Raw genomic sequence first — 57671 nt, 5'->3', positions numbered from 1 at the left:
GCGCGTTTTTACGTGGTTAACGCGGCGAAAATCGCCCGCGAATGTGGACTTGGCGCCCGCATCAATACCGTCATGCAAATGGCTTTCTTCCACCTGACGCATATTCTTCCGGGCGATAGCGCCCTGGTTGAGCTGCAGGGCGCGATTGCCAAAAGCTATAGCAGCAAGGGTCAGGATCTGGTTGAGCGTAACTGGCAGGCATTGGCGCTGGCGCAGGCATCGCTGGCGGAAGTGCCGTTGCAGGCGGTTAATCCGCACAGCGCGCATCGCCCGCCGGTCGTCTCCGACGCCGCGCCGGATTTCGTGAAAACCGTTACCGCCGCCATGTTGGCGGGCCTCGGCGACGCACTGCCTGTTTCCGCCCTGCCGCCGGACGGAACATGGCCAATGGGCACCACCCGCTGGGAAAAGCGCAATATCGCCGAAGAGATTCCTGTCTGGAAAGAGGAACTGTGTACACAATGTAATCACTGCGTCGCCGCCTGCCCTCACTCGGCGATTCGTGCGAAAGTCGTTTCCCCGCAGGCGATGGAGAACGCGCCAGCCAGTCTGCATTCGCTGGACGTGAAGTCCCGCGATATGCGCGGCCAGAAATATGTGCTGCAGGTCGCGCCGGAAGACTGTACTGGCTGTAATTTATGCGTAGAGGTCTGCCCGGCTAAAGATCGGCAAAATCCACAGATCAAGGCGATTAACATGATGTCGCGCCTTGAGCATGTGGAAGAAGAGAAAGTGAATTATGACTTTTTCCTCGACTTACCGGAAATCGATCGCAGCAAACTGGAACGGATTGATATCCGCACGTCGCAGCTCATTACACCGCTGTTTGAATATTCCGGTGCCTGTTCCGGCTGCGGTGAAACGCCGTATATTAAACTGCTGACTCAGTTATATGGCGACAGAATGTTAATCGCTAACGCCACGGGGTGTTCCTCTATTTACGGCGGTAATTTGCCCTCAACGCCTTATACCACCGATGCCAACGGACGCGGCCCGGCATGGGCGAATTCGTTATTTGAAGATAACGCGGAATTTGGTCTCGGTTTCCGTCTGAGCGTGGATCAGCACCGGGCGCGCGTCATGCGTTTACTGGCGCAATTCGCCGATCGCATTCCGGCGGAATTAAACGATGCTCTGCATACCGAAGCAACGCCTGACGTTCGGCGTGAACAGGTCGCCGCATTACGCCAACATCTGAAATCGGTTGCGGGCGCAGAGGAACTGTTAAAGGATGCTGATGCGCTGGTAGAAAAATCAATCTGGCTGATTGGCGGCGATGGTTGGGCATACGACATCGGCTTTGGCGGTTTAGACCATGTGTTAAGCCTGACGGAGAATGTCAATATTCTGGTTCTGGATACGCAGTGTTATTCCAATACTGGCGGCCAGGCGTCGAAGGCGACGCCGCTTGGCGCCGTCACTAAATTTGGCGAACATGGCAAGCGTAAAGCCCGTAAAGATCTTGGCGTCAGCATGATGATGTATGGTCATGTTTATGTCGCGCAAATTTCGCTGGGCGCGCAGTTAAACCAGACGGTGAAAGCCATCCAGGAAGCCGAAGCCTGGCCAGGACCGTCGCTGATCATTGCCTATAGCCCCTGTGAGGAACATGGTTACGATCTGGCGCTAAGCCATGACCAGATGCGTCAGTTAACGGCGACCGGTTTCTGGCCGTTATACCGCTTTGATCCCCGCCGTGCGGATGAAGGCAAGCCGCCGCTGGCTCTGGACTCTCGGCCACCGTCAGATGCACTGGCGGAAACGTTGCTTAATGAACAGCGTTTCCGTCGCCTGAATGCGCAACAGCCCGAAGTAGCTGAACAATTATGGCAAGATGCCGCATTGGATTTGCAAAAACGCTATGACTTTCTTGCCTTGCTGGCAGGAAAAGCGGAAAAACCCGGCGCAGATTAAAAAATATTCTAAGGATTAACCTGGTGACTAGTCCTGATATAGGTTGACAGTTTTTTGTCTGTAAAACGCCTGATGAACATCATCGGGCGTTTTGTATTTCAGGGCCAGGTGTGGCCGTTCATGGTTATAAATTGCCACGGACTCTTTTACTATTTCCCGCGCTTGCGCCAGGTCTGCTGGACGCGAGAGTAAAAACTCATTTTTCAGTATCCCGTTTATTCTCTCAGCCAGCGCATTCTGGTAGCAGTCGTAACCATCGGTCATTGAACAGGTTATTCCGTTTCGCTCATGAACTGACTGATAAAGTACCGAACAGTATTGCAGTCCTCTGTCAGAGTGATGTACCAGCGGACCTGTCGTTTTTCTCCGCCTCAGAGCCTGCCTGAACGCCTTTACCACATTTTCTGTCTGCAGGTTTCCTCCGACATGGTAACCCACGATTTTTCTGGAGCAGGCATCGGTGACCAGACTCAGATAGGCCGTGCCGCTGCGTAGTGGAAGGTAAGTAATATCGGCGACCCAGACCTGTTCTGGCTCAAGGGCGGTAACCTGTTCAGGGCCGGGTTTCAGCAGATTAGGATGCCGGTAAAAGCGATGATGGCTGTTGGTGGTTTTGTGATATGCCCGTTTCACGGGTACCAGGAGCCGGTATTCACCCAGCAGATTAAACAGACGGTCCCGTCCGATATTCAGCGTGTTATCAGTCTGCATGTTCAGCAGATAGTGCAGTTTACGCGTACCGATTCGCGGCTGACGGCACCGGGTACGGGCAACAAAATCAAGAACCTGAGCATGATGCTCCTGCCGTTTATTACATCTTGTATTGTACTGGTACCACGCCTGTCTGCTGTGCCCCAGGAACTGGCATGCACGCGTAACTGTTATTTTGGGGGCCTGACTTTGCGTGAGGACTTGCCGGGCCGCTTTTTTACAACACTTACCCCGTAATCATTTTTCAGGACGTTGATAACGCACTCAAAAAACTCAGCTTTCTGGTTTGCCAGCTCAAGCTGTTCTTCAAGTTCCCTGATTCTTTGCTCGGGTGTCAGCGGGATAGTTGTCTGAGCCACAGGCAGTTTCCTCTTCACCAGGTCAGGAAGTCCGGGTCTCCAGTCAAGCCGGCCATATTTACGCAGCCAGACAAGTACGGTGGAGCGCCCCTGAATGCCATATCGCTGCTGGGCCTGTTTATAGGTCATCTCGCCTTTTTCGACCTGCTCAACGACGGCTATTTTAAAGGATAGAGGATAATCGCGTTGGGTGCGTTTGAACTCAGTCATCATCACGTTCTCCGGATTTAAGTCTGGAACGTGTCAACGCTATTCAGGACGGGTCATGGAAACAAAAAAAGCCCGAACATTCGTTCGGGCTTGTCAATTTATACGCTGGAAAGCAAAGGTTAACGCAATGGCCCAGCGACAAAATGAATATGTGACAATAAAGGCATATAACAGGCGTAGAATATCGTAACCGAATGATATTGTATAATTTTTATTTCGTATAATACCCCCAAAAGCATTCGTATAAATTATATCTATTTCACTGCGAATTATTTCATTAATTATTGAATTAAACGGTAACATCTCTTTTTAGGTCTTTCCTGACAAGGCATAAATAACGTTTTAACGTCAACTCGCTGATTATTTACGGGGAATGCGCTTAATATTACGCCGTCCTCCCCTGTTGGTAGTCCCCGCAGAGTATCGTGGAGCAGCACCTAAAATGTGACGTATGTCATTGTACATAAAGTGCCTTTAGGGAGTAGAATTTCAGTGGATACTTAAACAGGAGGTTTTATGAACAGAACGATTCTTGTACCCATCGATATTTCAGATTCAGAATTAACTCAACGCGTGATTTCACATGTTGAAGCCGAAGCAAAGATTGACGACGCTAAAGTGCACTTTTTGACTGTAATCCCGTCTTTGCCCTATTACGCTTCACTGGGACTGGCTTATTCAGCAGAGCTCCCCGCAATGGACGATTTGAAAGCCGAAGCCAAATCTCAACTGGAAGCGATTATCAAGAAATTCAACCTTCCCGCGGACCGCGTGCAGGCGCACGTTGCAGAAGGCTCTCCTAAAGATAAGATTCTGGAAATGGCAAAAAAATTACCGGCCGATATGGTGATTATCGCCTCGCATCGTCCGGATATTACTACCTATCTGTTGGGTTCCAACGCCGCAGCCGTTGTGCGTCATGCGGAATGCTCCGTACTGGTGGTGCGCTAAATACCCGAGCCCGCATAAGAGAGTGCGGGCTCAAATCAACCATCATCATCGCCTAGTGACTGACGCTTTTTGAAAACAGATTGATTACGATTACGCCGCAGATGATAAGCAACATGCCAATAATAGCCGGCACATCCAGTTTTTGGCCAAGAAACAACCATCCTATCAATCCAATAAGAACAATCCCTACCCCAGACCAAATGGCATAAATGATACCAGCAGGGATGGTTCGCATTGGGATGGTAAGGCACCAGAACGCGATACAATATCCGATGATGGTAACGAGGCTCGGTACCAGACGCGTAAAACTATCCGATAATTTTAATGAGATCGTGGCGATAACTTCTACCACGATGGCGATAAATAGAAAGATTACAGCTTCTTTAGTCATACATCTCTTCGTTCCGATATTTTTCTGAGCGTGATGACATCTTAATTAATACGGATGACAGAATAAAGACGCTTTTGAACCATTGCGTATCTTGCCATAACATACTTCAAGTTGCATGTGCTGCGGCTGCGTTCCCTTACCCCAGTCACTTACTTGAGTAAGCTCCTGGGGATCCGCTCGCTTGCCGCCTTCCTGCAACTCAAATTATTTAAAGTATAAAAGCAATCTTTTATACACGAGAGATAAAAACAATAAACTTGTTCAGGATTTATGATTACTTAGAAGCGTTTGCCTGCCCCGTATTTTCTGCTTTACCATATGTCCTGTCAATTATACCAACAGGGTCCACTGGTGTTTTTTTTGGCATAACCCAGCCGCTTTCACTGACGCTACCTCGTGTAAGATATTTGACTTTTACCCTAACGATAATAAGATAATGCTCCCTGCTGAACCTGTCGGCAACACTAAGATCGGTGGTATATTCAGGTACGATTCTTCCACTTCGAACCTGCTCTTTGGCTATTTCAGCAGAGACAGGCAATACCTCTACATCGCCCCCCTCAATACCGCCTGCTGTTTTAAAACTAACAATATTTTCAGCCTGCGGACCTATTGTACCTCGGCATAATACAACTTCAGTCTCCCCTGCTGCAGCATCCCCACTCTGGTATTTCTTATAAATACTTTGTACATTTTCTTCTGATGTAGGGTATAAATCTTCTGACAGAGAGGCCAGTATATCTTCCAGTAAGGGGGAATCATCCGTAATATCCAGAAGCTCTTCATCATAACCCGTGTCTCCTTCTCTTAACTCTGAATAAGGCTTATCAATATGGCGAATAAGCCCCCCACCTTTCAGCCCTGACGCCTGATAAAATCTTCCATCAGAAGATCGGTAAAATGTCATGGCTGAATTTTTTCCGCTATCCGAATAGGTTGCCTGATACGTTTCTGAACCGGGTTCTTTAGTTAAAACGAGCTCTCTGTCGCCATATTTTATCGTATTAGGCGCTTCCGATGACAGCGGTGGATATGAGGCTTGTTTTCTGTAGCGTCCCCCTGCCATAGATGTAACGTGTTCAAATAGGCCATCTAACACCTTACCTGCCAGGTTAGGCTCCGTAGTTGGGGCAGGATGATCCTCCGGGAGAGCCCTTTCATATCTCTGTAATTCTTTAACGGGTAAAAAATCATTCTCACCCTCTGAATTACCATTTTTTATCCTATAATCACCAGATGTTACTGCTAATCTTGATGATAATAACAAACCAGTTACTGCAATGTTTTTAATACTCCTGTCCATTTTATGAATGGTTACTGGCTGAAGATGATTGCGGCTATGAGAAGATAAGAAAATTTGCTTTTGAATTTCCTTTCCCTCAAATATAATTTGCTCAGTGCTTTTAGGTGGAACAGTTACGCTATCTACATTAAATAGCTCATGTTCACCACTCATCGTTACCTGAGAAAAACACGACGATGTATGTGCAATTGCAGCGGGATCAATCTCTTTATAAATAACATTGGCGTAAACGTTTGCAACTTCACCGCTTGCATTTAAATGATCGTGCAAAATATGTTTTAGAAATAGATCTAACAACAATTTTTTTGATGTGATTCCATTTACACAGTTGTGAAAGTCAGGGGGAATTGGATAGCCGTTTTGATCAAATGGAAGCGATAAACATCCTCGCCCCCCATCAATATTTTCGTAACTGTAATTTAGAGATATCTTTACCTCGCATTTATTGGTATCTACATCGTCATTGATACTGCGCTCTACTTTATAATTAACCAGCCTACGGAAGGTTGCGCTATTTGAATAATAAAAATCCAATGTTGATTGGATTTCTTCACATATAATTTCATGTGTCGGCTCAAAGAAGAATTCATAAATATTTAAGCTGTTCTTTTCTTCATCTTTGGCCATCTCATCCAGCTTAATATATTCTTCTGGTAAATTAGATATTTGCTCATGAAAGATATCGTCCTGATAAAGTCCATCCAACATTGAAAGGTACGGTATGGTATCCCAACTTCTGATAGCTTGTATCTGTACCGTCTGCTGTGATTCTCTGGTTGATATATCACTTACTGTTATACGCATTACGTTCTCCAGCCAGAATTATGGTATACATCATAAGATGTAGATATCAGGTAGCAATTCTCATCGCAAATAATTTGTCTGAACTGTACATATGAAACAGGCTATTTTTAATTCAATACGACCACCAGAATAGGCAAGAAAATTTTAAATAGTATACGGTAAACTGATCTTACCCAACGATAATTAAACACTCTGCACTATCTTAGTAGATAATAAAATACTGATACCGTATTTTATATCACCAATAAAAGAGCAAAAAGGGTGTGCCGAATATCATTTTACACCTGTCCCGGTTCACCCCACGGAACCACTTGAAACGTACCATCATCAGGACGCAGCAGCGCCTGAATTTCAGTTGAGCCCGTCACTTCTTAACGGACCTGGCTGCATGATGTATACAGTTGACAATATCCGAAGGTACTATCTCTATTAAAACGTGCTGGCATTCGTCGCCGTAATCCGTACCATACGCGACATACTTTTGCCTGCTGGCTGTTGACGGCAGGAGCGAACCCGGCATTTATCGCCAGCCAAATGGGGCATGAAACTGCGCAATGGTGTATGAAATTTACGGTATGTAGATTGATGACATGAACGACGAACAGGTAGCGATGTTGAATGCGCGGTTATCGTAGTTGCAAAGTTCGCCCCATTTAGTACCAGAGAACTGAAATAATGCAAGAAATTCAAAAGAATACAAAAAAAGAGCAATACAACCTCAACAAGTTGCAAAAGCGCCTGCGCCGTAACGTTGGCGAAGCGATTGCCGATTTTAATATGATTGAAGAAGGCGATCGCATTATGGTTTGCCTTTCTGGCGGCAAAGATAGCTATACGATGCTGGAAATTTTACGTAATTTGCAGCAAAGCGCCCCGATCAATTTTTCACTGGTCGCCGTCAACCTCGATCAAAAGCAGCCAGGTTTCCCGGAACATATCCTGCCAGCCTACCTTGAGCAGCTGGGCGTAGAATATAAAATCGTCGAAGAGAACACCTACGGCATTGTGAAAGAGAAGATTCCGGAAGGAAAAACCACCTGCTCGCTGTGCTCGCGTTTGCGTCGGGGTATCCTGTATCGTACGGCGACTGAATTGGGCGCGACCAAAATCGCCCTGGGCCACCATCGCGACGATATTCTGCAAACCCTGTTTCTGAATATGTTCTATGGCGGAAAAATGAAAGGGATGCCGCCGAAGCTGATGAGCGATGACGGCAAACATATCGTGATCCGCCCGCTGGCTTACTGCCGCGAGAAAGATATTATCCGTTTTGCTGAGGCCAAAGCCTTTCCTATCATTCCTTGTAATCTGTGCGGTTCGCAACCCAACCTGCAACGCCAGGTGATTGCCGACATGCTACGCGACTGGGATAAACGCTATCCTGGACGGATCGAGACGATGTTTAGCGCCATGCAGAATGTCGTGCCGTCTCACCTTTGTGACACTAACTTTTTCGATTTCAAAGGGATCACTCACGGTTCCGAGGTCGTCGACGGCGGCGATTTAGCGTTCGATCGTGAAGAGATTCCATTGCAGCCCGCTGGCTGGCAGCCGGAAGAAGATGACACCGCCTTAGAGGCGTTGCGGCTTGATGTTATCGAAGTGAAATAATCTGCAGGCGTCTCAGCACTCCGCTGAGACGCCATGCTATCGATCATTTTAATAGCCGTACCCGGCATGACTTGCCTTTGATCTTCCCGTTTTGCAACTGCTTCCAGGCTTTTTGCGCTACTGCTTGACGTACGGCGACGTAAACGTGCATTGGATGCACGTTAATTTTGCCAATATCCGCCCCGTCTAATCCAATATCGCCGGTCAGCGCGCCCAAAATATCTCCCGGACGCATTTTCGCTTTTTTGCCGCCGTCAATGCATAGGGTAGCCATCTCTGCGGCCAGAGGGAGTAACGGCTGCCGGGCGGGCGCATTCAGCCAGTTCAGCTTGAGTTGCAGCATTTCTGAAAGAATATTCGCCCGCTGCGCCTCTTCCGGCGCGCAGAAACTGATCGCCAGGCCGCTGCTTCCCGCGCGCGCCGTACGGCCAATACGATGGACATGCACCTCCGGGTCCCAGGCCAGTTCATAGTTAACCACCAGTTCGAGCGATTTAATGTCTAATCCTCGCGCGGCAACGTCGGTGGCAACCAGAATGCGCGCGCTACCGTTTGCAAAACGCACCAACGTCTGGTCGCGGTCGCGTTGTTCCAGATCGCCGTGGAGCGCCAACGCGCTTTGTCCTACCGCATTAAGCGCATCACAAACGGCCTGACAATCTTTTTTGGTATTGCAAAATACCACGCAGGACGCTGGCTGATGCTGGCTAAGCAACGTTTGTAGCAGCGAAATTTTTTCATGCGCAGACGTTTCGAAGAACTGTTGTTCGATAGCCGGTAGCGCATCTACCGTATCGATTTCAATACGTATTGGCTGCTGCTGTACACGACCGCTAATCGCCGCGATGGCCTCAGGCCAGGTTGCTGAAAACAATAACGTCTGGCGCGTCGCAGGCGCAAAGCGGATCACCTCATCAATGGCGTCACTGAATCCCATGTCCAGCATTCGGTCTGCTTCATCCATTACCAGAATGTGCAGCGCATCCAGCGATACGGTTTCTTTTTGTAAATGATCCAGCAGGCGCCCCGGCGTCGCGACAATGATATGCGGAGCGTGCTGAAGCGAGTCGCGCTGTGCGCCAAAGGGTTGCCCGCCACACAAGGTCAGAATTTTGGTATTTGGCAGAAAACGGGCCAGGCGACGTAACTCTCCGGCAACCTGATCCGCCAGCTCCCGCGTCGGACACAGCACTAATGCCTGTGTCTGGAACAGAGTGATATCAATTCGATGCAAGAGCCCAAGACCAAACGCCGCCGTTTTGCCGCTACCGGTCCTGGCCTGCACACGCACATCATTTCCCGCCAGAATGACGGGTAATGCTGCGGCCTGAACAGGCGTCATCTCAAGATAGCCCAGCTCAGTAAGGTTATTGAGCTGGGCGGCGGGCAAAACATTCAGGGTTGAAAAAGCGGTCACAATTTACTCTCGCGGTAACGACTCATAGTCAGCAGGCGCGTATCCTCGCAGATCCGCGCGTTTGATGCGACATTTTAATCGGTTCTTCGTCCGGCGGCGGGTCGGGCATCGGCTGAGGACGGGGAAGCGGCTCAGGAATGGGAACAGGGTCAGTGGGAATCGGGTCCGACAAGGACGAGTGTAGATATAATAAGGTCAAAAGACAGCTCATATTACCCTCCAGAATGTCATTCAGACTCTTAAAGGGTAGACGCAGATATTCTACAGGCAAAAAAAAGCCGACTAATCTAAGTCGGCGTCGTACGAATCAATTGTGCTATGCAGTAATTCAAAAAAGGAAGTAAGACAATATGGAGCGCAACGCCCATCGCTTGACGTTGCATTCACCTGCGAGAGAGATATTGCCCCGAATAGGTAGATGGTTTATTGACTTCGCTCAAATTTCTCGGCGTTTTTTCATACGAAATGGTCTGAAAAGCGCTTTTGTTACAACCATTTACTGCGATGCAACCATAAAGTAACACCACCGATCAGGACAACTAACAGAATACAAAACAGAGAAAAGCCGAACCGCCATCCGCCGCCAGGAATACCGCCCAGGTTAACGCCAAATAACCCTGTTAAAAAGGTGCTGGGCAGAAAAACCATCGCCATAAGCGACATGGTATAAGTTCTGCGCGCCAGAGACTCCTGCATCACCTGGGCAATTTCATCCGCCATGATGCCAGTACGCGCGATACAAGCGTCAATTTCATCCAACCCCCTTCCCAGCCTGTCGGCGATATCCTGCATTCTGCGCCGGTGATCGTCGCTCATCCACGGCAGCCGTTCACTCGCAAGCCGGGCATAGACGTCGCGCTGCGGCGCCATATAGCGGCGCATAACAATTAGCTGTTTACGTAGCAATGCGAGGAAACCGCGCGGTGGGATTTGCTGGTCGAGAAGATTATCTTCCAGATCGATAATTTTATCGTGTAGCTCTTCAATAAATTCACTGGCGTGATCGGTTAACGCATCGCACACATCTACTAACCAGCTGCCGCAATCTACGGGCCCGGTGCCCTCCTGCAAATCACTGACCACATCGTCCAGCGCCAGAACCTTTCGCTGACGGGTAGACACAATGAATCGCTCGTCCATATATAAACGCATTGCCACTAATTGATCCGGGCGTTCGTCGGTACTGCCATTAATACAGCGCAGCGTAATGAGCGTCCCTTCCCCCATACGACTTACGCGCGGGCGCGAGCTTTCACCAGCCAGCGCATCACGCACGTTATTGGGGAGTAAAGGCGTTGAAGCCAACCAGCGGGCGCTGTCCGGGTGGGTATAATTAAGATGTAGCCAACAGGGATGCTGACTATCGATCACATCATTATCTTCGAGCGGTTTTACTCCACCACGACCATCCAGTAGCCATGCGAAAACGGCATCCGGCACGTTCACATCCGATCCCTTAATGGCTTCCACAGCGCCTCCACGTTACAACTCTGATGCCGTTAGTCTAGCTTTCGGGAAAGGTTAAGCAATCTCTCATTTTCTCATTGCGCAAAAAGAATTACGGGAACCTGCGAAAAAAGCGCCTTAGCAACAGGCGCTTACCAAACATGTATTATCAGGCCTGGCCGCGCCTGGTGATGGTCGAAAGAGGTGATACATGAGAGCGCGACAGCGCATGTTCACTGTAACCCGGCTGGCTTAAACGAAATTTGTCGGTTTTAGTCTGTAACTCGATCACCTGCGCCTTTAAAACATCCGAAGAAGCAGATAGCGCTTCAACCATTAAGACATTGCTATGAGTTGCGCTTTCCAGATCGCTCAACGCCAGGGTTATCTGGTTAATGCCCTTTTCCTGCTCCCGCGTGGTGGTGGAAATTTCATTCATCAGCACGTTTAATTGCCCGGAGCCGCCAACAATCTCCTGCATATTTTTTTCAGCCTCCTGCACTATGGCGGCCCCCTGCCGCACATTGTCATGCGTAACGTCGATCAGCGCCTTGATACTTTTTGCCGCCTCGGCGCTACGATGCGCCAGATTACGCACTTCCCCGGCCACCACGGAGAAACCTTTTCCATGATCGCCCGCCCGCGCAGCCTCTACCGCCGCGTTAAGCGCCAGAATATTAGTCTGGAATGCGATACCGTCAATCAATGAAATAATCTCCGTCATCTGCGAGGCACAGTCGGTAATAGAACGCATATTTTCTGTAACCCGCACCATTAATTCACCGCCTTTACGGGCGCATTGGGTTGCACAATCCGCCTGTATGCTCGCCATTCGGGTATTATCCGCATTGTTTTTGGTACTCGCCGCCATTTCATCCATACTGGCGGCAGTTTGAATTAACGAGGCCGACTGCTGTTCCGTCTTTACGGATAGCGACATACTGCGCGCCGCCAGTTGTTCGGAAAGGGTCATTGCCGTTTGCGAAGAGGATCTGATTTCACGTACCAGCGCGGAAATATTATCCGACAGGCTATTAATCCCGGGGATGAGTCGCCCGGCGCAATTATTGCCAAATTCGGAGATATGAATAGACAAGTTTCCTGCTGCGACCTCTTCAATACTTTTCTTCACGGTATTAATTGGCACTACCAGATAGCAGGTCATATACCACCAAAGCAGTAATGTCGAGATCAGATAAATGATATTACACGTAATTAAAATAGGGAGATCGTGCAGAAAAGCTATTTGTAAAGTATCCACCAAAAGAAACGTACATACCATGAATAGAATAATGCATGTCCTGACGCTGATATTTCTCAACATTTTTGACGGCCTACAACCAGGATAGGAGACAGGTTTTATTTTTATAGCATTTCAGATATCTATTGCCATTCGTTTCTTTGACATTCTCCATATTCAATACCAGACCATCGCCATTTCCCTTAGTGCAACAGATAAAATCACCTATATTCGCTATGCCAGGATATTCATCCATCCATATTGACAAGTGATGTACTTATCACCATTTTCTGCTTAATAGTTAAGTCGAAAGCCAGTATATTTTAATAGACGCTTAAATAAGCGAATGACTGTTTCTCCGTGTTATTACCGCGGACAGCGTTATCGCCCGTTCTCTTGCAGAATCCTGAGCGTTTGGATGAGGCGTTATATCAGACATAAAATCGGGTTCGCGCGAGCTTGCGCTGGCGGTCCTGTCCGCCAGCGGCAACGATTTACCGACTACGCTTCGCATGGCGCTCCCAGTTATCCTGTTTAGCCTGCACCGTTTTACGTAACGCGACATAACATGCCCCGCCGCCGCCATGGTGCGGCAGCGCCGAACAATAAGCCTGTACATCCTCAAACTCTGTCAACCAGCGGGCCACATAGCTTCGGACGATATTGGCATGCGACTTCGCCTCTCGCCCTTTACCATGAATGATCAGGACATTACGCAACCCCTCCTTTTGCGCCTCCAGGATAAAACGAAACAGCATCTTTCGGCACGTTTCGACCGGCTGGCGTAACAAATTGAGGCTGGCCTGCTGAGGATATTTCCCACTGCGTAACTTGTCGATGACACCCTGCTGCAATCCTTCCCGACGAAACTCCAGCGGTTCATTCAGCGGCAGAATATCCAGAAAGCCCGTCGTCAGGAAATTATCAAGCTGAAGCGTGTCGATACGCTGGGGCGTTTTAAGATTACGCGTTGGCTGCCAGTGTACATCAGTATGGCGTTTCAGCGGCTGGACATCCTCCATGGCGTCAAGAAACAGCGCTTTATCGTCAAGGTTCATGGTTCATCCTCCAGCGTTTTTGCGACTGCCGTTATCATAACCGTGCCCTGTTATAGCAACAACGGTTTACAGTTATTTCCAATAACAGCGACAATGTAAGGCAATTAACCGCCTCGCCCGGCTCTCTTTTTCTCCGCCAACGATATTACTGGCGCTAAATGTGTTATCCCTGACTATCTTTTAAGGAGTATGGTTGCGGGTATTCCTGGCATGATATCTTGTCTCTTACGTTAGATTAAGACGATGTGAGAGAACGGATGCTGAGATTACTTGAAGAGAAGATAGCCACGCCATTAGGACCGTTATGGGTGGTTTGCGATGAGCAGTTTCGACTGCGGGCCATTGAGTGGGAACAGTACCGCGATCGTATGGAGCAACTGCTAAATATCCACTACCGTCACGAAGGCTATGAACGCCTTTCTGCGACTAACCCCGGTGGACTCAGCGATAAGCTTGCAGATTATTTTGCAGGCAATCTCGCCGTAATTGATACCCTGGAAACCGCAACGGGGGGCACACCTTTTCAACGGGAAGTATGGCAGGCGTTGCGCGCTATCCCCTGCGGGCAGGTGATGCACTATGGTCAACTGGCGGCGCAACTGGGACGACCGGGCGCCGCACGCGCAGTCGGTGCTGCGAATGGCGCTAACCCCATCAGTATTGTTGTTCCCTGCCATCGCGTCATCGGGCGTAACGGCACTCTGACCGGATACGCCGGTGGCGTGCAGCGAAAAGAGTGGCTATTACGCCATGAAGGCTATCTTTTATTATGAATATACAGGCAAAAAGTGCCTTATCGGTCACACTTTTATGTAAAGCAACAACAAATAAATTACGTATTTTCAAATAGATAAAAGTATTCATCAAACTTATACTTGAATTATTCCTTCTCCGGGATAGCTCAGACTTACGCGCTCACCAAAAAGATGTTAAAATTGACAAATATCAATTACGGCTTGAGCAGACCTATGATCCCGGAAAAGCGAATTATACGGCGCATTCAGTCTGGCGGTTGTGCTATCCATTGCCAGGATTGCAGTATCAGCCAGCTTTGCATCCCGTTCACACTTAACGAGCATGAGCTTGATCAGCTTGATAATATCATCGAGCGCAAAAAGCCCATTCAGAAAGGGCAAACTCTGTTTAAAGCAGGTGATGAATTGAAATCGCTCTATGCTATCCGCTCCGGAACGATTAAGAGCTACACCATTACCGAGCAAGGCGATGAGCAGATTACTGGATTCCATTTAGCAGGCGACCTGGTGGGTTTTGACGCCATTGGCAGCGGTCATCATCCGAGCTTTGCACAAGCGCTGGAAACCTCAATGGTATGTGAAATACCCTTTGAGACACTGGATGACCTGTCCGGCAAAATGCCTAACCTGCGTCAGCAAATGATGCGTCTGATGAGCGGTGAAATTAAAGGCGATCAGGATATGATCCTGTTATTGTCGAAGAAGAACGCCGAAGAACGTCTGGCTGCGTTTATTTACAACCTGTCCCGCCGCTTTGCGCAGCGTGGTTTTTCACCGCGTGAATTCCGCCTGACGATGACCCGCGGCGATATCGGCAACTATCTTGGCTTAACGGTCGAAACCATTAGCCGTCTGCTGGGGCGTTTCCAGAAAAGCGGCATGCTGGCGGTGAAAGGTAAGTATATTACTATTGAAAACAGCGATGCGCTGGCGGCCCTCGCCGGTCATACCCGCAACGTCGCTTAAACGTCAGCTAAACCATTGATGTTATCTTCTGCCATATCGTTAAATTTTTCTCATTTATTGATCTGGCAGAAGCGCTTCCTCTGTTTCATTCACCATATTTGAGTTACTCTTTAGTTACAAACTGCGATGACAGTTGTAAGGAGACCCTGTATGGCTATGTATCAAAATATGCTGGTGGTCATCGATCCCAATCAGGACGACCAACCCGCATTACGGCGAGCAGTTTATTTGCATCAACGGATTGGCGGCAAAATTAAAGCTTTCCTGCCTATTTACGATTTCTCGTATGAGATGACCACCCTGCTTTCTCCTGACGAACGCACCGCAATGCGTCAGGGCGTAATAAGTCAACGCACAGCCTGGATACGTGAGCAGGCGAAATATTATCTTGAAGCCGGTGTCCCCATTGAAATTAAAGTGGTCTGGCACAATCGTCCCTTTGAGGCCATCATCCAGGAGGTTATCGCCGGCAGTCACGATCTGGTGTTGAAAATGGCGCATCAGCACGATCGACTGGAAGCGGTCATTTTTACCCCTACCGACTGGCATTTGCTGCGTAAATGCCCAAGCCCCGTGTGGATGGTCAAAGATCAGCCGTGGCCAGAAGGCGGCAAAGCCCTGGTCGCCGTGAACCTGGCAAGCGAAGAGCCCTATCACAATGCTCTCAACGAAAAGCTGGTAAAAGAGACCTTACAATTGGCGGAGCAGGTTAATCATACCGAAGTACACCTGGTCGGCGCCTACCCCGTTACGCCAATCAATATCGCCATTGAGCTGCCGGAATTTGATCCCAGCGTGTATAACGACGCCATCAGAGGCCAGCATTTACTGGCGATGAAAGCGCTGCGCCAGAAATTCAGCATTGATGAAAAAGTTACGCATGTAGAAAAAGGCTTGCCGGAAGAAGTTATCCCGGATCTTGCCGAACATCTCCAGGCGGGGATCGTTGTGCTTGGCACCGTTGGACGTACCGGACTCTCGGCCGCGTTTCTGGGGAACACGGCCGAACAGGTCATTGACCATCTGCGCTGCGACCTGTTAGTCATTAAACCTGATGAGTATCAAACACCGGTTGAACTGGACGACGAGGACGATTAATCCCTCTTCTGTCCTGCCGGATGGCGCTGCCATCCGGCCAATACCTCATTCCTGTTACTCATCTCCGCCGAGGAAATAGATCCCCAAAGGAATCGCCAGCAGAATAGTGAACACCAGACTATAAACGAAAATCATTGCCGACTGAATGGCATACATAGAGCTTGTCCACTCGGACAGTGGAATATGATATTGCTCAATCACACCGCCGATAGTCGCGCGCGTTACCACCGATGCCGCAACGATAAACACTGCCAGCAGGCATAACAGAAATTTTTTCCCCTTCGCCGATTTCAGCTTCATCATGATCATAGTATTGTCCTTTACAGATGACTTTGTTACCTGATAGCAACAATACCATGACAATCACGCGATGTCTGCTCCATAAAACGTGACATTGTATTTACATAAAAAGTAAACCGCTGAGATTAAAGCTAATAGCACTATTTCTTCTTTTTACTTATCGATGATCTACGCGTTTATCCTGGGTAAAATACCTGTTAATCAGGTCATTCTGAGCTGTTATCGTAGGAAGGAGCGGAAAACAATAATGTTCACTGAATTTTTTCTCAAAAACGCATTTAATCTGGCGATACTTTTCAGTTGCGGCATGGCGTTGCTGGTCGTGAGATTTTGGCTCAGCCGTAACGTACAGTGGAAGAAAGGATTCACGTTCCATGCGGCACAGTTTTTTATCTACGCGATTATTATTGGGACCATCGGGAGCATCCTGAATAATGCTATTGAAGATTATAATTTGCGTTTTATCTCTTCCGGGGTCATTGATTTTATCTGCACCTCGCTCATTGCGCTTATTCTGACGATAAAACTTTTCCTGATTATTAACCAATTTGAAAAAGCACAGGTCAATAAAGGTAGAGATGTCACCAGTACCCGTATTCTGGCACGGGTCATAAAAATAACCATTATTGTCGCGATTGTCTTACTGTATGGCGAACATTTTGGCATGAGTCTGTCCGGTCTGCTGACCTTTGGCGGTATCGGCGGTATCGCTGTTGGTATGGCGGGCAAAGATGTCCTGAGCAATTTTTTCTCCGGTATTATGCTCTATTTCGATCGCCCCTTCAGTATCGGAGACTGGATTCGTTCTCCTGACAGAAATATCGAAGGTACGGTCGCCGAAATCGGCTGGCGAATTACACGAATTAACACATTCGACCACCGCCCGTTGTACGTGCCTAACTCGGTCTTTTCATCCATTAGCGTTGAGAATCCGGGACGGATGACCAACCGTCGAATAAAAACAGTTATTGGATTACGTTACGAAGATGCCGACAAAATTGGCCTCATTGTTGACGCTATCAGAAACATGCTGCAGGCGCACAGCGATATCGATCAGAAACAGACGCTGTTGGTCTATTTTAATGAATTCGCCGACTCTTCGCTGAATATTATGGTGTATTGCTTTACCAAAACAACAGTATGGCAGGAATGGCTTGCCGTACAGCAGGATGTTTACCTGAAAATTATTGCGATTGTCCAGGAAAACGGCGCTGACTTCGCCTTCCCAAGCCAGACGCTCTATATCGATGACCCGGAGGCCGCGCCTGCGACAAAATAAAAGATAGCCGGTGCCCGAAAATGCTTATCGGGCACCGAGGCTTCCCTGTCCGGATGACGGGTTGTTAGCGCCTTACGGTGATCAACGGCTCTTTTCATTCACCGTCATGGTAAATTCAAGCACCTCATTAGTGTCGTTAACGTAGGCATGAGGCATGTCGGTTCTGGCTACAGCGGAGCAGCCCTCCCGAATAATAAAGCGTCTACCGTTGACTGTTAATGTCAGTGTTCCCTGATTAACAAACAGTAATTCACAGGTGTCTGCCGGATGCCCTGCCGATTCAAACTGTTCACCAGGATGCATTATCCATTGCCAGAGTTCCAGCATATCCGGCCCGCTGGTTCCCGCCATCAGTTTTGCGCTGCCGCCTTTCTCGCCGCGCCACAACACCGGAATAGCATCCCGGTCGATAAGATGGACCATCGGCTCGCTGGCGACGTTGACAAAATCCGCCACGGACACTCCCATTGCCGCCGCGATCTTACATAACAGCGCAATGCTTGGATTGGCTTTACAGCCTTCAATTTCCACCAGCATTCCTTTACTGACGCCGGAACGCCGCGCAAGCTCATCCAGCGACATCTTTTTTTGGCTACGAAATTGTTTGATACGTTGGGAAACAGCTTCATTTATCGTGCTGACGTCGGCGCCCGCCGTGGTCGATAAGTTGACTTTTTTGGTCATTGGTCGATATCATAGAAGAAAATAGTCATTACAGGATTATGCGATGTCTTCTATGTTACCGTCAATCAGCCCGGAACTGGCCCGTATCGCTCCCGGCTTTCGTGCATTAAGTATTAATGTCATTGCCGCTCCGATTCGCGATGCGCAGGTCGGAGAAATCGCGCTAAAAGAGGCCTGTCAGGCCGTAATTAACGGCCAACCGGCGTGGGCACAGGCGCATATAGACGCCTGGAATGCAGTGTTTAAAGCATTCGGCGCAAAACCAAAGCGCACCCCCTGCTCGGCTGAAGCGCTACGAAAACGCGTGTTGAAGGATGGAACAATGGCGGCGCTGGATCCGGTCGTTGATCTTTATAACGCCGTGAGCCTGCGCTATGCCGTACCGGTAGGCGGCGAAAATAGCGCGGCTTATTGTGGATCGCCGCGGCTGGTTTTCGCAGACGGTAGTGAAACATTTGATACTCTGAAAGAAGGACAACCCGCCACCGAGTCGCCAGAACCGGGCGAAGTTATCTGGCGCGATGACAGAGGCGTCACCTGTCGGCGCTGGAACTGGCGTCAGGGAGTACGTACCCGACTAAGCGCTTCAGATAAAGCGATGTGGTTTATCCTTGAAAGCTTGCCGGAAATGCCGGTTGATGAATTGTACGCGGCAGGAAACATGCTGACTGACGGCCTTGAAAAAATGATGCCAGGTTTACGTTTTGAATCCACGTTGATAGGTGTTTGATTGATATTGCGTAACAGGAGAAATACCATGTCGCTGTTTCTGACAAGTTTTATTTTCGAAAAAAAAGAGTACGACGAAGAGTTTTATCAACTGGATGGCTGGATTGAGCGCTATACGCAGTCTATTGATGGCTATATTGGGATGGAAAGCTATACCGATGCCGCCAGCGGAAGAATGGTTAATAATTATTACTGGCAGACCCGCGAATCAATGGAGCTATTGATAAATAATTTACAGCACCAGCAGGCCAAATCACAAAGTCATAAGTGGCTTTCCGGTTACCAGACGATTATTGCAGAAATTCAGGGGTGCCATAACGTTAACCTGCCCCATCCGCTGGCATCATTTTCAGTTCCTTATGCGTGATGCAATAGTATATGTATTAAATGTGGGGGCACACAAGAGAATGCCTGCGCCCCTGCATTGCCGGTTATTCGGTTCTCTGTGCAGGGGCGTGCTGATATAAGTGATTAGTAAACAGGAAGATGAGTGATATCTCGTGGTACACTAACACGCGTAACCACATTGTTTTCATCGCACTCTATCAACGCTCTGGCAAAAATACTGAGCTCATTAATTTTCAGCCCGGAATTATCCAAAAACTGGCGGCAAGCGTAGTCAGAAAAAAAGGTTATGCCGGGATGAATATCATGTTCCCGAATAAAACGGGCCTGAGCAAATGGCGTATCCATACTCAGCACATATACCGCCCGGTTTGAGTGGCTACCCGCTGATTTAAGGCGGTCACTATAGTCTTTTACCTGCCATTCACAAACCGGCGTATCCAGTGACGGGACGACAATAATCCGCTTTTTTATCCCCGGGATACAGTAACCCGGTAATAAATTATGGCTCACCAGCCCCTTTGTGCAGGGTAATGGTTTGCCTTCAGCCAGTATACCGGGTTTGAGGGTCAGCTGCGTTTTGCCAAAGGTGACAGCGTGTTCCTGACCCAATGAAATATAATCTTGTGTTGTTGCTGGTGTCATAAAAAGTTCTCCTTTTAACGTTTGTATTATTTTAGCCATAATAATTATTTAGCAATCTACTAAAGAACCAAGTCAACATCCATAATAAGAGCAGTGAAATAAAAGCCAACCCATTATTCATTGCTGTTTTTACTCTACTTTTTTATTGTCCCGGAGATAGTAAATTTATCTTTAATCAATTCCCCAAAATATTTATATGTCAATTTCAACTCTCCATTTGAACCTCCATTATAAGTTACCGTCTGAAGATACTCTCCGGGATTACCCCCGGCTTTGATATCGCATCGACTATTCCAACTTCCTGTTGGAAAATGCCCACACTGGAGATTGAGATTAGATATGGGGTTATTATTTATATCTTTAACAATAATTTTCACAACAGCACTCTCTCCTGGCATCAGTAAAGATTTATCTGCACTAATGACAGATAAATCTTTACTCAATTTAACTATACGTTTTGTTTCAATAGAATGGAGTTCAGAAACCATCGGCACAGGCGTATATCCTGGTGCTGAGACCATATCTGTTTCGTTATAATGCTCAATTCTTATCTTCGAACCTACATTATCCTCGCTGATAACAATTTCATATTTACACGGCTTTTCACGTAGAAGCTCATGCTGTGAGTCATCTTTCTCAACGCGATAATACGTACATACTGTGGTAGCCGTTTCATTAGCTTGATATTTTTCAGAATCAAGATCACTGACTCTCCCAACCATTCTTGCTTTTAAAAGCATGCCTGGTATAGGTATATATGATTCAAAATATCCATAATACCCATTCAATTCCAACCCATAATCACTCAACGGCGAACTAGGCCTGTGCCCAACGCTCGGCGCCGTAGGAGGAGAAAACATCCCGACGGTTGCCGCGGACGTTGTCGACGAATCCGCCAAGACGCTTATCGACGCAGCCGCCAGAAGCAGGCTATAGATAATAAGATTATGTTTCGACATACGCACTGTTGATCCTTTTTAAAACATTAATTCGCATCAGATGCTGCGGTAGAACTCTTAGCATTTTCTTTATCAGAAATAATTCTGACGCGAATATATTTATTCTGTAGCGATTCCCCGTTAAGGCTATAAGGGATAAGCCAGGTGGCTTTTGTCGCCCCCGGTACGGATTGCCAGGATTTCATTTCATCCGAGATTTCCCACTGATAATTAAACGCATCAGTACAGTCCGTGTTATTTATACAAAGCGTTCTGGCTCGCATTTCCGTTCCGACGACTGGCGCGGTAACGCTTCCGTTGGCTTCTTCAGTACCCGGCGTAAAAAGCACCTCCACAGAAGTGACCTTCTGCGCAATACTGTCTGACTGCGCTTGTAGTAGTACGGTACCCTTCACCGGATGTTTATCGTCTGGTCCGCTTGCTTCAATATGTAATTTGAGCGAGCGGGCATCATCGCCGATATGGGTCACCAGAACCCGTTCAACCCAATGGCCGTCACGCTCTCTACCACCGAGTGCTTTAAATGCCAGACCCGGCGTATCTGATTGATACTTAATATTACGTGGTTTGAGCGACGCCCACTCCTCTTCAGAGCGCTCGCGCACGTAGTGCCACTCAATAACCTTCCCCTCTTCTCCGGCGGGAAGCGGCGTACTGACAACAAAGTTGCCATCCTCAACCTGAACATCGTCATTGATAACATTTATCCAGGAACGGAAACTGGTCTCATCCTGTGTCACCCTTACCGGGATACGCTCGGAGGTCACGCGAGTACCCCGGCTGTCAGTCACCGTTAAATAAAGGCTATACTCCTGACCGTCGGTCGCCGTCAGCGGAAGTTGTGGAAGGATAAGGCCGCTGCCCAGACTCCCCTGAAGCTGGAGCCCGGCGAGAAGCTCCGCATCACCCGACCACTCAACTTTCTCAATCGGGTAACGGCTATCTACCGTCGCCATTAATGTCACCAGCGTCCCGGACAGGCCTGACACAGGCATTGCCGTAATGCGGATTTTACTGGCCTGCTCCCGATACGCCATGACGATATCGTAATTACGATCGACAAAGGCACGCCGATTAGTCGTATTCGACGGCGCCCCAACGTTGCGGTAATCAAGCTGTTCATGTAACGGCGTACCGAAGGAATAGTTGACTCTCAGACCGCCCTCAGCCTGCGATCCGCCGTTACCGGCGTCCCGATATCCTGCTCTGACCTCAAGCAAGGGGACAGGATTCCAGACCAGAGCCGCACCTGCGGCGCGGGGATTCCGGCTTAATGTACCGTTACCCAATAGATCAACTTTATCCCCGTAATACTGTTCATATGTCAGCTCGCCACTGAACCAGGGAAAATCGGGAAGCGTGCCTTTTGTTCGCAGATCAAAGCCATATGCCGGACGCTCATCATGTAATTCATGAACTGCTGACGTTTTCCAGCCGGTGAGAGGGAAATAATAGTTGCCGGAAAAGGCCAGACTGTCTTTATAAACTTCCCCGCCAATGCCGCCACGTAAGTGGGAATAACGGATGTCGGCATCCAGAAATGTATTGACGCCGAGCAGCCATCCATTGACCTCCTGGCGATAACCCACACCAACGTTAACATAGGTGCGGCCATCGAAACTGCTGCTGTCGTGGTCGCGAAAGCCAAGCTGGCCAAAGAGTAAAGACGATGTTGTTTCCTCGACGGGAATAAACATATCGAACTCTGATGAGCGATATTTCGCGCCATCTTCAAGATTGACGCCACCACGGAAAATAATCTCCGGAAAAGCGCTCTTCATCCCCTCGTTCACCAAATGATTAGCGGCTTGCCCTGGTAATGCCTTTATTTTTCCTTTGGCATAATCCTCCAGCGTCCCCTCCTGCAGATGCGGAGAAATAGACGATGCCGTCCCCGCAATCCACGACTGAATTTCATTATCGCTATCAGCGATGACCGGGAGTGAAATCTGACTGGTAACAATGGCCCAGGTTATATATTTAGTAATGGGTTTTTTAGAAAAAACCACTTTATTGTCTCCTGCTATATCCCCCTGCCTGGCAGAGGGAGTATTAAAATAAGATGTTTATTTGGCGATAACCATCAGCGACGGATAGCGCGTTTATTCTCCGGCGTGGCTTTCGTCGTTTTAGGCGTAACGTGGACACGGAACAGTTTATTCTGCTCAGTTCCCTTAATAATATATTTATGTTTTTCAGCGTTGGTATTATTCAGATCGGTGAACTTATCTGGTGTCCCGGCATCCGCCATCTGCCAGGTAAAGTTATAATTACTGACCTCACACTCAGCCGCCGCTGTGGCGGCACATTCCAGTACCGCTTCAAGGGTGCCGCCCACCACTGGGGTGTTGGCGTCATTGGTACCGTTGAGTTCATCAGTTGGTTTACCACTTTCATTCACCACATTGATAGTGACAGAACGTAGCTTATTAGAAATCGTACCGTCTGCGGCGGAGTCGCCGCCCACGCCAGAAGATGAAGAAGTTAATAAGACAGTGGCAGGCAAGAATGCACTATCCGGCGTCCCCGTTGCCGTCTTAATCCGGTAAACGATTTTAATTTTTTTACCGCCTGCATCAGCAGGAATGGTAAAAGCCGTCCCGGTTGCCGCCGGGGTTCCAGAAGGATCGGCAGCCTCATTATCCACCAGGTACCATTTAATATCGTCGGCATTATTCATTTTATCCAGCGATAAGGGATCCCCATCCTCATCCCTAATAAAAACATCCGCTATCTGGAGGGTTGAACCGGTCGTCAGTTCCCCAGACACTTCTATCTTTTTTGCATTAGTAGTTGCCACAGGACGGTGACCAACAGAAGCAGGTGTAGCAGAAGAAGCCATATCATTGGCTCTGGTATTCGCCACCGCCTCTACTGAGACCACGGATGCACAAATCGCTAACGCTAATAAAGATTTTTTGAAGTACAAAACAATTCCCTTTTATTAAATCATTAGAAATAATTACGAGATTTATAATCTCACGAGCTAAAAATTCAGGGTTATTCAATCATTTTAACCCCCTGTGAAATTATGCCCTTCGCCATGCTAATTACTTAGCTTTACTGGCAAAAACCGATCTCCAAGTGTAAAGTTTATTCAAAAACGTCAAGCAATTTAAATATTTCTTGTTTTGCCAGAAAAGCTAACAACCCCACTAGTTTAATAACACAGTATGTCAAATACCTTAAATGTTTATATTTTCGGCTTCAATAAAGAGGAATGATGATGAAAAAAGCCATAATAATCTCAGTATTAGAGCAAATAGAAAAAAATATTGAAGAGAGGATTGATATTGAAAAGCTGGTTGTTATAACAGGTTATTCGCGAAGGAGTTTGCAGGATTTTTTTAAAGAAAAGTGTGGAGTCTCTATCGGAAAATATATCAGACAACGCAAGTTGAGCAGAAGCGCCACTCTGCTAAAGCTAACCTCTCAGTCGGTCACAGATATCGCGTTCAGAATGGGGTTTGATTCAGTGCAGTCCTATAGTCGAGAGTTCAAAAAGACATTTGGTGTCAATCCCAATAACTATCGCAAGGCTGATTTCTGGGATCTCAGAAACCTACGGCCTCCCTACTGGCTTGACTGTGATGAGCATTATCAGTTCGAAATTTGTCAGCTTACGTCAAAAGAAATTTTCGGATTTCAAACATCTCATCAGATCGCAACAAATGACCTTCCTAAAAAAGCGTCGCCTATAAAATGGAAAATCATTCATGAGACGCTCAGAACGTGGGGCGAAAATGTGTATTGTCTCTCGTCTTTTAAGCCGGATAATACCAATGACCAGGTCATCGCCGTAAGCAGTTTTTTTGGTATGGAACATAATTCCGTCGATGGAGGCAAAATACCCATGTCGAGGGTAATAAAATGTGGTAAATATGCAAAATTCCATTTCGTTGGTCATAAGGAAAAATATCAACAATTTTCCAATACAATATATATGTGTATATTGCCAAAACTGAATCTTATCAGGAGAGAAGGAGAAGATATTGAATACTTCCATTTGGCATCCGTCCAAAAGCAACAGAATAATGAATCCATTGTCGATCTTTATTATTATATCCCTGTACTGTAATGACTTCGTACCATCCACGTATTTCATCTGAAAAGCCTTCTCTTTTCAGAGCGGTAATAAAACTCTCAGTATTGATTCTGATAAAATAAGTGACTATTAAATAAGTTAACATTTTGAAAGGATTGAGAAAATAACTTGTTGTCACGCAACACCGGAGCCAGGTTTCTGACAGTACTGTACGGTGTAGTGATCAGGTAATATTGGCTACAGTTTACGGTAAAAGCAAAGTCCATACTTTAACTATTAATGGGAGTATGCTGGCCGGGCGGCCTGCGGGGCCTTCATACTCCCACATCTATAATGTTGGTATGATTACATTCTCTCTATACTTTCCTGTGCTAACCTTTTATCTCGTTGAGATAACGTTTAATTAAAATGTTCTCTTTTTGATGTACATTATAAGAGGAGACATTATTCATATTTTCGAAATCAGGGCAGACGATATGTATACAACCATCAGAAACTCAGCGCTAGCAATGGTAGCTTGTTTTTCGTATATCGCACATGCCAGTACCCACCCTCCTCTTATTATCACCAGGGGAGCCGGAGGAGACGCCTCCGGAGCCACAGTCATTCATGATAATTGGCGGCATGGCACTCCTGACCTGGTCAATCTTACCGATATCCCCATAGATAAAATCAGACCAGAAAAATACAGTTGCGTACTGATTATTGGGCAAGGAGCTATAAAAGAAATGCTTCTTGCGAACAATGCCTCAGCAATACTTTCCGGAAAAACTGTTGGTCTGTATACTCATCTGATCGATCAGAACACGCTCAGATTACTTCGGCAATTGCAGAACAAAGTGAGATTCAATCTCTTTTTTACCCGTTCACAGATAACTCTACTAAAACTAAGGAACATTTCAGAATATAATTTTTTGAGTTCTAAAATAAATAATGTCTGGGGACAAGACTCACTAGCAATTGAAACGGTGGCACCTGACAGGGGTAATATACCGGAAAAAGCCCTTCCCCTCAAAACAACAGATTATGTGATCTGGCTGGGTGGAAACTATACTACCTCCTTTGGTACGCAGCGTATCTTCACAAACGATCAGATTGTTGTAGCTCTGAAACCACTACATAATGTTATTTCATCAAACGCATCGATTGCTATTATGCTTTCACCACGTTTTTTTGATAATAGCATGAGTAAAGAAGCAAAAGTTAAACGACTGAAGGCAGTGCTTAACACCTTTTCGCGAAACAGGGTCACATTTTATATGAGTAAGGAGATGCTTGCTAATCTGAAAGAATTTGATTTGCCTGTTCAACTATCCCCTTCTTACGCGGAGCTGATGCGAATGCCCTGGGCCAGCGCTACCCAGCATTTTGCTTCTGTGGATCAATATAACCTGTTTGCTGATCTCATACCTAAAGTCACGCCGTTTCTTCTTGAACCGAATGATGCCGATCAAGCTCTCTATGCGACGGATTATCTTAATACCCGGCGTGTAAGTCTGACCCAAAATATTCTTAACCATGGTTGTGACTAAATAAAACGCGCAGAATCCGGGATAGTTAGCAATCCAAAACAGACCGTTAGCCATGAGTACTGTTTACCTTCAATATACAGGGAACAACCAAATAACTGACGACACAAATCAAGCTGAGACCCGGAATTCGGCTATACAGGCACTCTATTCAATTCAGGCCCAGAAACTGTCCGGTACCCATACAGGACACGGCCTCCCAACTGCTTTAGCGCATTACCAGTCCAGTTTCGATGCGCCTTCTGTCGTCTGCACTATTTCACTGGTTTTAATGACGCGATGATAACCATAAGCATCAGCGTATTTCGTCATTCCGGTTGCGGTGTCAACCTCCGGCTTACCCTGCGTTTCAATAATCTCTCCCGTCCGGGTCGTCATGGTATAGGTCGTTGTACATCCGGCTAGCATCAACACTGATAAGCTAAGTACCGTAATAAGACTACATTTTTGTATTTCTTGTTTCCCTGACACCTCTATTTTTGATGTACTTTACCGAATACCGCAACAGCAAGATGGATGATTAGGGCTATTGCTCCATGTTTGCCCATATCTGATTGACTCAGGTTTTTTGATGCGCTGCGTTAATCCGGCAGTAATCGCTCCAGCACATCTCCAGCCAGAAGTACGCTCTCCTGAAGACGCTCCAGGCTATACCCCGCTCGCGCCTTGGCGGAAAGTCCCGCCATTAACGTCCCCATAAAGTCCGTCGTCCGGTCAGCCTCTTGCGGATACCGCATGGCGACATAAGTGCGAATCAGGTTTTCAGCAGCGATGTAAAACTCGCAGGCGGCCTCTCGTGCCGGTTTATCGTTACAATGAGCGCCCTCCAGAACCAGACATCCGGTGGCATCAGGATCGGCAACGTAACGTCTTGCCGCTTCCATCAGCACATCAATAAGGCACTTCGCGGTCGGGCGATCGTGACGCAGAAGCGCCCCGAGCGGAATCGCGTCGGTCATCCTGTAACGCTTTAATACGCGGGTATACAGCCCCAGCTTGCTGCCAAACGCCGCATAGAAACTGGGAGGATTGATCCCGAACGCTTTTGTCAGATCCGCTACGCTCACCGCGTCGTAGCCGCGCGAATGAAATAAGTGTTGAGCGGTTTCAACGGCTTGCTCCGGATCGAACTGGCGAGGACGACCCGGCGTTCGACTATGTTTTGTAGTCATTACTACATAACTCCTTGACGGCATGATTTCATTACGCATATTGTAGTGGCTACTACAATATCATAAAGGACATCCTGATGATGCTATTTCGCAACAAATCTGTACTGGTTTTAGGGGGAAGTCGTGGTATCGGCGCGGCTATTGTACGACGCTTTAGCGCTGACGGCGCATCGGTCGTTTTCAGCTACGCCGGATCGCGCGAAGCCGCCGAAAAACTGGCAGCGGAAACCGGAAGCACCGCCATCCAGACGGATAGCGCCGATCGGGATGCCGTCATCAGCCTCGTGCGTGAGTACGGACCACTGGATATTCTGGTCGTCAATGCGGGCGTGGCTCTCTTCGGCGATGCGCTGGAACAAGATAGCGATGCGATAGATCGTTTGTTCCGTATTAATATCCATGCGCCTTACCATGCGTCAGTCGAAGCAGCCCGCAACATGCCGGAAGGTGGACGCATTATTATTATCGGTTCCGTGAATGGCGATCGGATGCCCGTACCGGGAATGGCCGCGTACGCCGCCAGTAAATCAGCCCTGCAAGGGCTGGCGCGCGGCCTGGCTCGTGATTTTGGCCCCCGCGGGATTACGATAAATGTGGTGCAGCCAGGCCCCATTGATACCGACATCAATCCGGAAGATGGCCCCATGAAAGAGCTGATGCACAGTTTCATGGCGATCAAACGACACGGAAGACCTGAAGAAGTGGCTGGAATGGTGGCATGGCTTGCCGGTCCGGAAGCCTCTTTCGTCACCGGCGCGATGCACACCATCGATGGTGCCTTCGGCGCCTGACGGCCAGGCGAATATCATACGGTTGCCGTCTACGCTCCGGCAACCGTGTTAGAAGCTGTTCATGCGAGAAAACATCCGCAAGCGCCGGGATCAATCGTGGATTTTAACGCCAAGACAACCGCGAACAAATTCGGGATTAAAATGCTTCACCGCTTCGCCAACATAGCCTAAATCAAGTGTGTTGATTTGAGCCATTTCGTTATCCGTTAGTGAGAAATCCCAGATGGTAAAGTTCTCTTCAATACGTTCCTGTCGAGTGGATTTAGGAATAACCGTGACGCCACGCTGCACGTTCCAACGCAGGACAACCTGAGCGATGGTTTTTTGATGGGCATCGGCAATCCTTTCAAGCATTTCATTTTCATACGGTTTATGTCTCCCGCCGCCTAACGGCGCCCACGCTTCAGGCTGAACGTTATAATGCTTCATGGTTTCCAGCGCGGCGGGTTGTGCAAAGTATGGATGCAATTCGACCTGGTTTACCATTGGCGTAATTCTGACGGTTTCACAGAAGTTGGCTAATACATGCGCATAGAAGTTGGATACGCCAATGGCTTTTAGTTTACCGGCTTCATAAGCGTCTTCCAGCGCGCGCCACGCACTAAAATAATCGCCCATGGCCTGATGCAATAAATACAGATCAAAATAATCTAACCCGGATTTTTTCAGCGACGCGTCAATACCTGCTTTGGCCAGATCGTAGTTAGCCATATCTTGCACCCACAGTTTAGAAGTAATAAATAACTCCTCACGGGTACACAGACCTGTCGCGATGGCTTCACGAACAGCGTCACCAACGGCATCTTCATTGCCGTATACCGCAGCGGTATCGATAAGACGATAACCGCTGCGAATAGCGCTTAACACTGACTGCTGGCATTCTTCTTTGTCGGTTACCTTAAAAACACCAAAACCCACCATAGGCATTTTAAGGTTGTTACTTAATATTGAATATTCCACGCTAAAGCACCCTTTCGTCGTAAAGACGCCATGATAAGAGCAAAAGACAGGTACAATGAGTATTGTTAAATCCGATTATATTTATACAAAAAGTTCATTAATAACAGTTGTACAGATTTTTTATTGCATCCAAACGTTCAGTGCTTGCTATATCCTCGCCGTGTAGCACCTGTTTGATAATGCCTTTTACTTATGCGTCAAAACCAGTACCGTCATTTTGACCGTCTGTGAAAAAGTTTTCTAAACAGGCAATGCGATATCCGGAATAATATTTTTTAGCGAAGAGACTCCGGCTGGCTCAGCGCCGTTTTGCACCAGTCATAAAAAGCGCGTACCGTAGGCGGCAGAAACCTGTTTTGCGGATAGACCAGCGCAAGCGGCAAATCATAAGAATGGTTGTCCATGCAGGTCACCAGCGCCCCACTGTGCAGATACGGCGCAACCAGATAGCTGGCGACGCGAATTAACCCCAGCCCCTGTATTCCGGCCTGAATATAAGCGTCCGTATCATCGACAACCAGCGTCTCCTGCACCCGCATCGCGTAATCCTTCCCCTCACGCGTAAAAAACCAGTCGGTGGTACGCCCAGTGCGGTGGTTCAGGTAGCCGACCGCATGGTGTTTTTGCAGATCATCTAAATTTTCAGGGCTACCGTAACGCTCAATGTAAGTGGGCGATGCTGCTATCACCCAGTTAAAGCTGGCAAGTGGACGGGCAACCAGCGTGGTGGAATCATCGATCCTGCCGGCCCGAATCACGCAGTCATACCCTTGCAGGATAATATCCTCCACGCTATCGCTGGAACAAAGTATCAGCTCCGGATACTGGCGCAAAAAGGCCGGGAGCGTGGGAATAATGCAATGCCGGGCGAGAGATTGCGGCATCCCTACTTTAAAACGCCCTTTGGGTTGTGCCGCCCGGCCGGGAAATGACGACTCCATGGCCGCGATATCTGCCAGTACTCTTTTGCACTCTTCGTAGTAACGCCGCCCCTCTGCGGTCACGCTAAGTTTGCGGGTTGTACGTTGCAAAAGCTGAATCTTAAGCCAGGATTCCAGTTCTTTAACCACCCGCGATACCGTTGAGCGCGGCACGCCCAGCACTTCGGCGGCTCTGATAAAACTATGGGTATCCACTACGCAAACATAGACCTGCATCGCTTCCAGCTTGTCCATTTTCCCCCCGCCAATTATCCCATTTATCAGAACAGTCTAACCCGTCTTCGGCGTCTTATCGAACGCAGAACCCTGACGTAATCTTTAATCTACAGGTGAACCAACACAGAGAGGGGCAAATGAAACAATCCAATAATCAGGTAGGTGAAAAAGTATTGGTGCTGGGCGCGGGACAACTGGGGGCGTCAGTGCTGGCGTCGTTGGTTCCGGCGGTCACACAGCGTAATGGTTCCGTTAGCGTTATTGTGTCAGGGCAATCCAGGGATAAACAGAGCAAACGACGTTCCAGCATTCATCAACAACTGGCAGATGCCGGTGCGCGGTTTATCCCGGTCGACATCGCGGGCAGTTCGGTTGCAGCGTTAAAAGATCAATTCCGCGGTTTTGATACGATCATCAATTGTATGGGGTTTGTCGCCGGTGCGGGTACCCAGATAAAAATCACCCGCGCGGTACTGGAGGCGGGCGTTAAGCGCTATTTCCCCTGGCAGTTTGGCGTGAATTACGATGTGGTCGGCAAAGGCAGCGGCCAGCCGGTGTGGGACGAACAGTATGACGTCAGGACGCTTTTGCGCGAGCAAAACGTCACAGAGTGGGTGATTGTTTCAACCGGTATATTTACCTCTTTTCTCTTCGAACCGGCCTTTGATGTGGTCAACTTAGCCAAAAAAACCATCAATGCCCTCGGCGGATGGGAAATGCAGGTCACCGTCACGTCGCCTGCGGATATTGGTCGCCTGACCACTGAAATTTATCTGCATCAGCCGCGTATCACTAACGAAGTCGTCTTTGTCGCGGGGGAAACGACCTCTTATGCAAAACTGGCGGAAACGGTCGAACGCGTGACGCAGCAAACTTTTACCCGAGGCGTATTGACGCTACCTGACTTACAGGAGCAGCTCCGTTTACATCCGCATGACCCAATGCTGCGCTATCGCGTCGCCTTTGCGCGTGGTGACGGTATGTGGTGGCCGATGAGTGACACCTGGAATGCACAACATCATCTGCCGACACAGGATATTGCCGCCTGGCTGAAAACACACCAATGAGAACGGCGGCATCAGGCGATCGCTTAATTCCCATGCCTTCTGCCAGCATCAGGCGGCGGGCGTGGCTACCTTGCGTTAACAAGAAACCAGTACGCATCAGTGCTTCACGATATACATCGTACGGCTATAGGCCACATCTTCCGGGTTAGTAATGGGGTATCCCTTTACCCACGGTTTAATTAACCGGCCATTGGTATACTGATAAATAGGCGCTATAGGCGCTTGTTCCGTTAAAATTTTCTCCGCTGCATTGTAATCCGCGTTACGCGCTTCGGCGGTATTTTCCATCGTCGCTTGCGTCAGGATTTTGTCATAAGTCGGATTAGTAAAGCGTGAAATATTCCCCGTATGCGTGGACGTTAATAAGGATAAGAAAGCCGACGGTTCGTTGTAATCCCCCACCCAGGAGGCGCGAATAACATCAAAATTACCGGTATTCCGGCTGTCGATATACGTTTTCCACTCCTGGTTTTGCAATTTCACATCCACCCCCAGATTTTTCTTCCACATTGACGCCACCGCAATCGCGATTTTCTGATGGTTTTCTGAGGTATTGTAAAGCAGGGTTAATTTAAGCGGCTTCTGCGATCCGTAGCCTGCTGCACGCAGCAATGTTTTCGCCTGGGCATTAAGTTCTTCCTGGCTCATTTGTTCAAACGGTGAAGGATCGGGCTTAAATCCTGCCGTGACATCCGGTGTAAAATGCCAGGCCGGTTTTTCACCGGTACCTAAGACTTTTTCCGCCATCAAACGGCGATCAATGGTCATACTTAGCGCCAGACGAACGCGGGAATCCGCCGTCGGCCCTTTCTGCGTATTAAACGCATAATAATAAGTCCCTAATTGCGGCGGCGTATAAACTTGCCCTGGAATATCCTTCAATAATTTCTGGTACATATTTTTAGGGAAAGATTCGGTGATATCAATATCACCGGCAAGATAACGTTTCGTCGCAGCCGACTCCTGGTTAATGGGTAAAAATGTCACTTTTTGCAGTACCGTTTTCGCGTTATCCCAGTAATGCGTATTAGGCACGACCACCAGTTTTTCATTTACCACGCGCTCTTTAAGCACATACGCGCCATTGCCGATCAGTTTTCCCGGCTTCATCCAGTCTTTACCGCTTTCAACATTCGCTTTTTGGACCGGATAAAAGGCAAAACTGGCGGTCAGACTGGCAAACCAGGGCAACGGCTTGTCAAGCTGAATACGCAAAGTGTGCGCGTCCACGGCACTGACGCCAAGCTGATCCGGCGTGGCTTTACCGTCGATAATGGCTTGCGCATTAGTGATGCCAGCCAGAGCGGCAAACCAGGCGAAGGGGGAAAGCGTTTTGGGATCAACGAGACGTTGCCAGCTATAGACAAAATCCTGGGCGGTCACCGGCGTTCCATCGGCCCATTGCGCATTATCCCGCAACGTAAACGTCCAGATACGATTATCATTGCTCTTCCACTGGCTGGCGACGCCAGGGATAATTTCACCCTTTTCGTTCTGGTTAACCAGCCCTTCAAATAGATCGCGGATCACCTGAATTTCAGGCAGCCCAACGGCTTTCGCTGGATCTAACGAAGCGGGCTCATCTTTGATATGACGCACCAGTTCTTGTTTCTCTGCCAGTACCGTTCCACCGGGAACATCCGCAGCATATGCCAGGGAAAAGCTGCTAACCAACAGCGCACAACAGGTTACTGAAACAGAATGCCTCATAGAAGTTCCTCAAAGATGAGTTAAATAACAACGTAATTATTTGTTTCAGCAGAAAGAAATGCAATTATCTTCCGCCAGAAAGTTGATATCGCGCCATACAAGAGGGTAAATAGAAACCATTTGATAATCGGCGGGTTTTACACAACACTACGATGATTACCCTACTGGTCTCAGCTTCGGGAAACATGTATGACTGTCACCCGCCCCCGTGCCGAGCGCGGCGCATTTCCGCCAGGCACTGAACATTATGGACGTTCGCTACTAGGCGCACCGCTAATCTGGTTTCCGGCGCCTGCCGCCGATCGCGAAAGCGGCCTGATACTGGCTGGCACCCACGGGGATGAAACCTCATCCGTGGTGACGCTCTCCTGTGCGTTACGCACCTTAAATCCTTCCCTTCGCCGTCATCATGTCGTACTTGCCGTTAATCCTGATGGCTGTCAACTGGGATTAAGGGCAAATGCAAATGGCATTGATTTAAACCGTAACTTTCCCGCCGCCAACTGGAAAGCGGGTGAAACAGTTTATCGCTGGAATAGCCGCGCGCAAGAGCGTGATGTCGTGCTGCTAACCGGCGACCATCCCGGCTCAGAACCGGAAACCCAGGCGCTTTGCCAGTTAATACATCGACTCCAACCCGCCTGGGTCGTCTCTTTTCACGATCCCCTGGCCTGCATTGAAGATCCACGTCGCAGCGAGCTAGGCGAGTGGCTGGCCGATGCGTTTGCGTTGCCGCTGGTGACCAGCGTTGGTTACGAAACGCCCGGTTCGTTTGGCAGCTGGTGCGCCGACCTCAACCTGCACTGCATTACCGCCGAGTTTCCCCCTGTTTCTGCCGATGAAGCCAGCGAAAAATACCTGCTGGCTATGTCGAATCTGCTCCGCTGGCATCCTAAAGATGGAGTTGACCCGTCGTAAAGCGTAGCGCGGGCTCAACATCAACCGCCAGCCATGTTGGGCCATCAAGATCGGCGAAGCTCACCTGCGGCATAAGCGGCAGCGCGGCGCTAATCGCTCTTGATGTACAGAGCATACAGCCCAGCATCAGGCCGAATCCTTGCTCCCGCGCCTCCGTTGCCAGCGCCAGCGCCTCGGTCAGACCGCCGGTTTTATCCAGCTTAATGTTAATCATATCGTAGCGCCCCGTCAGGGCTTTCAGACTACTGCGAGTATGGCAGCTCTCATCTGCACAGATGGGCAACGGATGAATAAAATTTTCCAGGGCGGCGTCATCCTGCGCGGGCAGCGGCTGCTCCAGCATCGCGACATTCAGATCCGCCAGTAACTGGCAACGCGCCGCCAGCCCCTCCGGACGCCACGATTCATTGGCGTCCACAATGAGCGTCGCCTCCGGCACCGCCGCGCGGATCGCCACCATACGTTCGCTAATCAGACGAGCATCGAGTTTGATTTTCAGCAACGTCGCCCCTTTTTCCCATAGTGCCGCCGCACTGGCTGCCATCTGTTCCGGCGTGCCTATCACTACCGTTTGCGCGGTAGTAAAAACCGGGGCCAGCGTCACGCCGAGCAACCCGGCAAGGCTTTGCTGCCGCTGGCGGGCCTGCAAATCCCATAAGGCGCTATCCACCGCGTTGCGCGCCGCGCCTGCCGGCAACAGTTTCTGCAATGCTTCGCGAGTCAGTCCGTTTTCCAACTGAGGCACAATACTCATGATTTGCGCCATGACCGAGGCATCACTTTCACCATAACGTGGATATGGCGTACATTCCCCGATGCCTTTTACGCCCTCTTCTTCCAGTTCGACAACGACAACATGCGCTTCGCTTCGGCTACCACGCGCAATAACGAAAGGCGTATGCAACGGCCAGGTTTCCTCATATACCTTAACAGATCTCATCTCTTCCCCTCTGATAGCGCCGGACGCGGCTTGCTACAAATAGTATTTGCCGTGTTAATGAATAATGACTTAAACTGGATTTCGACGTTAACTATAAGTAAATAGGAACATAATTATGTCACAGACTGTACATTTCCAGGGTAACCCGGTCACCGTTGCCAACGTTATTCCGCAGGCTGGTAGCAAAGCACAGGCTTTTACTCTTGTCGCAAAAGATTTGTCTGACGTTTCCCTCAGCCAATATGCAGGCAAACGCAAAGTGCTGAATATTTTCCCAAGCATTGATACTGGCGTATGCGCCGCATCAGTTCGTAAGTTTAATCAACTGGCCACAGAAGTGGAGAATACCGTCGTATTGTGCGTTTCTGCTGACCTGCCTTTTGCACAGTCGCGTTTTTGCGGCGCGGAAGGCCTGAGCAACGTTATTACGCTTTCCACTCTGCGTAATAACGAGTTTCTGAAAAACTACGGCGTCGAAATCGTTGACGGCCCGCTGAAAGGTTTGGCGGCGCGCGCAGTCATCGTGCTTGACGAAAACGACAACGTTATTTTCAGCCAGTTGGTGGATGAAATCACCCACGAGCCGGATTACGACGCCGCGCTTAATGTCCTGAAGGCATAAGCCAGCGACTGCTGGCGCTACGTTTGTCAGTGCTACAGGCGGTGCTCTTTTGTCACAAGAAGGCCTCTATCCAGAGGCCTTCTTTTTTTTCTACTCTTCACCCTTCTTCTGGCTCAGACCATATTCACGCAGCTTATTAGCTATCGCGGTGTGCGATACCCCCAACCGTTTCGCCAGTTTACGCGTACTCGGATAGCTACGATAAAGCTGGGTCAGGACAGAACGTTCAAAACGACTGGTAATGTCATCCAGCGAACCTTCCATCGCATCTTCGCCGACTGCCACCGTCGCGGCATCGTAGTCAGGCAGCAGGATATCCTGCGGACGCAGCTCATACCCTTCCAGTTGCGTCAGCGCCCGGTAAATCGCATTTTTAAGCTGGCGAACGTTACCCGGCCAGCCGTAACGAGTGAGGACCGTACTCAGATCGGCAGACAGTTTCGGTCGCGGAACGCCCTGTTCGTCGGCAAAACGCGCCACGAACAGTTCGGTCAACGGCATAATATCCTGCGGACAATCGCGCAACGGCGGCAAATTAAGCGTCAGAACGTTAAGTCGATAATAGAGATCTTCGCGGAACAGTCCTTTTTGCACCAGCTCCACCAGATTTTTCTGCGTGGCGCAGATAACGCGGACATCAACATGAATTTCGTGATCTTCGCCGACGCGACGGAACGTACCATCATTGAGAAAACGTAGCAGCTTCGCCTGCATACGCGGCGACATTTCGCCAATTTCATCCAGCAGCACCGAGCCGCCATTCGCCTGTTCAAAAAAGCCTTTTTTACCTTCCGGCGCATGGCCAAATAGTTCGCTTTCTACCGCATCTTCCGGGATTGAAGCGCAGTTGAGCGCCAGATACGGCTTCGCTGAACGAGGGCTTGCCTGATGACAGGCATAGGCGAAAAGATCTTTGCCGGTTCCCGTATCGCCGGTAATCAGCAGCGGCGCGCTGAGCATCGCCAGTTTGCGCGCCTGCTCAACGACGTGCTTCATCTTTGCGCTCACGGCAATAATCTGACTAAACGCGCTCAGATCCTGCGTGGACAAATTCTGTAGCTGCTGTCCCATACGAATCGTGGAACGCAACATCACGACCGCCCCGGTCAACACGTATTCGTCATTTTCGTTTTGTAAATGTACCGGCGTAATCTCCATCAGGAAGTTTTGCCCGTTGATCACAACATGTTCGTTATGGGAGCTTTGCGGGTTACCGTCCAGCCAGCGCTGAAAATTGAAGCCGTTGATTAATTGTGCGGCGGTATGGTGCCGCATTCGCTCCTGACTCTGGGCAAAAAGCTGACAACTCGCCGGGTTCGCCATCTCCACTTTACTCTTCATATCCAATGAGAGCACCGGCTCCGGCAACGCCTCAAGCAGCGCGCTCAGGGCCAGATGTTCACGTTCGGACGGCATCCAGGGAACGGTACGGACATCCGTTACGCCGGAAATACGGCGGATTTCGGCCATCAGGCTGCTAAAGTCGGTGAATTCCAGCTCAGCAAAATTAAGATAAATTCGCCCAATGGGATCAATCTCGATTCCGCGTAAATCAATGCTACGTAACACCAGTAAATCAAGTAATTCGCGGGTCAGACCAAGTCGGTCTTCACAAAAGACTTCCAGACGCATGGGAACCTTCACCTGAATAATGAACCATTAAATAGATGATAAGCCACTATTCGGCTGGCAGGAAGGATTCTGTCAACAAATATTGACAGCATGACGGAAAAACGGGCGCTGTGGCGTAAAGCCAGGCAGTCAGCGCCCTGTGGAAGGTCATTTCTCAGGCGACGACTTACTCTTTTGTAACGTCTCTTTTAGCTGACCGATAAGCTGACGACGAAAATCACCGAGACGTGGTTTATCGTTGTCGATCCACGGCAATGGCCGACATAGCTCCATCGCTTTTATTCCCAGTCGAGCAGTAAGGAGACCTGCGCCAATCCCCTGCGCCGCGCGCGTGGACAGGCGTGCGGCCAGATCCTGAGACATCCAGTCCATACCGACTTCACGCACCAGCTCACTGGCTCCCGCGAACGCGATATTCAGCAACACCAGACGGAACAGACGAAGGCGGCTGTAATAACCAAGTTCAATGCCATACAGCGTTGCGATACGGTTAATCAGGCGTAAATTACGCCAGGCAATAAACGCCATATCCACCAACGCTAACGGGCTGACGGCGATCATCAAAGTCGATTCCGCGGCGAAACGGCTAATCTCACGTCGCGCCTGCGCGTCAAGTACCGGCTGTACCAGATGCGCATACAAACCGACGATTTCCCTGTCGTTTTGCGTTTCGTGAATAGCGGCATACCAACGTTGTAATGCCGGATGTGATTGATCAATCCCCGCCTGCTGCGCCAGTTTTTCGCAAAATGCGCGACCTTTCCCGACGCTATGGCTATGTAACAGTTCACGCGCTTCATCCCGCTCATGCGCCCGCTGGCGCAAGCGCCATAATCGCCGCCACTCCGTGACCACCGATCCTACGCCAGCGCCAACGATCAGCGCGCCTGCGGCACAGCCGCCTAAAGCGACCCAGTCCTGAGTTTGCCAGGCATTCATTGTCCACTGTACGCCTTGCCCGACCACGCTCGCGCCAAACAGCGCCAGCCCTCCCATCACCATTTTACGCCACAGGCTGCGTTTGGGACGCAGCGCGGCATCGACCGCCGCTTCTGCCACGCCTTCGTCTTCCGGGCGCTCATCGATAGCTGCAGGCGCAAATGTACGCGACTCCGCTTCGCTGAAAGTTTGCTGCGCTTTGAAGGCCGACGTAGGTTCCTCCTTTAGCGGTTCTGCAAAATCAATACGCGGTTTTAACGGTTCGCTCATCGCAGCTTATCTCCTATTAAAAACTCCAGCGCAGCGTCCAGACGAATATGCGGTAACGGTTTATCAACATCCATCACCTGCGGACGAAAGGCTTCGAACTGAAAACCCTGACTATCCCAAAACGCTTGCCCCGGCAAACGCGAAGGCACTTCGCCGGGGTACACGGTTAACGGCGCGCCGTCACTCAAACGGTTTCCACGTAAAGCCGGGATTTTTTCACCGTTGACCTCAATCACGCCGCTGGTGGTCGCCTGTACCGACGCCAGCCCCAGGCAATCCATACTAATGCCTTCAAACGCGGCATTTTGCCAGGCATCCTGAATAAGCTGCTGGAGCAAGGCCACCATATTGGCATGTTGGTCGAGGGTGACATGGTCGGCTTTCGTCGCGGCGAACAGCAATTTGTCAATCACCGGCGAAAACAGGCGGCGAAACAGAGTTCGCTGACCATAGTGAAAACTTTGCATCAGCTGCGTTAAAGCGAGACGCATATCATTAAACGCCTGCGGCCCGCTATTAAGCGGTTGCAGACAGTCGACCAGCACAATCTGGCGATCAAAGCGTAGAAAATGATTTTTGTAGAACCCCTTGACCACTTTTTCACAATAGTAGTTAAAGCGTTCGCGCAGCATTCCAGCGTTGGTCTGCTTATCCGCCTGCGCCAGTTTTGACTCGCCGAAGGCGTCTACATCCGGCCACGGGAAAAACTGCAACGCTGGCGCACCCGCCATATCGCCCGGCAAAACAAACCGTCCAGGCTGAATAAAATGCAATCCCTGCGATTTACACTGATGCAAATAATCCGTCCAGGCGGCGGCAATCTCCGCCAGCCGGTTTTCATCGGCGGGCGCCAGCGGATCGAGCCCGTCGCAAAGTTGCCGCCATTTTGCGGCCCACTCAGCGCGTTGTCCTTGTAACAAGCCGTTCATCTGACGGGACCAGCTTAAATAATCCTGAGCCAGCATGGGCAGATCGAGTAACCATTCCCCTGGATAGTCCACAATCTCCAGATACAATGTCGAGGTATCTTTAAAATGGCGCAGCAGCGAGTCGTTTGAGCGATAGCGCAACGCCAGCCGAATCTCACTGACGCCGCGCGTCGGTGTGGGCCATGCGGGAGGATTGCCATAAAGCTGAAGTATCCCCTCGTCGTAGGTAAAACGGGGAATACCAAAATCACGTTGAGGCACGCGCTTTACGCCAAGCAGGCGTTCTTCGCGTACCGCGCTGAGCAACGGTAAGCGCGCGCCCGCGTGGACATTAAGCAACTGGTTAACCATCGCCGTGATAAACGCTGTTTTACCGCTGCGGCTCAACCCGGTTACGGCAAGACGCAAATGCCTGTCTACCCCACGATTGACCAGCGCGTTGAGTTCAGTTTTAAGTCGCTTCATTGACATCCTGTTGAGCCTGAAGAGAAGAAAAAATAATAACGAGCCTGCGTTATAGATATGTGCAAAAACGTTATTATCAACTACCCGGAGAGATCAACAACGGCGCATTAAGCGCCGCGGTTAGTATGAGTATTGAGCAATAGATTATCTATTTTTTTACTTTCGGCATATCAAGACGACTGATGCCGCCCATATTCATCGCGTGCGTATACCCCATATCAAGCAACATTTGTTTTGCCATGCCCGACTGTCGCCCGGAGTTGCAATATAACTTTACCGTATAGTTCCTGTCTGGAACTACCGTTTCGATATGAGATTTAATCTCCTTCAATGGGATATTAATCGCGCCCTGAATATGCTCTCGTTGATATTGTTCCGGAATGCGGACATCTATCCAGTATTCTGCGGCATAAAGCGGCATGGCTATGAATAACGCTAACGCAAATATTCCTTTTTTCAACATACTCCCGTCCTGACACGTAATGTATTTCGCACACACTATACGCCAGAGCTTAACGAAATATTATGACCAGACTCGCTATTTGTAACGCTGCGAAATTTTATTCGCCGCCTTACGAAGTACTGGCTCCAGCGCAAACGCCAGCAACATTTTTAGCGGACGACGGGCGACGGATTTTACCGCCCATCCCGCCACGCCGGCAGGCCCGTAGCGTAACGCGGTCAACAGAACCAGCTTACCTGCTATTTTGAAGCCGGGCTTCACCTTCTGCCCGGCGCGTTGCCAGCGAGTATTCATCTTCACCTTCCCGATATAACACTTAAAGTTGACGGAAACGACTACGCAGTGTGAACGTATCTGACGTGACGTAGCGTTCCATTTCTCGCAAACGCTTTTCGCCTGCGGCAAGCTCTCTGTCTACGGTATCCAGCAGTTCGCCGCTGGTCGGCTGCGGTTTGCCTGCGGCCAGATTATCCGGCATAGGGTCCAGTACAAAAGACAGAACGATATAGGCCACTACGGTAAAAAACGCCAGCCCAAAGAAAATCGACAGCACGACCAGAATACGCACCAGTTTTACCGGTACATCAAGGTAGTCGGCGATCCCAGCGCAAACGCCACGCAACATGCCCTTTTGCGGCATACGCCATAGTTTTTTATTCAGATTGATTCCACCCATTAGCGCTCTCTCCAGTTCGGATGCTCTGCATCAAGAATGTCTTCCAGCGCCTGAATGCGCTCGCGCATACGTTGCGCGTCGTCTGTGAGTTGCAGTAAGCGTTGCTGCTCGCTTTGCGACAGTTCTCCCCGACCGGCGCGGTTGCTGTAATGCAGCCACAGCCAAATCGGTAACACAAACAACACAAAAATGGTTAACGGGATGGCCAGAAATAGCGCGCTCATGCGTTCTCCTTACACCTAAAGCTGATGAGCGACGGCGCGTATCGGCGCCGCCATTGTCATTATTGATTATCTTGCTTCATTTTGGCTTTCAACTGCGCCAGCTGCTCGCTGATTTCATCATCGGCTTTCAGGTTGGCAAACTGTTGGTCCAGCGATTGCTGCTTACCAAAACGATGGCTTTCCGCTTCCGCTTCCATTTGATCGATACGACGTTCAAAGGATTCAAACCGCGCCATGGCTTCATCCAGTTTGCCGCTGTCAAGCTGACGACGAACATCGCGGGAAGAACTTGCCGCCTGATGACGCAGCATCAGCGCCTGCTGGCGAGCGCGTGTTTCGCTGAGTTTGTTTTCCAGCTCGCCAATCTCTTTCTTCATGCGCGCCAGCGTGTCATCCACCAGCGTGACTTCCTGTTCAAGCGTAGCAATTAAATCGGTCAGCTTTTGTTTTTCAATCAATGCGGCGCGCGCCAGATCGTCTTTATCTTTGCGCAGAGCCAGTTCCGCTTTTTCCTGCCACTCGGTCTGCTGAGCCGTAGCCTGTTCAATACGACGGGATAACTGTTTCTTTTCCGCTAAAGCACGCGCGGAGTTCGAGCGAACCTCCACCAGCGTATCTTCCATCTCCTGAATCATCAGGCGCACCAGCTTCTGCGGATCTTCCGCTTTTTCCAACAACGCATTGATATTGGCGTTCACGATGTCGGCAAAACGAGAAAAAATACCCATAATTCAATCCTCACATAATGTTCTGATAACGGGCGATGCCCTGCTACATGATTAATACAATTTGCGTGCCAACTTTTCATATCACTGATAATAAAGAAATTGTTTCGTTTTACCTCGCCAGCAAAAAAGGATAAAGTGGTGAAAAACACTAACAAGTGGCGATTTTCATCATGGCTGAATTTAAAGATAACCTGCTCGGCGAGGCAAACCGTTTTCTTGAAGTACTGGAACAAGTCTCCCGGCTCGCGCCGCTGGATAAGCCAGTGCTGATTATTGGCGAACGCGGTACGGGTAAAGAACTTATCGCCAATCGCCTGCACTATCTCTCTTCACGCTGGCAGGGGCCGCTTATCTCGCTTAACTGCGCGGCGCTTAACGAAAATCTGCTGGACTCCGAACTGTTTGGTCATGAAGCGGGCGCTTTTACCGGGGCGCAAAAACGTCATCCCGGTCGCTTTGAACGCGCCGATGGCGGCACGCTGTTTTTGGATGAACTGGCGACAGCGCCGATGCTGGTACAGGAAAAGCTGCTGCGGGTGATTGAATATGGCGAGCTAGAGCGCGTCGGCGGCAGCCAGCCGTTACAGGTTAATGTGCGATTAGTATGCGCCACCAATGCCGATTTACCCGCCATGGTGAAGGAAGGGACATTTCGTGCCGATCTGCTCGACAGGCTGGCTTTTGATGTTGTACAACTGCCGCCGCTGCGCGAACGCCAGAGCGATATCATGCTGATGGCCGAGCATTTTGCTATTCAGATGTGTCGTGAACTACGTCTGCCCTTATTTCCCGGTTTTACCGATCGGGCAAAAGAAACGTTGTTGCATTACGCCTGGCCGGGTAATGTCCGCGAGCTGAAAAACGTAGTCGAACGTTCAGTGTATCGCCACGGCAGCAGTGAACATCCTTTGGATGAAATTGTTATCGATCCTTTTCAACGCCATCCCGCCGAACCGCCCGCGCCCGCCCTGCCATCGGCAACCGCCACGCCCGACCTGCCGCTCAAGTTGCGGGAGTTTCAACTGCAACAGGAAAAAGCGCTGCTGCAACGTAGCTTACAGCAGGCGAAATTTAACCAGAAACGAGCCGCCGATTTGCTGGCACTCACTTACCACCAGTTTCGCGCCTTGCTTAAAAAGCATCAGCTTTAGCTATTTCTCCGGCTAATTGACGACATTTACGCCAGTTATCCACCGACATTTTTACGTGGCGGGCCGAAGTGCGATACACTTTGCAAATTGAACTTCAAAAACTTAACTATTATGCGCCTGGTTTTATCGTCTCTGATCGTGATAGCGGGTCTACTGAGTAGTCAGGCTACGGCTGCGACTGCGCCCGAACAAACTGCGAGTGCAGATATTCGCGATAGCGGCTTTGTGTATTGTGTCAGCGGGCAGGTCAACACCTTTAATCCGCAAAAAGCGAGCAGCGGCCTCATCGTCGATACCCTGGCCGCCCAGTTATATGACCGCCTGTTGGATGTCGATCCCTATACTTATCGTTTAGTCCCAGAGCTGGCAGAAAGCTGGGAAGTGCTGGATAACGGGGCAACGTACCGTTTTCACCTGCGCCGCGACGTTTCCTTTCAAAAAACCGCCTGGTTTACGCCGACCCGAAAACTCAATGCTGATGATGTTGTCTTTACCTTTCAGCGGATTTTCGATCGTCGACATCCGTGGCATAACATCAACGGCAGTAGCTTCCCCTACTTTGATAGCCTACAGTTCGCCGACAATGTAAAAAGCGTGCGTAAGCTGGACAATAACACCGTTGAGTTTCGCCTGACGCAGCCAGACGCCTCCTTTTTATGGCATCTGGCCACACACTACGCTTCCGTTATGTCCGCTGAGTACGCCGCGCAGCTTAGCCGAAAAGATCGTCAGGAACTGCTTGACCGCCAACCGGTCGGCACCGGGCCTTTCCAGCTTTCGGAGTACCGTGCCGGGCAGTTTATTCGTCTCCAGCGCCACGATGGTTTTTGGCGCGGCAAACCGCTGATGCCGCAAGTAGTAGTGGATTTAGGCTCCGGCGGTACCGGGCGTTTATCAAAATTACTGACCGGTGAATGCGATGTTCTGGCCTGGCCCGCCGCCAGCCAGCTAACTATTTTACGCGACGATCCGCGTTTGCGCCTGACGTTGCGCCCGGGGATGAATATCGCCTATCTGGCCTTTAACACCGATAAGCCGCCGTTGAATAATCCCGCAGTGCGCCATGCGCTGGCCTTATCGATCAACAACCAGCGCCTGATGCAGTCGATTTATTACGGCACGGCAGAAACCGCAGCCTCCATTTTACCGAGAGCCTCATGGGCTTACGATAACGATGCCAAAATTACGGAGTACAATCCGGAAAAATCGCGCGAACAGCTAAAAGCGCTGGGCATTGAGAATCTTACGCTGCATCTCTGGGTGCCGACCAGTTCTCAGGCCTGGAACCCAAGTCCGCTAAAAACGGCGGAGCTTATTCAGGCGGATATGGCGCAGGTTGGCGTAAAAGTGGTCATTGTACCGGTTGAAGGTCGTTTTCAGGAGGCGCGTCTGATGGATATGAATCACGATCTGACCTTATCCGGCTGGGCCACGGACAGCAACGATCCGGATAGCTTTTTCAGACCGCTGTTAAGCTGTGCGGCCATCAATTCGCAAACCAATTTCGCCCACTGGTGTAACCCTGAATTTGATAGCGTGCTGCGTAAAGCACTGTCGTCGCAGCAGTTGGCTTCGCGCATAGAAGCGTATGAGGAAGCGCAGAATATCCTGGAGAAAGAGCTGCCGATACTGCCGCTGGCATCATCACTACGCCTGCAGGCTTACCGCTACGATATTAAAGGGCTGGTGTTAAGCCCGTTCGGCAATGCGTCTTTTGCCGGCGTCTCCCGCGAAAAACACGAAGAGGTGAAAAAACCATGATTATCTTCACCCTGCGTCGGTTATTGCTGTTGCTGGTGACGCTATTCTTCCTGACCTTTATCGGCTTTAGCCTGAGCTATTTTACGCCGCACGCGCCGCTACAAGGCGCATCATTATGGAATGCCTGGGTTTTCTGGTTCAATGGTCTGCTGCACTGGGACTTTGGCGTGTCCAGCATTAACGGCCAGCTGATCTCCGAACAGCTTAAAGAGGTGTTTCCCGCCACGATGGAGCTGTGCATTCTCGCCTTTGGTTTTGCGCTGATGGTCGGCATCCCGGTCGGGATGCTGGCTGGCGTGACGCGTAGCAAATGGCCGGATCGTTTTATCAGCGCGCTGGCGCTATTAGGTTTCTCAATTCCGGTTTTCTGGCTGGCGCTTCTGCTCACACTGTTCTTTTCGCTCACGCTGGGGTGGCTGCCGGTATCCGGGCGATTTGACCTACTTTATGAAGTTAAACCGGTTACCGGTTTCGCCATCATTGACGCCTGGATTTCAGATTCGCCGTGGCGCGATGAAATGGTGATGAGCGCCATACGACATATGGTTTTACCGGTGCTCACGCTTTCCGTCGCGCCGACCACAGAAGTGATCCGCCTGATGCGAATCAGCACTATTGAGGTCTACGATCAGAACTACGTTAAAGCGGCGGCCACGCGCGGCTTGTCGCGCTTTACGATTTTACGCCGTCACGTGTTGCATAATGCGCTGCCGCCGGTCATTCCCCGTCTTGGCCTGCAGTTTTCAACCATGTTAACGCTGGCGATGATTACCGAAATGGTTTTCAGCTGGCCAGGGCTGGGACGATGGTTAATTCACGCCATTCGTCAGCAGGACTATGCCGCTATTTCCGCTGGCGTGATGGTCATTGGGTCGCTGGTTATTGTGGTCAATGTGATTTCCGATATTTTGGGTGCTATGGCTAACCCGCTGAAACATAAGGAATGGTATGCCTTACGATAAGAAACAATAAAAATATCATTAAATCAAAAAGTTATGCTTTTATTTTTGTGATAAGTTCGTTTTTTAGTACACAAATATATACACTTTGTTTTCTACTTTCTCCGGCAGTCAATGCTTCGATGATGATTGCCGGAGATTTATCTTCTGTATCAGCGCCTCCGGGTTTCACTACGTATCGCTACCTGCTGTCGCGGTACGCCAGCCCCAATCAAACGCCCGGCCTGCGCCTATTGTTCCAATGTTAGTTTCGGTCGTCGGCCACCATTACACCCCCTCTCCCTTGTCGCTTCCAGTCCAGCGCGGGTTCTTTCCACAATCAATTCACGTTCCATTTCATCAAGTGTGCCCATGACATGAAAGAAGAATCGCCCCATTGGCGTCGACGTGTCTATGCTGCTGTCGGTCAGGCTGTGGAAATTAACGCCGCGTTCGCGCAATTCTTCTACCAGAACGACCAGATGACGCATACTGTGACCCAGGCGATCAAGCTTCCATACAACCAGTGTGTCCCCTTCTGATAACGTCCTGACTAAAAGGAGCAGGCTTCACGGGCTGGATTTATCCAACAAAGCGCGTAGTGAGTGTTTCCCGTGAGGCTGAATACGAAAAAGGCCACGTAAATGCGCAGCCTTTATGGTGAGAGTTCTAATCTTAAGAGGCACTCCATCAAACAAACCACCCACAATTGTCAGAAGCTTGAAGGAGTGCTTTGGGGTGACAGTATCTGCGGCATTGTTGCCACGAACAACGTTCCCGCAAATGCTCAAAATACAATCCCAAAATCCGCTCCAGTAAACAGTCTGAATATCGTTGCCCCACAGATCGCTACAGCCATACAGGAACCTGATAAAGGTTCAGACATAATCGTCTCACCAACAAGATTAAGCCTGTTCTTTAGAGCGTTTAATACCCAGCAACATTTAATTTGTCAACATAGGCCCCATACAATAACTTGATGAGCTACAAGTAGTTATCGCAATTAATTCCCTGGAAGAGAATGCACTTTTGAAATCGGGGTCGCGCCAAACATTCTCTTTATAATATATCCTTACATCCCCCCCTGTTGTATAATAATACTTTGCTATATTTAGCATGTTATCAAACCCCTGTTTATGATTCCCGTACACATCCACTTTACACATGGCATTGACACTAATAGCCTCACTCCCGCGCTTCAGTTCGATACAAAAAAACTGAGTTTCCTTATCCCCTGACGTATACACACCATAAGACAGGTTTTTAATCTGAACATTACTCACATACGTATCATAATCAGCCATAGCTGCATAACAAACACTGGATAATGACGCAAGAGCAAGAGTCAGAACCTTTAATTTCTTTTTCATAATCCACTCCAACAATATTTACCATACTTGCATTTCTCTCGTAAACAAGCTCAACTGCTTCATGGATATTTTCAATTGGGATAGAATTTACAGATACATACTCACTTTGTAACTGCATCATCACTCGCTCAAAATGACCAAACTGGATACCACATAACTCAATATAAGCAACAGACGGCGGAAGGCTGTAGAAACTATTGTCTGCACGGATTCTGTATCTGTACAACCTGCCGCTAAATGTTGCTCTGGAGTAATATAATCGTGCTATATTATAAGACTCATTAATATCTGAGATAGTCGCAATATAGTACTGTCTCGACTACCGGATGCACAGGAGTCATCTCTTATATGTTGCTGAAGATTCCTGTTATTACCGTGCGAAGCAAAACCATCCCGAAAAATCACATCTGAAGGTCTCGAGTCAACACGATATACAAAATCAACGGCACTTGCATAATCAGAAAAACACTAAAAATAATATTACTTTTTTATCATACCCCCTCCCACAGAAACTATCAGGCAAACCACCTAATGTGTTAAACCGAGTGCTAACCATAGCTCAGTCATACTTTACGTCTCGCTGGATAAAATTAGAAAAACAAACCTCCCTGGTTTACGGGCACGAAAATCCCCGTAATCACACAATGCCTATCCTTAAACTGCGGCGTTCGCCTGGCGTTCGGCTTTATCCGTCTGGTATTTATCCCTGATACGCCTGGCACGCAGTTCCAGCGCGTAGATAGCGCCATGTTCAGGACAGCACCAGACAACGTTGCTGTAAGCAGGAGAAAACCATTCCCGGCAAACTTTGCATTTACGGCGCGGTAATTTAGCCATGCTCACCTCAGACCCGGTTACGGATATAGCATCTAATAACGTTAGATTATGCATGCGTAATAATTCATAGCATATTTATATTAATGTAAATAAAATACAGTCAACAGATTTCTCCAATTTTATTATATATAAACAGAGGCTTACGTTGAGTAATAACAAGATCATACAATCCCGCACCAGTAAAATTAATGTAAAAATAGGCGTAATCATGTATTAATATTGACTGGACAGCAGGTAAGTGATAACAAATAAATATTAAAAAGTAAATATCACATAATAATCATTATCACTACATGAGAGGTGAATATGATGAAACCTATTTCTGCCGCGATTCTCAATATTAGAGGGACAGCCCCCGGCACTGCCACTTCGGAAATGGCGCAACTAACCTAGCCAAAGATATTATTAGGGTAGCTAATATTGCTTATAATATTTCACAGGTTGAGCAAAAAAGTGGTTTCTTGTTAGTAATGGGAGAGAAAGGCTTCAACAAATCGGCTTGCCTGCATATGCTGGGACAACAAATATCCAGAGTTTTTTCTGGGAAGCACTTATATCCTGGTGTTTTTATAAGTAAAGACGCAGCGTCCGAATTTGAAAAAACAATCAGCACTCATTATAAAACTCTTTCGAGTCACATTGATCTGCAACAATACACTAATGATGTAAATTGCGGAGCAGCTGTAGGTATTGTTGCACGGCAGCAAGAAAACCTCATACTAGATGAGATCACATTAAGTGCGTTTAAAAAGGTCTATATTACCGGTCATGGTGCAGCAGGCACTAATGTTCTAGCCAGTGGCGACTCTGTTTTTTCTGCAAAACAACTGGTTGATATTCTGGTTGCTAATAAAGTTTTAGAGGTTATAAAGGATATAAGGATTAGTAGTTGTTATTCCGCAGATAAAAGAGAGCCTAATAGTTTTAAAAAGGAGGACATAGATAAAGCGAATAGAAATGCTGGTTTCTTTGAACGAATGGTGTTTGGAGAACGTGATACTTTTATAGAGAGGGTTGCTAATGAGATCTGGAGTAGAGGCTACATAGATGTCAAAGTTTCTGGTTACCATGGTGCTGGTGTATTTTATGCTGGTGAAATCCCATTTACACATCTTAGAAGCACGACGATCCCGCCAACTATCACTGTAAAAAGAAAGTCCGTAAGAGTAACGCTGGAAAGTCCTATAGATTAAATCATAAACTCAGCTCTATTACTTTTGGGTAGATCAAGGGGTTATCATCAAAATTATATTTTTGTTAATGTTTTTGCGATATTGTAAACTGACAGTTACTGTATAAATAATCGGTAACTGTCAGCTCACATCTGAGCTAATAAATATAATTCCCCCTGCTGACCCGCTGCAGCGGTTTAAGACGCAACACCCCATGCCGGAGTATTCCGATCTGTCTTATTGTGAACCTCCCAGAGACTAATACCGCAACTGAACACAAACTCCGCCAGATACTTTAAGCCGGACTATTCCCCGGATGCCGCCGCGCGCCGCTTCTACTAATGCCGCAACATCCTGATCGCGCCATACTCCAAACTGGCGCCAGCCGCCATTGTCGGTCTTAATGACCCTGGCCCAAATTCCGTACAGTGCTAAAACTTCTCCCAGTAGTCGTATGTTCTTTTACGGTTAACGCTTCTGTTTTTTTCTTCTTCTCCAGTACCATCTGGTGACGAGGATCGAGTCCCTCAGTTAACCATGATCTAAAGTACTGACGGCGTTCCCTGGCATGAGATAGTGATATGGTTGGATAATCGCCAATCGTCAGTTGAGCAGCGTTCCCGTTCCATCTGTATCGGTAAAAGAATGTTATACTGCCGGATGTAGAGAGCCTGACATTGAGACCATGAGCGTCTGAGATGACCTTGATTTGGTCTCTTTTTTTGCCTGGAGCCTTTCTTAATTTTGTATCGGCAAGCAATGTGTACACTTCATGAGAGGATATACACATTAGTGTACATATTTTGCATAAATTGATAACCTCAAAGTACACAAAATTAAAACGCCAACGCTCGATAACGAATTGATAATGTTTAAAAATTTCAAAAGACATAAAGCATGGTAAACAAAAATAAAACGAGTAAATATGCCTTACGATAGCGTCTACAGCGAAAAGCGCCCGCCAGGCACCCTGCGCACTGCCTGGCGTAAATTTTATAGCGACGCGCCTGCGATGGTGGGCCTGTATGGATGCGCCGGTCTGGCGTTGTTGTGTATTTTTGGCGGCTGGATCGCGCCCTATGGTATCGATCAGCAATTTTTGGGCTATCAGCTACTGCCGCCCTCCTGGTCACGCTATGGCGAAGTCTCCTTTTTTCTGGGGACTGACGATCTGGGGCGCGATGTGCTGAGCCGCCTGTTAAGCGGCGCGGCGCCCACAGTCGGCGGCGCGTTTATCGTAACGCTGGCGGCTACGCTATGTGGATTAGTCCTCGGCGTAGTGGCAGGCGCGACGCACGGTTTACGCTCTGCCGTACTGAACCATATTCTGGACACGCTGCTTTCCATCCCTTCGCTCTTGCTGGCGATTATCGTCGTGGCATTTGTCGGCCCACATCTGTCACACGCGATGTTTGCCGTCTGGCTGGCCCTGTTGCCGCGAATGGTACGTTCCGTCTATAGCATGGTGCATGATGAACTGGAAAAAGAGTACGTCATTGCCGCCCGTCTGGATGGCGCGACAACGCTGAATATTCTGTGGTTCGCCATTTTACCGAATATTACCGCCGGTCTGGTCACCGAAATTACCCGGGCGCTGTCGATGGCGATTCTGGACATCGCCGCGCTGGGATTTTTAGATCTCGGCGCGCAGCTTCCCTCTCCTGAATGGGGCGCCATGTTGGGAGATGCGCTGGAGCTAATCTATGTCGCGCCGTGGACCGTTATGCTACCCGGCGCGGCGATAACGCTCAGTGTTTTACTGGTAAACCTGCTCGGAGATGGGATTCGTCGTGCGATTATTGCGGGGGTGGAATAATGCCGTTACTGGATATCCGCAATCTCACCATTGAATTTAAAACCAGCGAAGGTTGGGTAAAAGCGGTCGATCGCGTCAGTATGACATTAAGCGAAGGCGAAATTCGCGGCCTGGTAGGTGAATCGGGTTCCGGAAAGAGCTTGATTGCTAAAGCTATTTGCGGCGTCGCGAAAGACAACTGGCGAGTCACTGCCGACCGTATGCGTTTTGATGATATCGATCTGCTGCGCCTCTCCTCTCGTGAACGGCGTAAGCTGGTCGGGCATAATGTGTCGATGATCTTCCAGGAGCCGCAGTCGTGCCTTGATCCTTCCGAACGCGTCGGCCGCCAGCTAATGCAAAATATTCCCGCCTGGACCTATAAAGGCCGCTGGTGGCAGCGTTTAGGCTGGCGTAAACGGCGTGCTATTGAATTACTGCACCGGGTGGGAATTAAAGATCATAAAGACGCGATGCGCAGTTTTCCCTATGAACTGACCGATGGCGAGTGTCAGAAAGTCATGATCGCTATCGCGCTGGCGAATCAACCGCGACTCCTGATCGCTGATGAACCCACCAACTCAATGGAACCGACGACGCAGGCGCAAATTTTTCGCCTGCTGACCCGACTGAATCAAAACAGTAATACCACCATTCTGTTGATTAGCCACGACCTGCAAATGCTGAGTCAGTGGGCTGACAAAATCAACGTTTTATACTGCGGCCAGACGGTAGAAACCGCGCCAAGTAAAGATCTGGTGACGACGCCACATCATCCTTATACGCAGGCGCTTATCCGCGCGATTCCGGATTTTGGCAGTGCGATGCCGCATAAAAGCCGTCTGAATACGCTGCCGGGCGCGATCCCGCTACTGGAGCAGTTACCGATAGGTTGTCGTCTGGGGCCGCGCTGCCCTTACGCGCAACGAGAATGCATTATCACGCCACGCTTAACCGGCGCGAAAAATCATCTCTATGCCTGTCATTTTCCGCTGAATATGGAGAGAGAGTGATATGGTGGAAACTCTGCTTGAAGTGCGCAACCTGAGTAAAACCTTTCGCTACCGGACAGGATGGTTTCGCCGCCAGACCGTCGACGCCGTGAAACCATTAAGCTTTACGCTTCGTGAGCGTCAGACTCTGGCCATTATCGGCGAAAACGGTTCCGGCAAATCCACGCTGGCAAAGATGCTGGCCGGCATGATTGAACCCACCAGCGGCGAGCTTCTTATTGACGATCATCCCCTGCATTACGGCGACTATTCGTTTCGAAGCCAACGTATTCGAATGATTTTTCAGGACCCCTCAACGTCACTGAATCCACGTCAACGTATTTCACAGATCCTTGACTTCCCCCTGCGCCTTAATACCGATCTGGAGCCGGAACAGCGGCGCAAACAGATTGTCGAGACGATGCGTATGGTGGGGCTATTGCCCGATCACGTGAGCTACTACCCGCATATGCTGGCGCCGGGGCAGAAACAGCGTCTGGGCCTGGCCCGCGCGCTGATTTTACGCCCTAAAGTCATTATCGCGGACGAAGCGCTGGCTTCGCTTGATATGTCCATGCGCTCGCAGCTCATCAATCTGATGCTTGAATTGCAGGAAAAACAAGGCATCTCCTATATCTATGTCACGCAGCATATCGGCATGATGAAGCATATTAGCGATCAGGTATTAGTGATGCATCAGGGGGAAGTGGTTGAACGCGGCAGCACCGCCGATGTGCTCGCCTCTCCGCTACATGAGCTTACCCGCCGTTTAATCGCAGGCCATTTTGGCGAGGCGCTGACCGCTGACGCATGGCGAAAGGATCGCTAAGCGAAACAAATACCCTCAGTTCGATTCTCTGAGGGTGTTCATGCGACTGCCCAACAGCAATGTTTCAACCTCTTCTAACGCAACGGAAGGAAATAACGTGCCCTGGGTTGCCCAAATGCCTGCCGTTTTTAACGCCGGCAAATAGCGTGCGTTTTCCTGGCCACCCACCACAATCTTGTCACAATAATGCCGGATATGTTTGACGAGCAGCGGAAACGTCATTTTTTCAATTTGTGAGACAAAAAAGCTGCGATCAAGTTTTACACCGCTAAAACACCCGCAAACTAATGGCGCAGCGGTTGCGTTCCCTACGCCCAGGTCGCCCAGCCATAATGGATTAGGTTGTTTATGAAGCGCGTGTATTAAAGGATCGACTAAGACGTTATCTTGACATGAAAAATGTTCAGCGACCTGCAGCCCCACAAATAACATGGCGTGTAGTAACGCGCGAATATCTTTGTCCTGAAGGACAAGCTGCGCCATACCCCGATCGATATTTACGATACAGAACAGGCCGTGGCGTAGAAACCAGCCATGTTTGGCCGCGATTGTCCGCAACAGATCAAGCAGAAAACGGCGCTTCTGCGAATTGTCCCATGACGAGATAACAAACTCAGGGTGTAGCGGACGAGCGGGCGACGATGCAAAATGGGTAGTGATTTCGACACCCAGTAAATCCCCCTCCATTGCCCTTATCGGCTCTGCCATAAAAAAATAGCGCATGTGACCACTCCACTTGATCTTAACTCCCTGATAATGCGCTTTTAACGCAAATCAATCAATAAAAACGATCAATATATAAAAAATGATCGAAAAAAACAATATATGTTAACCTCATGATAACTTGCTAATTTTATGTTTTGAGAATGTTCTTCTATTGCTATAAGGAAATTTACATACTACGCCGAACAACGCTAATACGACGGCATGAGACCATCCGTAAAGCCGGGGTCTTCTTGCCAGGTAGAGGGGAAAAATCAAGGCGAGTTAATGTTGTTGCACCATCGCGAGGCATTTCATCCACTATGGCGGCGCGGCATCACCAACCGTACTTGCGAGTTGCATCTCCGCTGCAGGCTGTCCAGATCCCCTGAACGACCTTTAAACGAATAGCAACTCTCAATAATTGATCGGCAAATCTGTAGCGAATGAGCCCCGGCGATTCGCAGAAAAGAACGGAACTAAATGCTATTTTTTTAATTCATCCTTTAATACTTTAGCCACAAGAGTCCCTTCCTCCGGCGCGGCTAGTTTAAAACGTCTTCCTGACGCAGGTGTCTGTTCTTCCTCTCCGATTAACTCATCAAGCTCTGTAATAAGTGACTTATAATATTCAATATCTTCAGTATTTCCTTCGGTCTCGGCCTGCTTTAATTTTATCAGGTAACGGGCCTTAATTTGCTCTTCCAATTGTGTTGTTGCAAGAGAAGCGCTTCGCTGTTGCCGGGATTCTTGTGACAGCACGATTTGATCGCCATCCACAAAGAAAAGTACCCCCTCTTTAACCAGAATATTACCTACGTTATCTATATCATGCATATAAACCCCCCGGGATTCAAGAAGCGCCTCCGCCATTCGATAGTTATCTTCATCTTCAATATCGAACTCCTGACCTTGAATATATTTTGAAACTAAAACCGTAACGTCTTTACCATTAATATTCATGATGGCCGAACGAGAAAAATCCTTGTCGCCATTGGCCATGTTCAAATACTTACTGACACGATCAGGATGACAATTACGATGTTCCGGAGAGTTAACATCCACTTTTATTCCCCGCTCATTAATTGGAATCTTAACAACAAACTCATCATTTAACAGATAGACTGTCCCATAACTTCCGCTACCTATTTTATTTTTTTCAATATCACGCATGCGGATATTTTTTTTAAACTCCGACGAGTTAATAAACGCCTCTATTGCCGCTGGTTGTGATGCATCCGTCTGATCAGTATCGCCGCTCTCATCACCAGACGCCATGGCGGGCGTGGTCAGGAAGTCTATCAAACGTTGCTCAAAAGCCTCATAGATTCCATTACTACCTGCTTCGCTCGGCGGCTGGTTATCATTATCTAAAGCGGCAAGCGTAATTTCCCCGGAATTATAATTAAACATCGTTTCTTTTAAAAAATCGACGCAATGTTCAGAACACTCCGTCTCGGTCACTAATACTCCATCGTAAAACATCTGTAGTAGTAACATATTTTCTTGATACGCTAATACCTCTACAGTGTATTTATCTCTTGTTTCAGGTCTGGAGGCATCAATCAGTTTAATATATCCAAGAAGGGGGCGCCATCGTGTACAGTCTTCATCTCGCCTCGAAAATGGTCGTAGCGAGAAAGGCTTCGTAATATCGGGACGCTCGTTTTTTTGGCACAGTAGATTATATATTTCTCTATAATCAGAGATTAAACTTCGACTGGTAAATATATTCCTGAAAAAATCTATGAATTTCTCATACGTTGAAAAAATATGCTCTTTTTTATTATCGATGATATCTCTTAAATACCTTTCTGATATCTGGCAACTATGATTTCCGATCTGAAATGTAAACGGCATATGCCTCATCCTCTGAAAATTTATTATAATACACATGCAAACATATAAAAACCCGATTTGTAACTACTGTAATCACCTGATTTCCAAAATTTTTCATATTAAGTATTACTCTGCATCAATAAATAGAGAAAACCTTCAGCACCTAAAAAAGAAATTATTTTTGTTAAGCATTTGATGGTTAAAATTACATGTCCATAACATCGCTAATAGGTGAGGTAAACCATTCGGATGAATATTCAGGCTTCCTACAGAACCTTTATTTGTCTGGTGGAAGGTGCATCGCTATGCGTACTTGCTATCCGTCCCGGTGTCTCTGGTTGGATGAGGCGAACCTTACACCAGCTGGTATACTGCAGCGTAGGGCCTGTCCCATTAGACTCTTTGATTTGCCAGTTTGGCCCTGGGGAGTGCTCAAAATCCTCAGGGACTTCGTTATCGTGTGGTTTTAGAACGTCACCAGCTGGAGATAGCAGCGGAAAAATAGCGTGACACACGGGGTCAGGAGTGAGATATAATTTCAGACTAATTTCGAATAATGTTGAAAAGTTGCTGTTAACCATTGTTCGTAAAAGCAAAAAATAAGCAATGACTATAAGGATTAAAGCTATGGGTTTTCTTTCCGGTAAGCGCATTCTGGTCACTGGCGTGGCCAGTAAACTGTCCATCGCCTACGGTATCGCACAGGCGATGCACCGCGAAGGAGCTGAACTGGCGTTCACCTACCAGAACGACAAACTGAAAGGCCGCGTAGAAGAATTTGCTGCCCAGCTGGGTTCCAGCATCGTTTTACCGTGTGATGTCGCTGAAGATGCCAGCATTGACGCTATGTTTGCGGAGCTGGGTAACGTTTGGCCGAAATTTGACGGTTTCGTACACTCAATTGGTTTCGCGCCTGGCGATCAGCTGGACGGCGATTATGTTAATGCGGTTACCCGCGAAGGCTTTAAAATCGCTCACGATATTAGCTCTTACAGCTTTGTTGCCATGGCGAAAGCCTGCCGCACCATGCTGAATCCGGGTTCTGCGCTGTTGACCTTGTCTTATCTGGGAGCGGAGCGCGCCATCCCGAACTACAATGTCATGGGTCTGGCGAAAGCCTCTCTGGAAGCCAACGTGCGTTATATGGCAAATGCAATGGGGCCGGAAGGGGTTCGCGTCAACGCCATCTCTGCGGGTCCAATCCGCACGCTGGCGGCGTCCGGTATTAAAGATTTCCGTAAAATGCTGGCCCATTGTGAAGCCGTTACGCCAATTCGTCGCACCGTGACCATTGAAGATGTGGGTAACTCAGCGGCGTTTCTGTGTTCCGATCTCTCGGCAGGCATTTCTGGCGAAGTCGTCCATGTTGACGGCGGTTTCAGCATTGCGGCAATGAATGAACTGGAACTGAAGTAAGCGCATTAAGTTTATTAGCGGGCGGCACGGCTGTGCTGCCCCATTCCCCTCACTCACCACTCATCTCGTTATATAGCGTTCTGATATTTGTTATCACCTAACAATCTTTCATCCCTTTCCCGCATACGCCAGGATAATCCAGCATAAACGATCCGACGCCGAATCATTATCGATCGCCATTTCATCCTCGGGAAACCCTATGGAACAATGCCGAAAAGCGGGTAAAAGCCACTGGTATCATGAAACACAATCCACTATGTCGTCACAAACCCCGCTTTCGCTAATGCCGGAAGCCGCGTATGTTAACGATCGATTTTTACTGGATTTAGCGGTAGCAGAAACCGCGTTGACGCCTTTTGAGTCATGGTTAAAGCCAGCTCGCCAGTTGGCGGATGTCTTATTTCCCCGCACGGTTCTCAACGACCGGCTTCATACATTTAGCGCCTATGAACGTATG

The 57671-nt window shown here is 48.8% G+C and carries 55 protein-coding genes and 7 pseudogenes (2 of these 62 cut by a window edge); 27 read left to right on the top strand and 35 right to left on the bottom strand.

What is annotated here, in order from left to right; genetic code table 11:
• A protein-coding gene (nifJ, locus tag LCS67_RS10975) for a pyruvate:ferredoxin (flavodoxin) oxidoreductase (RefSeq protein ID WP_031569164.1) crosses the window boundary here: on the top strand, positions 1-1914 show its 3' portion. The gene continues 1611 nt to the left of window position 1, outside the view; 1914 of the gene's 3525 nt are visible here — the last part of the coding sequence; its start codon lies beyond the left edge, outside the window; the stop codon is at positions 1912-1914.
• Positions 1915-1941: 27 nt separating this feature from the next.
• On the opposite strand, the gene LCS67_RS10970 is transcribed toward nifJ, so the two are convergent.
• A protein-coding gene (locus LCS67_RS10970) for an IS3-like element ISSen1 family transposase (protein WP_094965387.1) occupies positions 1942-3197 on the bottom strand; the annotation gives its coding sequence in 2 pieces (ribosomal slippage) (positions 1942-2846 and positions 2846-3197; 1257 coding nt in all).
• A gap of 513 nt (positions 3198-3710) precedes the next feature.
• Between LCS67_RS10970 and uspF the strand changes: the two genes are divergently transcribed.
• The gene (gene uspF, locus LCS67_RS10965) at positions 3711-4145 is read left to right on the top strand and encodes a universal stress protein UspF (RefSeq protein ID WP_001082296.1); all 435 of its coding nucleotides are present in this window, start codon (positions 3711-3713) and stop codon (positions 4143-4145) included.
• A 52-nt stretch (positions 4146-4197) separates the two neighbouring features.
• Here uspF and LCS67_RS10960 read toward each other — a convergent pair whose 3' ends face one another.
• Positions 4198-4536, bottom strand: coding sequence for an SMR family transporter (locus LCS67_RS10960; RefSeq protein WP_000159242.1), 339 nt, complete (start codon positions 4534-4536; stop codon positions 4198-4200).
• Positions 4537-4810: 274 nt separating this feature from the next.
• Positions 4811-6643 carry a DUF4765 family protein gene (locus LCS67_RS10955; protein ID WP_001223393.1) on the bottom strand — a complete coding sequence of 611 codons (1833 nt, stop codon included), beginning with the start codon at positions 6641-6643 and terminating at the stop codon, positions 4811-4813.
• Between the two features lie 429 nt (positions 6644-7072).
• Here LCS67_RS10955 and LCS67_RS10950 point away from each other — a divergent pair.
• Together LCS67_RS10950 and ttcA are read left to right on the top strand one after the other, a co-directional pair.
• A pseudogene (locus tag LCS67_RS10950) lies at positions 7073-7224 on the top strand (tyrosine-type recombinase/integrase); the annotation flags it as partial.
• A gap of 94 nt (positions 7225-7318) precedes the next feature.
• Positions 7319-8254: a tRNA 2-thiocytidine(32) synthetase TtcA gene (gene ttcA, locus LCS67_RS10945; protein WP_031568355.1), complete on the top strand. Its 936-nt coding sequence runs from the start codon at positions 7319-7321 to the stop codon at positions 8252-8254.
• Between the two features lie 43 nt (positions 8255-8297).
• Here ttcA and dbpA read toward each other — a convergent pair whose 3' ends face one another.
• The 4 genes from dbpA to smrA form a co-directional block, all read right to left on the bottom strand.
• A complete protein-coding gene (dbpA, locus tag LCS67_RS10940) occupies positions 8298-9671 on the bottom strand; it encodes an ATP-dependent RNA helicase DbpA (RefSeq protein ID WP_031568353.1) in 1374 nt (457 codons plus the stop codon).
• A gap of 486 nt (positions 9672-10157) precedes the next feature.
• The gene (gene zntB, locus LCS67_RS10930; protein WP_000387374.1) at positions 10158-11141 is read right to left on the bottom strand and encodes a zinc transporter ZntB; all 984 of its coding nucleotides are present in this window, start codon (positions 11139-11141) and stop codon (positions 10158-10160) included.
• A gap of 145 nt (positions 11142-11286) precedes the next feature.
• A complete protein-coding gene (locus LCS67_RS10925) occupies positions 11287-12441 on the bottom strand; it encodes a methyl-accepting chemotaxis protein (RefSeq protein WP_000945624.1) in 1155 nt (384 codons plus the stop codon).
• 410 nt (positions 12442-12851) lie between these two features.
• Positions 12852-13415 carry a DNA endonuclease SmrA gene (gene smrA, locus LCS67_RS10920; protein WP_001046799.1) on the bottom strand — a complete coding sequence of 188 codons (564 nt, stop codon included), beginning with the start codon at positions 13413-13415 and terminating at the stop codon, positions 12852-12854.
• Positions 13416-13672: 257 nt separating this feature from the next.
• Between smrA and ogt the strand changes: the two genes are divergently transcribed.
• The 3 genes from ogt (at position 13673) to uspE (ending at position 16234) form a co-directional block, all read left to right on the top strand.
• Positions 13673-14188 (top strand): methylated-DNA--[protein]-cysteine S-methyltransferase, encoded by a 516-nt coding sequence (gene ogt, locus LCS67_RS10915; RefSeq protein ID WP_000945034.1) that lies wholly within the window; start codon positions 13673-13675, stop codon positions 14186-14188.
• A gap of 195 nt (positions 14189-14383) precedes the next feature.
• Positions 14384-15136 carry a fumarate/nitrate reduction transcriptional regulator Fnr gene (gene fnr, locus LCS67_RS10910; RefSeq protein WP_000611914.1) on the top strand — a complete coding sequence of 251 codons (753 nt, stop codon included), beginning with the start codon at positions 14384-14386 and terminating at the stop codon, positions 15134-15136.
• A gap of 150 nt (positions 15137-15286) precedes the next feature.
• Positions 15287-16234, top strand: a complete 948-nt coding sequence (gene uspE, locus LCS67_RS10905; RefSeq protein WP_001262138.1) for a universal stress protein UspE — start codon at positions 15287-15289, stop codon at positions 16232-16234.
• Between the two features lie 54 nt (positions 16235-16288).
• On the opposite strand, the gene LCS67_RS10900 is transcribed toward uspE, so the two are convergent.
• Positions 16289-16543 carry a DUF2534 family protein gene (locus LCS67_RS10900; RefSeq protein WP_000605645.1) on the bottom strand — a complete coding sequence of 85 codons (255 nt, stop codon included), beginning with the start codon at positions 16541-16543 and terminating at the stop codon, positions 16289-16291.
• A 238-nt stretch (positions 16544-16781) separates the two neighbouring features.
• Here LCS67_RS10900 and LCS67_RS10895 point away from each other — a divergent pair, with 238 nt between their 5' ends.
• Complete coding sequence (locus LCS67_RS10895; protein WP_000493671.1) at positions 16782-17813, top strand: mechanosensitive ion channel family protein; 1032 nt, start codon at positions 16782-16784, stop codon at positions 17811-17813.
• An 81-nt stretch (positions 17814-17894) separates the two neighbouring features.
• On the opposite strand, the gene LCS67_RS10890 is transcribed toward LCS67_RS10895, so the two are convergent.
• Positions 17895-18497: a helix-turn-helix domain-containing protein gene (locus LCS67_RS10890; RefSeq protein ID WP_000163368.1), complete on the bottom strand. Its 603-nt coding sequence runs from the start codon at positions 18495-18497 to the stop codon at positions 17895-17897.
• 43 nt (positions 18498-18540) lie between these two features.
• Between LCS67_RS10890 and LCS67_RS10885 the strand changes: the two genes are divergently transcribed.
• On the top strand, positions 18541-19227 hold the full coding sequence (locus LCS67_RS10885) for a B3/4 domain-containing protein (protein WP_023220563.1): 687 nt from the start codon (positions 18541-18543) through the stop codon (positions 19225-19227).
• A gap of 27 nt (positions 19228-19254) precedes the next feature.
• Positions 19255-19593, top strand: coding sequence for an antibiotic biosynthesis monooxygenase family protein (locus LCS67_RS10880; RefSeq protein WP_000051812.1), 339 nt, complete (start codon positions 19255-19257; stop codon positions 19591-19593).
• 104 nt (positions 19594-19697) lie between these two features.
• Here LCS67_RS10880 and LCS67_RS10875 read toward each other — a convergent pair whose 3' ends face one another.
• From LCS67_RS10875 to zirU, 4 genes are all read right to left on the bottom strand, one after another.
• Positions 19698-20255 (bottom strand): redoxin family protein, encoded by a 558-nt coding sequence (locus tag LCS67_RS10875; RefSeq protein ID WP_001062618.1) that lies wholly within the window; start codon positions 20253-20255, stop codon positions 19698-19700.
• Positions 20256-20350: 95 nt separating this feature from the next.
• The gene (locus tag LCS67_RS10870) at positions 20351-21175 is read right to left on the bottom strand and encodes a ZirS family two-partner secretion-like system exoprotein (RefSeq protein ID WP_001611639.1); all 825 of its coding nucleotides are present in this window, start codon (positions 21173-21175) and stop codon (positions 20351-20353) included.
• A 26-nt stretch (positions 21176-21201) separates the two neighbouring features.
• On the bottom strand, positions 21202-23184 hold the full coding sequence (gene zirT / locus LCS67_RS10865) for a two-partner secretion translocator ZirT (RefSeq protein ID WP_057393913.1): 1983 nt from the start codon (positions 23182-23184) through the stop codon (positions 21202-21204).
• Between the two features lie 74 nt (positions 23185-23258).
• A complete protein-coding gene (zirU, locus tag LCS67_RS10860; RefSeq protein WP_000273676.1) occupies positions 23259-24104 on the bottom strand; it encodes a two-partner-like secretion system exoprotein ZirU in 846 nt (281 codons plus the stop codon).
• A gap of 291 nt (positions 24105-24395) precedes the next feature.
• Here zirU and LCS67_RS10855 point away from each other — a divergent pair, with 291 nt between their 5' ends.
• Positions 24396-25253 carry a GyrI-like domain-containing protein gene (locus LCS67_RS10855; protein WP_077909923.1) on the top strand — a complete coding sequence of 286 codons (858 nt, stop codon included), beginning with the start codon at positions 24396-24398 and terminating at the stop codon, positions 25251-25253.
• 389 nt (positions 25254-25642) lie between these two features.
• On the top strand, positions 25643-26752 hold the full coding sequence (locus LCS67_RS10850) for a hypothetical protein (protein ID WP_000275489.1): 1110 nt from the start codon (positions 25643-25645) through the stop codon (positions 26750-26752).
• Between the two features lie 213 nt (positions 26753-26965).
• Here LCS67_RS10850 and LCS67_RS10845 read toward each other — a convergent pair whose 3' ends face one another.
• Complete coding sequence (locus tag LCS67_RS10845) at positions 26966-27202, bottom strand: YgdI/YgdR family lipoprotein (RefSeq protein WP_001168016.1); 237 nt, start codon at positions 27200-27202, stop codon at positions 26966-26968.
• A 128-nt stretch (positions 27203-27330) separates the two neighbouring features.
• Entirely contained in the window at positions 27331-27921 is a 591-nt protein-coding gene (locus LCS67_RS10840; RefSeq protein ID WP_000208480.1) for a TetR/AcrR family transcriptional regulator, read from the bottom strand.
• Positions 27922-27998: 77 nt separating this feature from the next.
• Between LCS67_RS10840 and bdcA the strand changes: the two genes are divergently transcribed.
• Positions 27999-28712 carry an SDR family oxidoreductase gene (bdcA, locus tag LCS67_RS10835; RefSeq protein WP_000979084.1) on the top strand — a complete coding sequence of 238 codons (714 nt, stop codon included), beginning with the start codon at positions 27999-28001 and terminating at the stop codon, positions 28710-28712.
• Positions 28713-28802: 90 nt separating this feature from the next.
• Here bdcA and LCS67_RS10830 read toward each other — a convergent pair whose 3' ends face one another.
• Together LCS67_RS10830 and LCS67_RS10825 are read right to left on the bottom strand one after the other, a co-directional pair.
• Positions 28803-29672, bottom strand: a complete 870-nt coding sequence (locus LCS67_RS10830; RefSeq protein ID WP_000456769.1) for an aldo/keto reductase — start codon at positions 29670-29672, stop codon at positions 28803-28805.
• A gap of 275 nt (positions 29673-29947) precedes the next feature.
• Positions 29948-30847, bottom strand: a complete 900-nt coding sequence (locus LCS67_RS10825; RefSeq protein WP_000359213.1) for a LysR family transcriptional regulator — start codon at positions 30845-30847, stop codon at positions 29948-29950.
• Positions 30848-30966: 119 nt separating this feature from the next.
• Between LCS67_RS10825 and LCS67_RS10820 the strand changes: the two genes are divergently transcribed.
• The gene (locus tag LCS67_RS10820) at positions 30967-31896 is read left to right on the top strand and encodes an aromatic alcohol reductase (RefSeq protein WP_000814357.1); all 930 of its coding nucleotides are present in this window, start codon (positions 30967-30969) and stop codon (positions 31894-31896) included.
• 96 nt (positions 31897-31992) lie between these two features.
• Here LCS67_RS10820 and LCS67_RS10815 read toward each other — a convergent pair whose 3' ends face one another.
• Complete coding sequence (locus LCS67_RS10815) at positions 31993-33606, bottom strand: peptide ABC transporter substrate-binding protein (protein WP_001216560.1); 1614 nt, start codon at positions 33604-33606, stop codon at positions 31993-31995.
• Between the two features lie 189 nt (positions 33607-33795).
• On the opposite strand from LCS67_RS10815, the gene mpaA reads away from it, so the two are divergent.
• Positions 33796-34524 (top strand): murein tripeptide amidase MpaA, encoded by a 729-nt coding sequence (mpaA, locus tag LCS67_RS10810; protein ID WP_000219104.1) that lies wholly within the window; start codon positions 33796-33798, stop codon positions 34522-34524.
• Here mpaA and ycjG read toward each other — a convergent pair.
• The gene (ycjG, locus tag LCS67_RS10805; RefSeq protein ID WP_001258072.1) at positions 34499-35464 is read right to left on the bottom strand and encodes an L-Ala-D/L-Glu epimerase; all 966 of its coding nucleotides are present in this window, start codon (positions 35462-35464) and stop codon (positions 34499-34501) included. The two genes, mpaA and ycjG, sit on opposite strands and share 26 nt — an antisense overlap.
• Positions 35465-35579: 115 nt before the next feature.
• Here ycjG and tpx point away from each other — a divergent pair, with 115 nt between their 5' ends.
• The gene (gene tpx, locus LCS67_RS10800) at positions 35580-36086 is read left to right on the top strand and encodes a thiol peroxidase (RefSeq protein WP_000084401.1); all 507 of its coding nucleotides are present in this window, start codon (positions 35580-35582) and stop codon (positions 36084-36086) included.
• A gap of 90 nt (positions 36087-36176) precedes the next feature.
• Here tpx and tyrR read toward each other — a convergent pair whose 3' ends face one another.
• The 8 genes from tyrR to pspA all read right to left on the bottom strand — a co-directional run bounded on the left by tyrR (position 36177) and on the right by pspA (position 42412).
• The gene (gene tyrR, locus LCS67_RS10795; RefSeq protein WP_001235493.1) at positions 36177-37718 is read right to left on the bottom strand and encodes a transcriptional regulator TyrR; all 1542 of its coding nucleotides are present in this window, start codon (positions 37716-37718) and stop codon (positions 36177-36179) included.
• A 147-nt stretch (positions 37719-37865) separates the two neighbouring features.
• Positions 37866-38927: a TIGR01620 family protein gene (locus tag LCS67_RS10790; protein ID WP_001294472.1), complete on the bottom strand. Its 1062-nt coding sequence runs from the start codon at positions 38925-38927 to the stop codon at positions 37866-37868.
• The gene (locus tag LCS67_RS10785) at positions 38924-40321 is read right to left on the bottom strand and encodes a YcjX family protein (protein WP_000825860.1); all 1398 of its coding nucleotides are present in this window, start codon (positions 40319-40321) and stop codon (positions 38924-38926) included. Before LCS67_RS10785 ends, LCS67_RS10790 begins: the two co-directional genes overlap by 4 nt.
• Before the next feature lie 148 nt (positions 40322-40469).
• On the bottom strand, positions 40470-40784 hold the full coding sequence (gene pspE, locus LCS67_RS10780) for a thiosulfate sulfurtransferase PspE (protein ID WP_000913429.1): 315 nt from the start codon (positions 40782-40784) through the stop codon (positions 40470-40472).
• Positions 40785-40859: 75 nt separating this feature from the next.
• Entirely contained in the window at positions 40860-41078 is a 219-nt protein-coding gene (gene pspD, locus LCS67_RS10775; RefSeq protein WP_001097607.1) for a phage shock protein PspD, read from the bottom strand.
• A 22-nt stretch (positions 41079-41100) separates the two neighbouring features.
• Complete coding sequence (gene pspC / locus LCS67_RS10770; protein ID WP_000508936.1) at positions 41101-41460, bottom strand: envelope stress response membrane protein PspC; 360 nt, start codon at positions 41458-41460, stop codon at positions 41101-41103.
• Positions 41460-41684, bottom strand: coding sequence for an envelope stress response membrane protein PspB (pspB, locus tag LCS67_RS10765; protein ID WP_001274953.1), 225 nt, complete (start codon positions 41682-41684; stop codon positions 41460-41462). Before pspB ends, pspC begins: the two co-directional genes overlap by 1 nt.
• A 59-nt stretch (positions 41685-41743) precedes the next feature.
• Positions 41744-42412, bottom strand: coding sequence for a phage shock protein PspA (pspA, locus tag LCS67_RS10760; RefSeq protein WP_000511000.1), 669 nt, complete (start codon positions 42410-42412; stop codon positions 41744-41746).
• 170 nt (positions 42413-42582) lie between these two features.
• On the opposite strand from pspA, the gene pspF reads away from it, so the two are divergent.
• The 3 genes from pspF (at position 42583) to sapB (ending at position 46286) form a co-directional block, all read left to right on the top strand.
• Positions 42583-43563, top strand: coding sequence for a phage shock protein operon transcriptional activator (gene pspF / locus LCS67_RS10755; protein WP_001543112.1), 981 nt, complete (start codon positions 42583-42585; stop codon positions 43561-43563).
• 111 nt (positions 43564-43674) lie between these two features.
• On the top strand, positions 43675-45324 hold the full coding sequence (gene sapA, locus LCS67_RS10750; protein ID WP_001241628.1) for a peptide ABC transporter substrate-binding protein SapA: 1650 nt from the start codon (positions 43675-43677) through the stop codon (positions 45322-45324).
• The gene (gene sapB, locus LCS67_RS10745) at positions 45321-46286 is read left to right on the top strand and encodes a peptide ABC transporter permease SapB (RefSeq protein WP_000583298.1); all 966 of its coding nucleotides are present in this window, start codon (positions 45321-45323) and stop codon (positions 46284-46286) included. Before sapA ends, sapB begins: the two co-directional genes overlap by 4 nt.
• Before the next feature lie 230 nt (positions 46287-46516).
• Here the strand turns inward: sapB and LCS67_RS10740 are convergent.
• The 5 genes and pseudogenes from LCS67_RS10740 to LCS67_RS10720 all read right to left on the bottom strand — a co-directional run.
• Positions 46517-46819 (bottom strand): annotated as a pseudogene (locus tag LCS67_RS10740) (recombinase family protein); the annotation flags it as partial.
• A 158-nt stretch (positions 46820-46977) separates the two neighbouring features.
• Positions 46978-47148, bottom strand: a pseudogene (locus tag LCS67_RS22825) (putative holin); the annotation flags it as partial.
• A gap of 58 nt (positions 47149-47206) precedes the next feature.
• Positions 47207-47632, bottom strand: a complete 426-nt coding sequence (locus LCS67_RS10730) for a subtilase family AB5 toxin binding subunit (protein WP_000727928.1) — start codon at positions 47630-47632, stop codon at positions 47207-47209.
• 19 nt (positions 47633-47651) lie between these two features.
• A pseudogene (locus LCS67_RS10725) lies at positions 47652-48155 on the bottom strand (pertussis toxin-like subunit ArtA); the annotation flags it as partial.
• A gap of 131 nt (positions 48156-48286) precedes the next feature.
• On the bottom strand, positions 48287-48469 hold the full coding sequence (locus LCS67_RS10720) for a recombination protein NinG (RefSeq protein WP_001096568.1): 183 nt from the start codon (positions 48467-48469) through the stop codon (positions 48287-48289).
• A gap of 470 nt (positions 48470-48939) precedes the next feature.
• Here LCS67_RS10720 and LCS67_RS10715 point away from each other — a divergent pair, with 470 nt between their 5' ends.
• Positions 48940-49662: a hypothetical protein gene (locus tag LCS67_RS10715; RefSeq protein WP_001605114.1), complete on the top strand. Its 723-nt coding sequence runs from the start codon at positions 48940-48942 to the stop codon at positions 49660-49662.
• A gap of 413 nt (positions 49663-50075) precedes the next feature.
• Here the strand turns inward: LCS67_RS10715 and LCS67_RS10710 are convergent.
• Positions 50076-50431, bottom strand: a pseudogene (locus LCS67_RS10710) (Arm DNA-binding domain-containing protein); the annotation flags it as partial.
• A 135-nt stretch (positions 50432-50566) separates the two neighbouring features.
• Between LCS67_RS10710 and sapC the strand changes: the two are divergent.
• Genes sapC through sapF form a run of 3 tightly spaced genes read left to right on the top strand, consistent with a single transcriptional unit; the run spans position 50567 to position 53257 of the window.
• Positions 50567-51457: a peptide ABC transporter permease SapC gene (gene sapC, locus LCS67_RS10705; RefSeq protein ID WP_001146154.1), complete on the top strand. Its 891-nt coding sequence runs from the start codon at positions 50567-50569 to the stop codon at positions 51455-51457.
• Positions 51457-52449 carry a peptide ABC transporter ATP-binding protein SapD gene (gene sapD / locus LCS67_RS10700; RefSeq protein WP_001128869.1) on the top strand — a complete coding sequence of 331 codons (993 nt, stop codon included), beginning with the start codon at positions 51457-51459 and terminating at the stop codon, positions 52447-52449. Before sapC ends, sapD begins: the two co-directional genes overlap by 1 nt.
• 1 nt (position 52450) lies before the next feature.
• Positions 52451-53257, top strand: a complete 807-nt coding sequence (gene sapF, locus LCS67_RS10695; protein ID WP_000230462.1) for a peptide ABC transporter ATP-binding protein SapF — start codon at positions 52451-52453, stop codon at positions 53255-53257.
• 15 nt (positions 53258-53272) lie between these two features.
• On the opposite strand, the gene LCS67_RS10690 is transcribed toward sapF, so the two are convergent.
• Positions 53273-53980: an EAL domain-containing protein gene (locus tag LCS67_RS10690; RefSeq protein WP_001268413.1), complete on the bottom strand. Its 708-nt coding sequence runs from the start codon at positions 53978-53980 to the stop codon at positions 53273-53275.
• A 465-nt stretch (positions 53981-54445) separates the two neighbouring features.
• Positions 54446-55819, bottom strand: a complete 1374-nt coding sequence (steC, locus tag LCS67_RS10685) for an SPI-2 type III secretion system effector kinase SteC (protein ID WP_001116919.1) — start codon at positions 55817-55819, stop codon at positions 54446-54448.
• Between the two features lie 34 nt (positions 55820-55853).
• Between steC and LCS67_RS10680 the strand changes: the two genes are divergently transcribed.
• The 4 genes and pseudogenes from LCS67_RS10680 to LCS67_RS10665 form a co-directional block, all read left to right on the top strand.
• Entirely contained in the window at positions 55854-55994 is a 141-nt protein-coding gene (locus LCS67_RS10680) for a hypothetical protein (RefSeq protein ID WP_043942882.1), read from the top strand.
• A gap of 13 nt (positions 55995-56007) precedes the next feature.
• Positions 56008-56308 (top strand): annotated as a pseudogene (locus LCS67_RS10675) (hypothetical protein).
• A gap of 117 nt (positions 56309-56425) precedes the next feature.
• Positions 56426-57214 (top strand): enoyl-ACP reductase FabI, encoded by a 789-nt coding sequence (fabI, locus tag LCS67_RS10670; RefSeq protein ID WP_000506501.1) that lies wholly within the window; start codon positions 56426-56428, stop codon positions 57212-57214.
• A gap of 199 nt (positions 57215-57413) precedes the next feature.
• Positions 57414-57671: pseudogene (locus LCS67_RS10665) on the top strand (CMD domain-containing protein) (its annotated part continues 720 nt past the right edge of the window); the annotation flags it as partial.

This window comes from Salmonella sp. A7 (assembly GCF_020181675.1).
Taxonomy (GTDB): Bacteria; Pseudomonadota; Gammaproteobacteria; order Enterobacterales; family Enterobacteriaceae; genus Salmonella; species Salmonella enterica.
This window is presented reverse-complemented; position numbering and strand designations above follow the sequence as displayed.

What these genes read in the sequence shown, in the direction of transcription:
- tpx (WP_000084401.1), top strand. Translation starts at nt 35,580, where the DNA reads ATGTCACAGACTGTACATTTCCAGGGTAACCCGGTCACCGTTGCCAAC.
- sapA (WP_001241628.1), top strand. Translation starts at nt 43,675, where the DNA reads ATGCGCCTGGTTTTATCGTCTCTGATCGTGATAGCGGGTCTACTGAGT.
- steC (WP_001116919.1), bottom strand. Translation starts at nt 55,819, where the DNA reads ATGCCGTTTACATTTCAGATCGGAAATCATAGTTGCCAGATATCAGAA.
- bdcA (WP_000979084.1), top strand. Translation starts at nt 27,999, where the DNA reads ATGATGCTATTTCGCAACAAATCTGTACTGGTTTTAGGGGGAAGTCGT.
- LCS67_RS10875 (WP_001062618.1), bottom strand. Translation starts at nt 20,255, where the DNA reads ATGGCTAAAATAATACAAACGTTAAAAGGAGAACTTTTTATGACACCA.
- LCS67_RS10715 (WP_001605114.1), top strand. Translation starts at nt 48,940, where the DNA reads ATGGGAGAGAAAGGCTTCAACAAATCGGCTTGCCTGCATATGCTGGGA.
- ycjG (WP_001258072.1), bottom strand. Translation starts at nt 35,464, where the DNA reads ATGAGATCTGTTAAGGTATATGAGGAAACCTGGCCGTTGCATACGCCT.
- LCS67_RS10820 (WP_000814357.1), top strand. Translation starts at nt 30,967, where the DNA reads ATGAAACAATCCAATAATCAGGTAGGTGAAAAAGTATTGGTGCTGGGC.
- uspF (WP_001082296.1), top strand. Translation starts at nt 3,711, where the DNA reads ATGAACAGAACGATTCTTGTACCCATCGATATTTCAGATTCAGAATTA.
- sapF (WP_000230462.1), top strand. Translation starts at nt 52,451, where the DNA reads ATGGTGGAAACTCTGCTTGAAGTGCGCAACCTGAGTAAAACCTTTCGC.
- fabI (WP_000506501.1), top strand. Translation starts at nt 56,426, where the DNA reads ATGGGTTTTCTTTCCGGTAAGCGCATTCTGGTCACTGGCGTGGCCAGT.
- pspC (WP_000508936.1), bottom strand. Translation starts at nt 41,460, where the DNA reads ATGGGTGGAATCAATCTGAATAAAAAACTATGGCGTATGCCGCAAAAG.
- uspE (WP_001262138.1), top strand. Translation starts at nt 15,287, where the DNA reads ATGGCTATGTATCAAAATATGCTGGTGGTCATCGATCCCAATCAGGAC.
- LCS67_RS10840 (WP_000208480.1), bottom strand. Translation starts at nt 27,921, where the DNA reads ATGACTACAAAACATAGTCGAACGCCGGGTCGTCCTCGCCAGTTCGAT.
- ttcA (WP_031568355.1), top strand. Translation starts at nt 7,319, where the DNA reads ATGCAAGAAATTCAAAAGAATACAAAAAAAGAGCAATACAACCTCAAC.
- pspE (WP_000913429.1), bottom strand. Translation starts at nt 40,784, where the DNA reads ATGTTGAAAAAAGGAATATTTGCGTTAGCGTTATTCATAGCCATGCCG.
- LCS67_RS10960 (WP_000159242.1), bottom strand. Translation starts at nt 4,536, where the DNA reads ATGACTAAAGAAGCTGTAATCTTTCTATTTATCGCCATCGTGGTAGAA.
- fnr (WP_000611914.1), top strand. Translation starts at nt 14,384, where the DNA reads ATGATCCCGGAAAAGCGAATTATACGGCGCATTCAGTCTGGCGGTTGT.
- pspA (WP_000511000.1), bottom strand. Translation starts at nt 42,412, where the DNA reads ATGGGTATTTTTTCTCGTTTTGCCGACATCGTGAACGCCAATATCAAT.
- LCS67_RS10680 (WP_043942882.1), top strand. Translation starts at nt 55,854, where the DNA reads ATGCAAACATATAAAAACCCGATTTGTAACTACTGTAATCACCTGATT.
- mpaA (WP_000219104.1), top strand. Translation starts at nt 33,796, where the DNA reads ATGACTGTCACCCGCCCCCGTGCCGAGCGCGGCGCATTTCCGCCAGGC.
- LCS67_RS10850 (WP_000275489.1), top strand. Translation starts at nt 25,643, where the DNA reads ATGTACATTATAAGAGGAGACATTATTCATATTTTCGAAATCAGGGCA.
- LCS67_RS10690 (WP_001268413.1), bottom strand. Translation starts at nt 53,980, where the DNA reads ATGCGCTATTTTTTTATGGCAGAGCCGATAAGGGCAATGGAGGGGGAT.
- LCS67_RS10880 (WP_000051812.1), top strand. Translation starts at nt 19,255, where the DNA reads ATGTCGCTGTTTCTGACAAGTTTTATTTTCGAAAAAAAAGAGTACGAC.
- LCS67_RS10825 (WP_000359213.1), bottom strand. Translation starts at nt 30,847, where the DNA reads ATGGACAAGCTGGAAGCGATGCAGGTCTATGTTTGCGTAGTGGATACC.
- sapC (WP_001146154.1), top strand. Translation starts at nt 50,567, where the DNA reads ATGCCTTACGATAGCGTCTACAGCGAAAAGCGCCCGCCAGGCACCCTG.
- LCS67_RS10730 (WP_000727928.1), bottom strand. Translation starts at nt 47,632, where the DNA reads ATGAAAAAGAAATTAAAGGTTCTGACTCTTGCTCTTGCGTCATTATCC.
- LCS67_RS10900 (WP_000605645.1), bottom strand. Translation starts at nt 16,543, where the DNA reads ATGATCATGATGAAGCTGAAATCGGCGAAGGGGAAAAAATTTCTGTTA.
- LCS67_RS10955 (WP_001223393.1), bottom strand. Translation starts at nt 6,643, where the DNA reads ATGCGTATAACAGTAAGTGATATATCAACCAGAGAATCACAGCAGACG.
- LCS67_RS10895 (WP_000493671.1), top strand. Translation starts at nt 16,782, where the DNA reads ATGTTCACTGAATTTTTTCTCAAAAACGCATTTAATCTGGCGATACTT.
- pspD (WP_001097607.1), bottom strand. Translation starts at nt 41,078, where the DNA reads ATGAATACTCGCTGGCAACGCGCCGGGCAGAAGGTGAAGCCCGGCTTC.
- tyrR (WP_001235493.1), bottom strand. Translation starts at nt 37,718, where the DNA reads ATGCGTCTGGAAGTCTTTTGTGAAGACCGACTTGGTCTGACCCGCGAA.
- pspB (WP_001274953.1), bottom strand. Translation starts at nt 41,684, where the DNA reads ATGAGCGCGCTATTTCTGGCCATCCCGTTAACCATTTTTGTGTTGTTT.
- sapD (WP_001128869.1), top strand. Translation starts at nt 51,457, where the DNA reads ATGCCGTTACTGGATATCCGCAATCTCACCATTGAATTTAAAACCAGC.
- LCS67_RS10890 (WP_000163368.1), bottom strand. Translation starts at nt 18,497, where the DNA reads ATGACCAAAAAAGTCAACTTATCGACCACGGCGGGCGCCGACGTCAGC.
- LCS67_RS10815 (WP_001216560.1), bottom strand. Translation starts at nt 33,606, where the DNA reads ATGAGGCATTCTGTTTCAGTAACCTGTTGTGCGCTGTTGGTTAGCAGC.
- LCS67_RS10925 (WP_000945624.1), bottom strand. Translation starts at nt 12,441, where the DNA reads ATGTTGAGAAATATCAGCGTCAGGACATGCATTATTCTATTCATGGTA.
- LCS67_RS10720 (WP_001096568.1), bottom strand. Translation starts at nt 48,469, where the DNA reads ATGGCTAAATTACCGCGCCGTAAATGCAAAGTTTGCCGGGAATGGTTT.
- LCS67_RS10790 (WP_001294472.1), bottom strand. Translation starts at nt 38,927, where the DNA reads ATGAGCGAACCGTTAAAACCGCGTATTGATTTTGCAGAACCGCTAAAG.
- ogt (WP_000945034.1), top strand. Translation starts at nt 13,673, where the DNA reads ATGCTGAGATTACTTGAAGAGAAGATAGCCACGCCATTAGGACCGTTA.
- LCS67_RS10885 (WP_023220563.1), top strand. Translation starts at nt 18,541, where the DNA reads ATGTCTTCTATGTTACCGTCAATCAGCCCGGAACTGGCCCGTATCGCT.
- pspF (WP_001543112.1), top strand. Translation starts at nt 42,583, where the DNA reads ATGGCTGAATTTAAAGATAACCTGCTCGGCGAGGCAAACCGTTTTCTT.
- LCS67_RS10855 (WP_077909923.1), top strand. Translation starts at nt 24,396, where the DNA reads ATGATGATGAAAAAAGCCATAATAATCTCAGTATTAGAGCAAATAGAA.
- sapB (WP_000583298.1), top strand. Translation starts at nt 45,321, where the DNA reads ATGATTATCTTCACCCTGCGTCGGTTATTGCTGTTGCTGGTGACGCTA.
- smrA (WP_001046799.1), bottom strand. Translation starts at nt 13,415, where the DNA reads ATGAACCTTGACGATAAAGCGCTGTTTCTTGACGCCATGGAGGATGTC.
- LCS67_RS10785 (WP_000825860.1), bottom strand. Translation starts at nt 40,321, where the DNA reads ATGAAGCGACTTAAAACTGAACTCAACGCGCTGGTCAATCGTGGGGTA.
- LCS67_RS10870 (WP_001611639.1), bottom strand. Translation starts at nt 21,175, where the DNA reads ATGTCGAAACATAATCTTATTATCTATAGCCTGCTTCTGGCGGCTGCG.